Below are 53,732 nucleotides of genomic sequence, written 5' to 3'. Positions count from 1 at the left end.
GCAGCACGATGGCGACGATGACGCCGTCGGCATAGATGCCCTTGCCGCCGAACAGCTTGCGGATGCTGACCAGGCCCAGGCTCTGGAAGAGTTCTTCTATGCGTTCATTGTCCATGCGCGGATCATGTCACCGCGATCCGGCCTTGTCATCGGCGCAACCAAAACCATGCTGACAGGTTGAAAGGGGATCGACCGGAGTTCCCGCCATGCCTGTCCTGCTCAAGGGGTCCTGCCGCTGCAATGCCGTTCGTTTCGAGGTGGAAAGCCACACGCCCGTGCCATTCATGCTGTGCTACTGCTCGATCTGCCGCAAGCAGCAGGGCGGCGGCGGTTTTGCCATCAATCTCGGCGCCGACTACGAGACGATGACCATCCGCGGCAAGAGCAGCCTCGGCGTCTATCGGGCCGAGATCGAGGACGACGAACATCCGCATTGCGAAATCTCGACCGGAGAGCGCAATTTCTGCCGCAAATGCGGATCGGCGCTGTGGCTCTACGACCCGACCTGGCCGGAACTCGTCCATCCCTTCGCCTCGGCGATCGACAGCGACCTGCCGAAACCGCCAAGCAAGGTGCATCTGATGCTGAAATACAAGGCCAACTGGGTCGAGCCCGATGTCGGGCCGAGCGACAAGGTGTTCGACGTCTATCCCGAGGAATCGATCGCCGACTGGCATAAGCGGACCGGGACGTGGGTGGAGTGAGTGTCTTCGCTGCGTTCTAAGGGAGGTGAGGAGTGGTCTGCGCAGCAGGCGGGAAGCCAATTGCGCGGCTTTTCGAATGACGAACGCCGGCAGCGGGGCTATCGCTGCCCCTCATCCGGCCCTGGGGGACACCTTCTCCCCGTAAACGGGACGAAGGAAGGTCAGGCGGAGGCGCGTGCTTCTGCCAGCGCCTTGAGGTCGGCCGGCTTCAGTTCGACGGATTCGCCGCAGCCGCAGGCCGAGCTCTGGTTCGGGTTGCGGAAGGTGAAGCCGGTGCGCAGCGTCGTCTGCTCGAAATCCATCTCGGTGCCGAACAGGAAAAGTGCTGCTTCCGGCGCGACATAGACATGGGCGCCGTCGCGCTCGATGTGGTCGTCCTTGGTATTGGGTTCGGTCACCAGGTCGACCGTGTATTCCATGCCGGCGCAACCGCCCTTCTTGATACCGAGGCGAATGCCATGCGCATTCTCACGCGTGGCAACGATCTCGCGCACCCGGTCGGCGGCCTTTTCGGTCATCGTGATGACGGCAAAGCGTCCCATCTTTTTCCTTCTCCATTCCATGCAGGTTCAAGGCCTGCCGAATGATTCCTCACCTAAAATGGTGAAGTTTTACCACTGGCGCAAGTGTGCCGGACTCAAGGTCAATACCAGCCCACCGCCACCTGCGCCTCTTCCGACATGCGATCGGGCGACCAGGGCGGGTCGAATGTCATGTTGACCTCGACGCCCGACACGCCTTCGACGGCGCCGACGGCGTTCTCAACCCAGCCCGGCATCTCGCCGGCCACCGGGCAGCCGGGCGCGGTCAGCGTCATGTCGATCTTGACCGAACGGTCGTCCTCGATGTCGATCTTGTAGACGAGGCCAAGCTCGTAAATATCGGCCGGGATTTCCGGGTCGTAGACCGTCTTCAGCGCCGAGACGATGTCGTCGGTCAGCCGCGCCAGTTCGTCGGCGGGAATTGCGGAGGCGGAAACCACCGCATTGGCGGCCGCGTCGGGAACAGCATCGGTGGCTGTGCTGGCATCTTCCATTATCGTCACCCGAAAAACTTGCGCGCTTTTTCCAACGCATCAGCCAAAGCATCGACTTCGGCTCGCGTATTATACATGCCGAACGACGCCCTGCATGTGGAGGTTACGCCGAAGCGTTTCAACAGGGGCTGGGCGCAATGGGTGCCCGCGCGCACAGCCACGCCTTGCCGGTCGATCACCATCGACACGTCATGGGCATGAATGCCTTGCAGCTCGAACGAGATGATGGCGCCCTTGCCGGGCGCGTCGCCGAAGATGCGCAGCGAGTTGATGGCGCGCAGCCGCTCGTGCGCATAGTCCTTCAAATCGGCCTCGTGCGCGGCGATGCGCTCGCGGCCGATCTTTTCCATGTAATCGAGCGCGGCGCCGAGCCCGATCGCCTGGACGATCGGCGGCGTACCGGCCTCGAAGCGGTGCGGCGGGTCGTTGTAGGTGACGATGTCTTCGGTCACCTCCTCGATCATCTCGCCGCCACCCATGAACGGACGCATGCGCTGCAAGATGTCCTTCTTGCCATAGAGCACACCGATGCCGGAGGGACCGTAGACCTTGTGGCCGGTGAAGACGAAGAAATCGCAGTCGAGGTCCTGCACGTCGATGGGCATATGGACGGCGCTCTGGCTGCCGTCGACGAGCACGGGAATGCCGCGCGAATGCGCGATGCGCACGATCTCCTTGATCGGCGTCACCGTGCCCAGCGCGTTCGACATCTGCGTGATGGCGACCAGCTTTGTGCGGCCGGTCAGTCGCTTCTCGAATTCCTCGATGTGGAAGACGCCGAGATCGTCGACCGGCACCCACACCAGTTTGGCGCCCTGCCGCTCGCGGATGAAATGCCATGGCACGATGTTGGAGTGGTGCTCCATGATCGACAGCACGATCTCGTCGCCCTCGCCGATATTGGGCATGCCATAGCCATAGGCGACCGTGTTGATCGCCGATGTCGTGTTCGAGGTGAAGACGATATTGTCGGTGCTCGGCGCATTGAGGAAGCGGCGAACCGTCTCCCGCGCCTTCTCATAGGAATCGGTCGCTGCATTGGACAGGAAGTGCAGGCCGCGATGGACGTTGGCGTATTCCTGGGCATAGGCGTGCTGGACCGCGTCGAGCACCGCCTGCGGCTTCTGCGCCGAGGCGCCATTGTCGAGATAGACGAGAGGTTTGCCGTAGACTTCGCGTGACAGAATCGGGAAATCGCGGCGGATCGCCTCGACATCGTAGGTTTCGACTTTCTGGTCCATCATAAGCTCTCTTGAGGCACCGCCTCATTCCGTGCAACGCCCCTCATCCGTCTCGGCGCTTCGCGCCGATCCACCTTCTCCCACAAGGGGAGAAGGTCAGGCGCTCTTCCTTCTCCCCTTGTGGGAGAAGGTGGCCGCGAAGCGGCCGGATCAGGGGTGTTCGCCGGAGCGAGCCCTATCCACTCATCCATGCGCCGCAAACCAGCCGTCGAGCCTGGTCTCCAGGGCCTCGACGATCACCTCGTCGTCCAGCTCCTCGATCACCTCGGCGATGAAGGCCTTCACCAGCAGACCACGGGCGCTCTTCTCGTCGATGCCGCGCGCCATCAGGTAAAACAGATGGTTGTGGTCGATCTCGGTGACGGTGGCGCCATGACCGCAGACCACGTCGTCGGCGAAGATTTCGAGTTCCGGCTTGGTCGAGAACTCGCCGTCGTCCGACAGAAGCAGCGTGTTGCAAGCCATTTTGGCGTTGGTCTTCTGCGCGTATTGATGGACGTTGATGCGGCCCTGGAAGACGCCACGGGCCTTGCCGGTCACGACATTGCGGATCACTTCCGTCGACGTGGTGTGCGGCACCGCATGATCGAGCACCATGGTGGTGTCCGTGTGGGCGTCGCCGGCCAGCAGGTTGATGCCGCGCAACTGGAAGTCGGCGCCCTCGCCCGTCGTCTTCACCACGACCTCCTGGCGCACGAGCTTGCCGCCGGCGTTCATAACGAACAGCGTTAGCTTCGCATTCTTGCCGATATGAGCCTTGAACTGCGCCAGATGCGTTGCCGTGTCCGGCTGCTCCTGGATGATCAGCCACGTCACCTCGGCGCCTTCGCCGAGCACGAGCTGGCTGACCGAGCTGACAAGGGCCGCGCCCTCGCCGGCCTGGCGTTCGACGATCACAGCCTTGGCGTCGGCGCCGGCGCGCACGGCCAGGCGTACATGCGTCTGGCCGCCGGCCTGCAGGTTTTGCAATTCGATCGGCTTTTCCACTTGGGTGCCATCGGCGATGTCGACGAAATAACCGTCGGCGACGAAAGCCGTGTTCAACGCCCCGATGGCATCGTCGCTGCCGTAGGGATCGAGCCCAGGCGCGATGCTGCCGTCGGTCAGTTTCTCCGACAGGCACTGGACGCTGACGCCTTCGATTGCGGGCGTTTTGGCGCTCGACACGCCGTTGAGAAGCGGCAACACGGTGGAACCTTCAACGACTGGCGCGATGGCTTTGGCCACGGCCGTCGGGTCGAAGTCCGGCACCGCATTCAGCAGCCGGCGCAGGTCGGTGTAGTGCCAGGATTCGATACGCCGGGTCGGCAGTCCGTGCTTCACCGCCTCGATGGCGTCGTCGCGCTTCAACATCACCGCGCCGTCGCCCGGCAGCAGCGACAACCGTTCGCCGAAAGCGTCGATCAACGCTGTTTCGGCCGGTGTCCGCTGGGGTTGTGTGTGCATGTTCATCAGTTTGACCTTGCCTTCTGGCATCTCACGCGGCTTCACCGATCACGCCGGCATAGCCATTGGCCTCGAGGTCGAGCGCCAGCGACTTGTCGCCGGACTTGATGACCTGGCCCTTGTAGAGCACGTGCACGGTGTCGGGCACGATGTGTTCGAGCAGCCGCTGATAGTGCGTGATGACGACGATGGCGCGCTCGGGCGAGCGCAACGCGTTGACGCCATCGGAGACGATCTTGAGCGCATCGATGTCGAGCCCGGAATCGGTCTCGTCAAGCACGCAGAGCTTTGGCTCCAAAAGCTTCATCTGCAGAATCTCGGCGCGCTTCTTCTCGCCGCCGGAGAAGCCGACATTGAGCGGCCGCTTGAGCATGTTCATGTCCATGTTGAGCGAGGCTGCGGCATCCTTCACCCGCTTCAGGAATTCGGGGATCTTCAGCGGCTCCTCGCCGCGCGCCTTGCGCTGCTCGTTCATGGCAACCTTCAGGAACTCCATAGTCGCCACGCCCGGTATCTCCATCGGATACTGGAAGGCCAGGAAAATCCCCGACGTCGCGCGCTCGGCCGGATCCATTTCGAGGATAGATTGGCCGTTGTAGAGGATATCGCCCTCGGTGACCTCGTAGTCCTCGCGGCCGGCGAGAATGTAGGACAGCGTCGACTTGCCCGAGCCATTCGGCCCCATGATGGCCGCGACCTCGCCGGCTTTTACCGAGAGATTCAGGCCGCGGATGATTTCGGTGCCGTCATCGACGATGCGGGCATGCAGGTTCTTGATCTCAAGCATTCTTTTCTTCCTGAATATCTGTCCGGTCAGCCGACCGAGCCCTCGAGCGAAATCCCGATCAGCTTCTGTGCCTCGACGGCGAATTCCATCGGCAGCTGCTGGATGACGTCCTTGACGAACCCGTTGACGATCAGCGCGATCGCTTCCTCCTCCGGAATGCCGCGCTGCATGACATAGAATTTCTGGTCCTCGGAAATCTTCGATGTCGTCGCTTCGTGCTCGAACTGCGCGGTCGCGTTCTTGGCTTCCATGTAAGGCACCGTGTGGGCGCCGCACTGGTCGCCGATCAGCAGCGAGTCGCAATTGGTGAAGTTGCGCGCATTGGTCGCCTTGCGATGCGCCGAAACCTGGCCGCGATAAGTGTTCTGCGAAAAACCGGCGGCGATGCCCTTGGAGATGATGCGGCTCGACGTGTTCTTGCCGAGATGGATCATCTTGGTGCCGCTGTCGACCTGTTGGTAGCCGTTCGACACGGCGATCGAATAGAACTCGCCGCTGGAATCGTCGCCGCGCAGGATGCAGCTCGGGTATTTCCACGTGATCGCCGAGCCGGTCTCGACCTGCGTCCACGAGATCTTCGAGCGGTGGCCACGGCAATCGCCGCGCTTGGTAACGAAGTTATAGATGCCGCCCTTGCCCTCGGCGTCGCCGGGGTACCAGTTCTGCACCGTCGAATATTTGATCTCGGCATCGTCTAGCGCCACCAGTTCGACGACCGCCGCATGGAGCTGGTTCTCGTCGCGCTGCGGCGCCGTGCAGCCTTCGAGATAGGAGACGTAGGCCCCCTCCTCGGCGATGATCAGCGTGCGCTCGAACTGGCCGGTGTTCTTCTCATTCATGCGGAAATAGGTCGACAGTTCCATCGGGCAGCGAACGCCCTTGGGCACGAAGACAAACGAGCCGTCGGTGAAGACGGCCGAATTCAGCGTCGCATAAAAATTATCCGACGTCGGCACGACCGAGCCGAGATATTTCTTCACCAGTTCCGAATGCTCGCGGATGGCTTCCGAGATCGAGCAGAAGATGACGCCCGCCTGCGCCAGTTCCTTCTTGAACGTGGTGACGACGGATACCGAATCGAACACGGCGTCGACGGCGACGCGGCCGGACTTGTAGACATTGTCGCTGGCTTCCTCGAGTTCGGACGCATCGGTCTTCTGCACGCCGGCCAGGATCTCCTGCTCCTTCAGCGGAATGCCGAGTTTCTCGTAGACCTTCAAGATCTCCGGATCGACGTCGCTGAGCGAGCTCGGTCCGGGCGTGCTCTTCGGCGCCGCGTAGTAATAGATGTCCTGGAAATCGATCTTGGGATAGTTGACGCGCGCCCAGGTCGGCTCTTCCAGCGTCAGCCAGCGCCGATAGGCTTCCAGACGCCATTCCAGCATCCAGGACGGTTCGTCCTTCTTCGCCGAAATGAAACGGATGATGTCTTCGCTCAGGCCCTTGGGGGCCTTGTCGACAGCGATTTCGGTCTGGAACCCGTATTTGTATTGGTCGACGTCGATCTTTCGGACCCGATCGATCGTGTCCTGCACAGCAGGCATATGCGTTCTCCATCCACGCCGGGGTCAAGGCCCGACAGTTTTCAAACTATGGCACCGCCGGATAAGCACCCAAGGAGCACCCGCGGCGGCGTAAGTTTCATATAGTGCGCCTCGGCCGGAAATTCACCCGGCCAGCATGAAACGCACGGCTCTACCAGGCCGAAAGGCCCAAATTCGTCCAACCGCTACGCGGCCTTCTCCTTGCCCACCCGACGTGCGGCGATTTCTGCCAACGCCAGGCGGAACGCCTCGATGTCCTGCGCGCCGGTCGCCGCGCCGATCGACAAGCGCAACGCACCCGGACTGTCACCTTGACCCATGGCCTTCAGCACATGGCTCGGACCGACTTTACCCGACGAGCAGGCGGAACCCGCCGACAGCGCCACACCGGCCAGGTCGAAGGCGATCTGTACAGTCTCGGCCTTGACGCCGGGAATAGCGAAGAATGTCGTGTTGGCAAGCCTCGGCGCGCCAGTTCCGAAGATTTCCACGTCCGGTATCAACATTTTAACGATGGCCTCGATCTCGTCGCGACGCCGACGCAGGGCATCGATGGCCTCCAATCCGATGAGAGCCTCCCGCGCCGCCGCGCCAAATCCCGCAATGCCGGGCAGGTTCTCGGTGCCGCCGCGATGGCCCTTTTCCTGGCCACCGCCGTTGATGAGCGGCTTCGGCATCATCAGATCGGCAGCGGCGACGATGGCGCCGACGCCCTTGGGGCCGCCAATCTTGTGCGACGACAGTATCAGATAGTCGGCGTAACCCGCCGAAATGTCGATCGAAATGCGCCCTGCCGCCTGAACCGCGTCTACGACGAGGACACCGTCGACCGCCTTTACGATTTCGGCGATACGATCGACCGGCTGGATGACACCAGTCTCATTGTTGGCGGCATGGATTGCCACCAGCGGCAGGCCGGCGGCCTTATCGTGCGCGGCAAGCGCGTTTGCCATTGCTTCGAGGTCGACAATTCCATTGGCGTCGACGCCGATCCGCGTCACCTGCGAGGCCGGGAAGGACCCGCCGTTCAACAGGCAGGGGTGGTCGGCTTCGCAGACATAGAGATGGCTCATGCGGATGGTCCCGCGCCCCATCCGCCAATCGGGCGTCAGCAGCGTCGAGGCGGCTTCCGTGGCGCCTGACGTGAACACGACATGCCCAGCCTTGGCCTTCACCAATTCCGCCACATCACGCCTTGCAGTTTCGATCAGGCGACGCGCCGCACGCCCTTCGGCATGGACCGATGATGGGTTGGCGGCCACATCGAGCGCCGCGACCATAGCCTCGCGTGCCGCTGCAAGCAGGGGCGCACTGGCATTGTAGTCGAGATAGGCGCGCATTCCGGCCATTTTCTTCCAGTTGGTCCCGTCAGAAGCCATTCCACCGAGATATCGCGTTATTTCCTTGAAATTCCAAGGCAAGCCGTCCTATTTACGCGGCTTGCGGCGCGGGCAGCCGGACGATTGCGTTCCGGCCACCCAGTTTTGAACAATTCTAAACTAGCTTCTATGAAGACGCTCGCCCTGCGTCAAGGCCAGAGGAAGGTTCTCCGGGCGCCGCGCATTCTTATTACCCAAGTTGGAGTATTTCATGCCTGAGGTCATTTTCACCGGTCCGGCCGGCCGTCTGGAGGGTCGATACCAGCCCTCGAAGGAAAAGAGCGCGCCGATTGCCATTGTCTTGCATCCGCACCCGCAATTCGGCGGGACGATGAACAACAAAATCGTCTACGACCTCTTCTACATGTTCCAGAAGCGCGACTTCACCACGCTGCGCTTCAATTTCCGCGGCATCGGGCGCAGCCAAGGCGAATTCGATCACGGTACCGGCGAATTGTCGGATGCGGCCGCCGCACTCGACTGGGTGCAGTCGCTGCATCCGGATTCCAAGAGTTGCTGGGTTGCCGGCTATTCGTTCGGCTCGTGGATCGGCATGCAGCTTTTGATGCGCCGGCCCGAGATCGAAGGCTTCATCTCGGTCGCGCCGCAACCCAACACCTACGACTTTTCCTTCCTGGCGCCCTGCCCCTCCTCGGGGCTCATCATCCATGGCGACGCTGACAAGGTGGCGCCGCCGAAGGACGTGCAAGGCCTGGTCGACAAGCTGCACACGCAAAAGGGCATCACCATCACGCAGAAGACCTTGCCCGGCGCCAATCATTTCTTCGCCAACGATGCCGAACTGCTGATCGAGGAATGCGCGGATTATCTCGATCGCCGGCTGGCCGGCGAATTGTCGGATCCGCGCCCGAAGCGGCTGCGCTAAGGACGGATAATCGCAATGTACCAGCCTCCTCATTTCCAGGAAACACGGCCGGACGTGCTGCACGGGCTGATCCGGGCACATCCACTCGGCCTGCTGGTTTCCAGCGGACCCGAGGGGCCGGTCGCCGACGCCATTCCGTTCCTGATCGACGCCGATGTCGGGCCAAACGGCAGGCTGCGCGCACATCTGGCTAGAGCCAATCCGCAATGGCGGCTTATCGCCGACAATCCGGCCTCGACGGTGCTGATCGTCTTCCAGGGTACCGACGCCTATGTGACGCCGTCCTGGTACGAGACCAAGCGCGAGACCGGCAAGGTGGTGCCAACCTGGAACTATGCCATCGTGCAGGTGCGCGGCACCGCGAAGGTGATCGATGATCAGGACTGGCTGGCGCGGCAGATCGCCGACCTGACGGCTTCGCAGGAAGGCACGCGTGAGGCGCCATGGGCGGTAACGGATGCGCCTGCCCCGTTCATTCAGTCGCAGATCAAGGGCATCATCGGGCTGGAGATCGAGATCGGCGAAATCCATGGCAAATGGAAGGTCAGCCAGAACCGTCCCGTCGCGGATCGCGCAGGCGTTGCGCACGGGCTTGAAAGCGAGACGGCAAATTCGTCCGACATGGTGAACCTGGTAAGGTCCTATGGCGGACTGAACGGCGACTAAATCCCAGGTTCGATGGATCAGACGGCCGTTCGGCTTGTTCGACCGATCAGCCGAAACGTCTGCTTGCGCACCGGCAATCCCGATCGTGTCGGGCTGAAGATGAAGCCGAGCCGGGCAAAGACCAGTCCGCAAACCAGCGCGAAGGCAAAGCCAAGACCAAAGCCGGCCACGGTATCACTCGGATAATGCGCGCCGACGAAGACCCGCGTCGAGGCGATGCAGGCCGTGATCGGCAAGGCGATGTACCAGCGCCGCGGGAACAAAAGCAGCAGGATGCCGAACACGGCCCCCATGGTCGTGGCGTGACCGGACGGGAAACCGGCAAAGCGCGCATCGAAGGCGAAGGGACGCAGCGAGAGCACGCCGAGATCCTGAAAATAGAGCGGACGCGCCCGGCCGACCGCATATTTCAGGACATTGACCAGCAGGCCGGACAGACCGACGGCGCTCAGTGCAAGGAACGCCAGGCAGGTCCAGTTGTAGACGAGCATCAATGACCGCCGCGACAGGTTTCGCCAGTCCGTCAGATTGGCCCCTATGAGCAAGAGTGCCGGCGGGATGAGATACCAGCCGCCCAGGCCGAACTGTGTCAGGAACTCGGCGAGCCGGCCGAAGCCCGCCGACCACCGGCCGTGCAGCAATCCCGCAGGCGTGTCGAGGCCGGCGAATGCCGCTGCCGTGAGCAAAATCCAGGCCGAGATCCAGAGCGGCCATAGGACCTTGGGATACGAGGCGGAACGAGCGGCGAAGCGCCCTCTGACGATCCGCAGCGTGTCGCGGAAATTTCCAACGGACCGACGCACCACCGCAGCGGGCGCAATGGAAACGGAAGGGCGCGGTTTCACCAGCATTGAAAACCCGATCCCATTGTCGAACTCATTGGGCGATACGGTAGAGGCCGAGCGACATTTTGTCTCCCGATGAAAAGTTGAGCCCGTCGACCGTCGTAAGATGGCTCGCCGCCTTGCCTTGCCCCGCCAGCAATCCATCGAGTTTCTGCTGATCCTCGACCGGCGTCAGTCCCAGCGCGCAGGCGGGGTCGGCAAGCAGATGCTTTGCCACGCCATCGATGTCGGTCAGTATCGTTTTCGTGCCCACCAGGAACACAAGGCTCGGCTCGTGATACTGCGACGACGCCAGCACCGAGGTGTCGCAAGGCTTGTAGACGCGCACAGCCTGGTCGATCGCCGGGCTCAGCCATATCGGCTTCAAGGACGGGGCGATGACACCAAACAGCAACCCGTAGGCGATGCCCGCACAGGCGGCGACGGCGCCGATACGGGCAAGCGGCACTTGCAGCTGTCGCGAGAAGGCCAGGTAGCCGGCGCCGAGCGCTGATGCGGCCGCCGGAATGCTCCACCACGAGAAAGTGTGGGTGAGATAGATCGGGGCGCCTACACAGACCGCGGCCAGGCCGAGGCTGACCACGACCAGGCCGAAGGCAGTCGACCACCACAACCATTGCTGCCAGCGCCGGAGCGGCGCATTGGCTTCCTGCGGCTGCAATGTCAAAAGCCAGCCGATCAGCAGCGCCATGCCGGGATAGGCCGGCAGCACGTAGTGCGGCAGCTTGGTCGGAATCAGTTCAAATACCAGCCAGAAGGGGATGTACCAGGCGAGGCAGAAGCGCAGCCTGACATCGTCGCGCAGCCGGTTGAGGGCTTGCAGGCCGGCGCCGACGGCGATCAGGCCGAACGGCCACATGAACAGCGAATAGGTCAACATGTAGAAGCCGGGCGGCAGGCCGTGCGATTCCTCGCCCTGGGCGACCTTGCCGAGCATATCCTTGCCGACGGCCTGCTGGAGGAAGGCGCCGTGGCTTTTCCAGGTGATCAGGGCGAGCCAGGGCAACACGATCAGCACGACGAGCAGCAGGCCGCGCCCCACCTTGAGCTTCGACAGCCAGCGCCCGTCGCGTTCGAATGCAAACAAGACAGCGATGGTGAGCGCCGACAGCAGTGGGGCGATCGGCCCCTTGATGAGGATCGCGGCCCCTTGCGCCAGCCAGAATATCCACCACAGATGGCCGGCGACGGGCTCGTTGCGGCGCGATGCCAGGTAAATCTGCGCCAGCGCGCCCTGCGCCGCCACGCAGCAGGCCAGCAGCATCGCATCGGTCTTGGCGTCGCGGCCCTCGAAGGCGGTGGCGAAGATCGCCGCCATCACCAGGCCGGCGGCGATGCCGGCACTGGCTCCGAAAAGCCTGGTGCCCGTCCAGGCGATGCCGAGAACGGCCAGGGCGATGCCCAGCGTCGACACCAGGCGGTAGACCCATATTGGTGCGGCGGCGCCCTTGCCGCTTAGAGCCACGGCCGCGGATTGCAGCCAATAGATGCCGATCGGCTTCTGGTAGCGCGAAGCGTCCTGAAAGCGGATGTCGACATAATCGCCGCTCTCGACCATCTGCTTGGTGGCCTGGACGAAGCGCGGCTCGTCACGGTCCAGCGGCGGCATGGACGCAAGTCCCGACACCGTCATCACCAGGCTGAACAGGAAAAGAAGGATGTAGTTCCTGTTCAGCGCCATATTCCAGCCTCTCCGACCATTCTTCCCTGATGCGCAAAGCCGCTCAATCGACCTTCGTCATCGCCGCCTTGCGTTCATTGGCGATCAGCCAGAGATTTCTGATGTAGATGAACAAGCCCATGCCCTGGCCGGCGATGAACACCGGGTCCTGCCGCTTGATCGCATAAATCAGCAACAGACCTCCGCCGAACAGCGAGAAGAACCAGAAGGCGATCGGCACGACGCTTCGCTTGGCCTTTTCCGATGCGAGCCACTGCACGACGAAGCGCATGGTGAAAAAGAACTGGGCGACGAAGCCGAGCAGGATCCACGCGTTGAACTGTTCGATGAAGACCCGGTGGATCCAGGTCACCAGTTCCTGAAGCACGTTAACCATGCGTGATTTCCTCTACTTTTGGCATCCGGCGACGCCTGCGGCGCAGCCACCAGACGCCGCAGAGATCGAGCACGCCCTGCAGGCCACGGTCGAAAATTCCGTAGTTCGACTTGCCGTGGCGGCGGGAGCGGTCGACGACGTCGCAATGCACGACATGGTATCCTTCCTGGATGACCAGCGCCGGAACGAAACGATGGGTGCCGTCGAAGAACGGCAGCTTGCGCAGGATCTCGGTGTGGACCGCCTTCAGGCCGCAGCCTGTGTCGCGCGTCTCGTCATGCAGGATGGCGTTTCTCAGCCAGTTGGCGAACCGCGATGCCAGTTGCTTGACCTTGCTGTCGCGGCGCTTCAGGCGCTGCCCTTGCGCGGCGCCGTAGCCGGGCCCGGCCCGCCGCAAGGCGTCGACCAGCATGGGAATGTACTGAGGATCGTTCTGGCCATCGCCGTCGATCGTGGCGACGATGCTTCCGCGCGCCGCCCAGGCGCCGGAGCGTACCGAGAGGCTCTGGCCGGCGGATTTCTCGTGCCGCAATTCCCTGACTGGAAACGGGCGAAGTGCTGCCTGCCTGGCGAGAACGGCTGCGGTTTCGTCGGTCGAGCCGTCGTTGACGATGATCAGTTCGAAGTCGCGCCCGGTCATCGCCGCCTCGATCTCATCGATCAGCAGCGGCAGGTTTGCCGCCTCGTTCCTGCAAGGAATGACGATGGATATCAATGCGTCCGGCATGTCGCGTGGGGCTCTGTCGTCGGATATGGCATTGGGTGGATGCCGTGCGGTGCCGCTTGAGGTCGTGGGCTGCAAGGACCTTTTGGCGCGCGCCTCATTACGCCAGCACAAACAATGAAGCAAGCATCCGCGCCGAGAGGCGGCTTGCGGCGTTTCAACAACAAGTGATTGCCAAGCCCCTGGTCGAAGTGCGATCGGGCGCAAAACCGGAATCCACTTTTGCTGATCGCGCTTGGGTGCTAAACGCGCGCTTTCACATACGCCCGCGCCGGACGGGCGGACGCTTCGGGAAAGAAAAAATGCCTGCCTTCAAATCCGATTTCCTGCGCACGATGAGCGAGCGCGGCTTCATCCACCAGACTTCGGATGATGCCGGGCTGGACGATCTCTTCGCCAAGGAGACGGTGACGGCCTATATCGGCTTCGACGCGACCGCCAAGAGCCTGCACGCCGGCTCGCTGATCCAGATCATGATGTTGCACTGGCTGCAGCAGACCGGCCATCGGCCGATCGCCTTGATGGGCGGCGGCACCTCGATGATCGGCGACCCTTCCTTCAAGGACGAGGCGCGCAAGCTTCTGACCCCGCGCGACATCGACGACAATCTCGCCGGCATCCGCCGCAATTTCATGCCGTTTCTCAAATTCGGCAGCGGCCCGAATGACGCGATGATGGTCAACAACGCCGACTGGCTGATGGAGATCAACTACGTCAATTTCCTGCGCGACGTCGGCCGTCACTTTTCGGTCAACCGCATGCTGGCGTTCGATTCCGTCAAGCTGCGGCTCGACCGCGAGCAGTCGTTGTCCTTCCTCGAATTCAACTACATGATCCTGCAGGCCTACGACTTCGTCGAGCTCTACAAGCGCCTCGGCTGCCGTCTGCAGATGGGCGGCTCCGACCAGTGGGGCAACATCATCAACGGCATCGATCTCGGTCGCCGCATGGAGGACGCGCAGCTTTATGCGCTGACGACGCCGCTGCTCACCACCTCGTCGGGCGCCAAGATGGGCAAGTCCGCCACGGGCGCGGTCTGGCTCGATGCCGAGATGCTCTCGCCTTACGAATTCTGGCAGTATTGGCGCAACACCGAGGACGCCGATGTCGGCCGTTTCCTGAAGCTCTACACGACGCTGCCGTTGGACGAGGTGGCGCGCCTGGAGAAGCTCGGTGGGTCCGAGATCAACGAGGCGAAAAAGATCCTCGCCACGCAGATCACCGCGTTGCTCCATGGTCGCGGCGCCGCCGAACAGGCCAGCGAAACCGCACGCAAGACCTTCGAGGAAGGTGCCCTCGCCGAGACGCTGCCGAGCGTCGAGGTTGAAAACGCCAAGCTCGAAGCCGGCGTCGGCATCCTGGCGCTGCTGGTGACCGCCGGGCTGGCGGCGTCCAACGGCGAAGCGCGGCGGCATGTGCAAGGCGGTGCGGTGCGGCTCAATGATCAGCCTGTCAGCGATGACCGTCGCACGGTCACGCTTCAGGATTTGAGTCCGGAAAACGTCGTAAAGCTTTCACTCGGCAGGAAAAAACACATTTTGGTGCGGCCGATCTGAGGCCCCTTCACCGGTACTCGAAGATCGACCTGAATATCCCCGGCGCGATCACCGAGAGCGGGTTGATGTCGAGCAGCGGCTTGTTGGCGTTGCCCTTGAGCCGGTAGGTCACGCCGATCAGGCCGCGGTCGCGGCCATTGCCCAAAAGCGCGCCGACGATGGGCAGTTCACCGAAGATGCGGTTGAGGCCGTAGACCGGCATGAAGGTGCCGGTCATGTCCATGTTGTTGTTCTGGTCATAGAGCGTGCCCTGGAACGTCGTGCCGATGCGGGGACCGCGCAGCACGCCATTGGCCAGCCTGAGATAGCCGCTGCCCTTCTCGATCTCGGCGTAGCCTCGTTCGAACTGTACCCGCGAGGTGTCGAGCTTGCCCTTGACCGCCTGATTGAGGCTGCGGCTGTCGCCTGCCGGCGTGGTCGAGACGATGGAGGCGAGCTTCGGTTCGTTGACGACGAAGAAGTTGGTCGTGTCCACCTTGCCCTTCATCGGCCCGTCGCCCGCTCCCGACAAGGCCAGGGCAATCGCCCCACCTTCCATGTGCTCGTAGATGTTGAGGAATCTCAGTATCGCACCGGCGTCCGCCGACTGTACGTTGAGCGAGCGCCGGCCGGCGCTGCTCGTGTTGCTGATGGCTATGGCGGCTCCCGAACTTGCAGTGGCGCTGACCTTCAGCCCGTTCACCTTCGAACCGGCCGCGCTGTAATCGAGCTTGAGGTTGGACAATTGCTCGTCGTGGAAACCGGTCAGCCGATCGACGTCGGCGCTGACGGAAATCGCGTCGGCGCCCGTCGTCTTGGTCGCGGTGTCGACGTCGGAGGTGAACTGCTTGATCAGCGAGCGGGCATCCAGGGCATTGCCGCTGACGTTGACTGCATAGCCCCTGCCCGATCGCTTGACGGACACCGCCACGTCGTCGCCCCGGTTCAGGGCGACTTTGCTGAACTTTGCCGAGGACAGGGCCCCGTTGACCAGCACGATGTTGCCGTCGACGGAGAATGTCTTGCCGTCGAGGTCGAAGTCGGACAGCGTCGTGGTGTCGCCGGACGTGGTCATGACGAATGTGGCACTTGCGGGGACCCCTGCCCCCTTGCTCCATCCGGCCCAGGGAATGTCGAGCCTGGCATTGGTCAGGTCGGCCGAGACGTTCTGGTTGCCCTCCCCGCTTTTGTCGATCGCTACCTTCACTGTTCCGCCCAGCAACGGGGCCAGCCCCGGCATGGCGGCGGCGCGGATCTTGTCGTCGAGCACCAGGGCCACCTTGCGGCTGCGTGCCGGTCCGCCATCCTCCAGCGGCTCGATCAGGTCGAGTTCGGCCGGAATGCCGTTCAGGGATGCCTTGGCGGAAATGACAGCCTTTTCAGGGTCGACCGTGACGGAACCATCGGCATCCGTCACGGTCTGGCCTTCGAACGGCTTGGCCAAGGAAAGCCCGCTGTAGTCGAGCGATACCAGCCAATCGAGCTTCGAGCTGTCGACGCCGGATTGCAGCGGAATATCGGCCCTGACATGGCCGGTGACGCTGCCGGACAGGTCTTCGGGCAGGAAGCCGACATGGCGCATGGCATTGATCGGCTCGTAGGAGGCAAGTTCAGCGACCGCGGACGCTTCGCCGGCAACGTCGATGTCGAGCGCGCCGACGACCGGCGGGCGGTTGGCCGCCTTGACGGTCAGCGTGCCGTTGCTGGCCGCCACGGTGCGGCCGCTGGGCATGAAGACGGTGCCAGAGGACAGGGAGATATCGACGTCATTGCCGTGGAAGGCGACGACACCGACGGCATCGCGTATCGGCGGAATGCGGCCAGCCGTGTCGAAACGCGATCCTTCGATCTGGAAGCGGCCGAACACCTCGTCGGCGGAAAGCGGCACGCCATTGCCGAGGCGATCAGGCACCACCTGGAATTGAAGATTGGCATCGACGACGCGGCCGCCGAACAGATTGTCCAATACCCAGAGCCGTGCATTGCGCGCCGAAAACCATGGCCAAAGCTGCTTGACGTGCGAGACCGGCATGTCATGCACGTTGAGCGCCAGATTGATGCCTGGAGCCTTGCCATCAACGAACTGCACGGCCGCGGTTCCAAGGACCTCGCTGGAAGCGGCCGACCGGACTGCGATCTGATCGGCTACCAATTTATGGCTTTTGGTCTGGTAGACGCCGGCGATGCGGGCAAGGAAGGTGAGCGCTGGCTCCGGCGATTCCGAAGGCGCCAGCGTCGAGCCGTCACTGGTCAGATCGTATCGGTAGGCCGGCTCCTCTCCGGCGGCGCCGGTCGCGGGCCTGGGCCCGATCGAGCCGGCGAAATCGAAGGTCGAGCGGCCGGTCTTCAGCAACAGCCTGTCCACCTGGATCTTGTTGCTGCCGCGGACGAGCGTGGCGCCGAGATCGACATCGGCCGACAGCAGGCCACGCGTGCCGAGATCAAGCACCGATCCCCTGGACGACAGGGCAGCCGTCAGCCGCGACGCGGTGTCGTCGGCCCCCTGCGACCCTTTGAGCGTCACGCTGAGCGCCCCCAACTTGCCGCCGGACGCCATTGCGCCGCTTTCGCCGCCGTCTTCGGCGATGCCGACGGTGGCATCCAGCGACATCACGCGCCGGGTCACGGCATCGCGGCTGGCGGATGCGGCGACGGTCACCGCCTTGCCGTCGACATTTGCCTGCGAGGAGAACTCCATGCCGCCTGTCCCCGACTGCAGGACGACCGCGTCGGCGACTGTGATCAACCTGACCGCCTCGGTGTCGGGCAAAACGAATGCCACATTGTGAAGATCGATACGGTGCAGCGATTCCTCGCGCACCGCATCGAGAGCGTGATTGATGTTGGCAAAGAGCGCATCGGACAGTTTTTCGGGATCGATCAGCCCGTCCCGATTGCGCAGTTCGGCCGTCCAGTCGCCGCCCGACGGCATCGCCGCGGTAACGATGCGCGCATCGGAAATCCTGGCGCTGGTCAGCCGCACCTCGCCTCGAAGCAGCGGCAGCAGGCGGATGCCGAAACGCACCCTGCCCGCATCGGCCATGGGTTTACCGTCGCTGGCCTTCAGGCTGACGTCGCTCACCTGGAGCGCGACGAAGCTCGAACTGTCGAGGGTGATGCGGGCGGGCCCGACCGCAACATCGACATCGACGCCCGCAAGCTTCTCGATGGCGGCCTCCGCCTCGACGCGCAGCCGGTCGGCCCCTATTCCGGAGACACCGATGAGATAGACAGCCACCCCCGCCAGCAGCACCAGCGCAACGGCGCCGGCAAACAGCCGCGATAGGATACGAAAGCCGCGGCCGATCGCCGCCTGGCCGAGCGGCGGAACGCGGCAAGCCGATGGCAAGGCGCCCAGGTCGGTGATTTCATCCCGCCTGAACCTGATCTTCTCGTGCTGCGGTTGCTCCTGATCCACGCAATTTTCCGTTCTACGAACTCGCTCGTGGACGAATCCCCGCTCGACACTATATCGGTGTGGCTTCGCGCGTAACCTCAAACAAGGGCATGGATATGGCTGACCTCAATGTGGGCGATCCCGCGCCGCAATTCGAGTTGCCGCGGGACGGCGGTGGTTCGCTCAGCCTGGCCGGCTTTGCCGGCAGACCTGTCGTCCTCTACTTCTACCCACAGGACGACACCACCGGCTGCACCGCCGAAGCGATCAGCTTTTCGCAGCTGAAGCCGGAGTTCGAGAAGGCCGGCGCCGTCGTGATCGGCCTGTCGCCCGACAGCGCCAGGAAGCACGACAAGTTCAAGTCGAAATACGATCTTACCATCGACCTTGCCTCCGACGAGGAGCGCAAGGTGATCGAGGCCTGCCACCTTTGGGTCGAAAAATCGATGTATGGCCGCAAATACATGGGTGTCGAGCGCGCGACGTTCCTGATCGGCCGCGACGGGCGCATCGCCAGGATCTGGCGCAAGGTCCGCGTCAAGGGCCATGCCGAGGAGGTGCTGGAAGCTGTGCGGGCGATTTGAGGGGGCGCCTCCGCGCCCTTGTTTTCACAAAGCGACGCGAAGCAACCCCATGCTCGCTTTGCGGGCAATTCTTGCCGGCGTCTTGCTTCGGCAAAGCTTTGTTAACCTTAATAATGTGTAGTCGGGCTGTCGTGGTGTCGTAAACGAAAGCTTGGTCCCGTGAACGCAACCGGTCAGTCCGCGATCTTTGGCAGGCGCAAGGAACCGCATACAGTCATCATCGCCCGCGGCAGCGAGATCAGGCACTTCACGATCCGGCCCTGGCTGGTTGTATTTCTCGGTTCGGCGCTGGCGGCGATCGCCATCGGTTACCTGCTGGCCACCTCCTATCTCGTGCTGCGCGACGACCTGATCGGCGCCACGACCGCGCGCCAGGCGCGCATGCAGCAGGCTTACGAAGACCGCATCTCGGCGCTTCGCGCCCAGGTCGACCGCATCACCAGCCGGCAGTTGCTTGACCAGCAATTGATGGAAACCAAGGTGAGCGAGCTTTTGGAGCGCCAGACGCAGCTCAGCCAGCGCCACGGCCGCCTCGGCCCGCTGCTCGATCGCGCCGAAAATGAAGTCGGCGCAGCGACGGCCGAAGATCCGGCGGTGCCGGCAAAGCCTGACAAACACGCCGAAGTGACCGGCAGCATCGCCCAGCCTGCTCAAAGCTACGCGCTGGCCAGCCTCGGCGCCGCCCCTGGCGCCGCCGACACCAGGCCGTTCTCCCTGTGGGCGACCCGCTCCGATCCGCTGCCGAACGATTCAGCAGCCGATCGTGCCGACAAGCTGTTCATTTCGATCAACAAGTCGTTGAAATCCATCGAGAACGAACAGCTCACGCGCATCAGCATACTTGCTGACAACGCCTACAAGAATGCCGACGCCATAACCCAGGCGCTCGAGGCGGCCGGGCTGCCGGTCGACAGCGACTTCGGCAAGAACGAAAGCGATGTCGGCGGACCGCTGATCCCGCTCGACAGCTCGATGTTTTTCGACAGCAAGGTCAAGGAACTGGACGAGGCGCTGGACACGCTCGACCAACTCAAGAAGGAAGCACGCCGACTGCCGCTCGCGAATCCCGCACCCGGTCATTCCGTCACCAGCCCGTTCGGGGTGCGCACCGACCCGATCCTCGGCACGGCCGCCCTGCATTCAGGAATGGACTTCAGGGCGCCGATCGGCATGGCGGCCAAGGTCACCGCGCCAGGCGTGGTCACCAAGGCCGGCTGGAATGGCGGCTATGGCCGCATGGTCGAAGTCGATCACGGCAATGGATTTGCCACGCGCTATGGACATCTCAGCGAAATCGACGTGACCGTGGGCGAAAAAGTGGATGCCGGCGCTGTCATCGGCAAGACCGGCAGCAGCGGTCGCTCGACCGGCCCGCATCTGCATTACGAAGTCCGCCACAATGGCGAAGCGATCGATCCTTTGCGTTTCCTCACGGTCGGCAAGAAGGTCGCGCAGTATCTCTAACGAACGGGCCCAGGCCGCCGCCATCCCGCGCCGTCCTCATTGCTTTTTCGCATCCTTGTCGCCGTTCAGGGCTTTTCCCTTTCGGGGCGACCGCAAATTGTCGAAGCCCATATAGTGGTCGGTATCAGATGTGTTCCATCTGCCGCCCAGGCAGATGATGGCAATGGCCGCGGCAAAGATCAGCAAGACATAAATCTTATCCATGTCCCGCTATCTAGGGCGCGGTGATCAGCCGGACACCGGCCGGCTTTTCCGCCGTAGCGGGCGCGTCCCTCAAATGCGGCGCATTTTTGAATTCCATTTGACTGAATAAATACTTGGTGCCAACCTTGCCTCAACCGGGGACGCAAGGCATGGCATTGCGAGGGACCAATCAGGAGTTCGGGCGGCCGTACAACCGACGCATCGTGCTCGAATCGATCCGCCGGTACGGCCCCATCGCCAGGGGCGATATCGCCAGGCATGTCGGCCTCACCGTTCAAACCGTATCGACCATCGTTCGCGAACTGGAGGAGCAGGGTTACGTCCTGTCCGTACGCGAGGAGCCGAAGGGCCGTGGCCTGCCACCGGCGACGCTGCGCATCAATCCCGAGGGCGGCTATGCCGTCGGCATCCACCTGACGCCGCTGGGGATCGACGCGGCGCTGATCAATCTCAGCGGTGACGTGATCGACAGCTTGCACCGCGAGGCCCCCAACGCGACGCCCGATCATGCGTTCGACCAGGTCCGCGCCATGGTCCGCGACCTGACCGGAACGCGCGCCGCGGGCCGCGTCATCGGCATCGGCATGGCGCTTCCCGGCCCGTTCGGCGTGGACACGATGAGCTTCATCGGGCCGACCACAATGGCCGGCTGGAAGGACGTGGCGCTGCGCGAGCGGCTGACGGCGGCGACAGGATTGCCGGCCTTTTTCGACGGCGACATGGCTGCGGCCGCCATGGGCGAGCGCCTCTACGGCATCGGCGCCCAGCATTCCGAATATTACTATCTCTATTTCGGCGTCGGACTTGGCAGCGCCATGATGCATGACGGCAGCGTGCTGCGCGGCGCCTGGGGCAATGCCGGCGAGATCGGCCATATTCCCGTCGTTCCCAATGGCGAGCTTTGCCCGTGCGGCAATCGCGGTTGCCTCGAACGTTATGTCTCGCTCGAAGCGCGAGGGCGCTGGAAGGGCAGCGATGCCGATTGGGTCGCCGAGGTCGGCCCGATCTTCCGCAACGCCATTGCCATCATCGAGAACCTTTTCGACCCCGAGACGGTCGTGCTCGGCGGGCTGGCGGCGCCGGACCTGCTCGAACGCCTGGCGAGATCGGCTGCGCCTCTGCACAATTCGGTTTCGGCCCGCAAGGACCGCAAGACGCCACGCATCGTCGTCGCCGGCGGCGGCCAGCAAGCCGTGCTGCGCGGCGCGGCCGCATTGGCCGTCTCTGGCGTGTTGTCGCCACGCTTCGGCCAGATGTTCACCGCCGAGCGCGAACGCGGCCGCGATATTCTGACAGCCGGGGAGGTTGCCTGATGAGCGAACCCTTGCTGGTGCTCGACAACGTCACCAAGAACTACGGCGCGATCCAGGCGCTGAAGGGTATCAGCTTCTCGATCGGCAAGGGCGAGGTGGTCGCGTTGCTGGGCGACAACGGCGCCGGGAAGTCGACGCTGGTCAAGATCATCGCCGGCGGCCTGGAGCCCACCTCCGGCCGCATGCTGTTCGAAGGCAAGGAGTTCCTTGCCAAATCCCCCGCCGAGGCCAAGGCGGCGGGCATCGAGACCGTCTATCAGGACCTGTCGCTGTGCACCAATGTCGACGTGGTGGCCAATTTCTTCATGGGCCGTGAGATCACGCGCAAGGTGCTCGGCATTCCAGTGCTCGACGAGCGGGCGATGGAGGCCGTGGTCGGCAAGGCGCTTGCCAGCGCCGGCACCCGTATTCCGTCATTGCGCACCAATGTCGAGCATCTCTCGGGCGGGCAGCGGCAAGCCATCGAGCTCAACCGCTTCGTGCACTGGGGCGGCAAGCTTGTGCTGCTCGACGAGCCGTTCGCAGCGCTTGGCGTCGAACAGACGCGGCGCGGCCTCGACATGATCCGCCAAGTGGCGAACCAGGGCATCGGCGTCGTCATCATCACCCACATCATGCAGCAGGCCTTCCAGGTCGCAGACCGGATCGTAGTGATCCGGCAAGGCGTCGTGGCCGGCGATGTCGCACGCAACAAAACAAGTCCCGATGCGGTGATCAACATGATCACCGGAGAGACGCTTGCCGGTGCCGGACCGGCGGACTGAGGGACAAAAGAGGGGTCCGGCACTAGAGGAGCCAACGACATGAAACGAATACTTCTTTCTGTCCTAGGTATCCTGGCACTGGCAGTTGCCACGCTCACGCCGGCATTCGCCCAGTCCAAGGGTACCGTCTACTACATGGTGCCGACCTTGCTCGACGAGTTCCAGACCGGCTCGGTGAGCGCGCTGGAACTGTTCCTGAAACAGGTCGGCTACGAGATGAAGACGCTGAACGCCGACAACAAGACCGACGCCCAGCAATCGCAGATGAACGACGTCATCGCGCTGAAACCGAAGGCGATCATCCTGGCCGCCGTCGACTTCAACGCGCTGAAGCCGTCGATCGAGGCCGCGCGCGCGGCCGGCATACCTGTCGTGGAATTCGATCGCCAGATCACCTCCACTCCGTCCGACTTCACCTCGGTAGCCGGCACTGTCGAGATCGGCCACGTCGCCGCCGAACAGGCCGAAGCGCTGCTGAAGGCCAAGAACGGCGCTGTGAAGGGCAAGATCCTGCAGGTGCTCGGCGACCCCGGCGATCCCTACACGCTCGACATCCAAAAGGGCTTTGAAGAGAAGATGAAGGCGTTCCCGGACGTCAAGATCATCTCGCTGCCGGCCATGCAATGGGAGGCCAGCAACGCCGGCACCATCGTCGCCGACCAGATGCTTGCCAACCCCGACATCGACCTGATCTTCAGCCACGCCGCGCATCTTTCGGTCGCCGCCGTCGCCTCGCTCGAGGCCGCCGGCAAGAAGCCGGGCGACGTCATGCTGATGAGTTCGAACGGCGCGCCGGTCGGCCTCGACCTGATCCGCAAGGGCTGGCTCAACGTCGAAGTCGAACAGCCGCTCTACGCGCAGGCCGCGGCCGTCGCCATGTTCATGGACAAGGTCGTCAACAAGCAGGAAATCAAGCCCGGCGACTATGACGTGCTTGGGCTGAAATCAGTGGTGACCAAGGAGGCCTGGGGCCCGAACATCAAGATCCCGGGTGCCGCGATCACCAAGGAGAACGTCGACAATCCAGCCTTCTGGGGCAACCAGAAGCCGCCGACGGACACCGTTAAGCCCGTCGAATAAACCTTCCCCAGAACGGCTCCGGGCCACCCGCCCGGAGCCGCCCTGCCCGGCAGAATTGCCCGGCATAGAGCCGCCGCGGCATTCGAACCCAAACCGGATCAGCCCATGAGCCCCCGCACCCGTCAAATCCTCGAGTTCGTCCTCGATAATCTCGTCTGGTTCATGCTGGTCTTCGTGCTGGTGGTGTTCTCCCTTTTCATTCCCAACTATTTCCAGCTCGGTATTTTCGCCAACATCATCGAAGCCTCCAGCGTGCTGGGCGTGATGTCGATCGGCCTGGCGCTTGTCATCATCGCCGGGCACATGGACCTGTCGGTCGAATCGGTGGCCGCGCTCAGCGCCATGGTGGTCGGCATCCTGTTCTGCTCTTCGGGCATCGGCTTCGGCGTACAGTTGCATCCGGACTGGCTGATGGTGCCGGTCTCGCTGCTGCTGGCGCTTGCCGTCGGCGGCGTCATCGGCGCTTTCAACGGATTCCTGGTCGTCAAGGTCAAGATGAGCGCCTTCATCATCACGCTGGCCTCCTACATCTGGGTGCGCGGCCTGGTGCTGGTCATTTCGGGCGGCCGCTCGGCGCAGGATCTGGCGCCTGCCATCCGCTGGTTCGGCATCCAGCGGCTGATCGGTCTGCCGCTCACCGCCTGGATCGCGATCGCCTGCTTCGTCGTCTTCTCGCTGATTATGGCCAAGACGCCTTTCGGCAGGCATCTGGTGATGATCGGCGGCAACGAGACGGCGACCTTCCGCGCCGGCATCCGCGTCAACCGCAACCTGATCATCGCGTTCGTACTTGCCGGCGCCATAGCCGGCCTTGCCGGCTGGCTGCTCGCCATCCGCACATCGGGCGCCACCGCCAATCTCGGCGTCGGCCTGCTGTTCAACGCCTTTGCCGCCGTCGTCATCGGCGGCGTCAGCCTGAAAGGCGGCGTCGGCACCTTACCCGGCGTCTATGCCGGCGTGCTGCTTTTGTCGGCCATCAACACGGCGATCAATCTGATGGGCCTGCCCGCCAACTTCACCCAGGTCATTCACGGCCTGCTGGTGCTGGCGGCGGTCCTGCTCGACGCCTTCAAGCAAACCATTCGCCAGAGGCTCGCATGACCATACGGCCAGAGACCGGAAGACTGTCGGGCAAGGTGGCGCTGATCGTCGGCGCCGCGCGCGGCATCGGCAAGGGCATCGCCCAACGTTTCGCCGAAGAAGGCGCCAGGCTTGTGCTTGCCGACACCGAGATCGAGGTGGGGCGAGCGACCGCCAGTGAACTTGACGCCGCCTTCATCGGCACGGACATCTCGCTTTTGGCCGATGTCGAGGCCGCCGTCGCGCTGGCGCTCGCGCACCATGGCCGCCTCGACATCATCGTCCAGAACGCCGGCATTTATCCCTGGCAATTGCTGGAGAACACCAGCCCGGACGACTGGGATCGCGTCATGGCGGTCAATCTGCGCGGCAGTTTCAATGCCGCTCGCGCCGCACTGGTGCCGATGAAGGCGCAGCGCCGCGGGCGCATGCTGTTTACCTCCTCGATCACCGGACCGCACGTCACCAGTCCCGGCCACGGCCACTATTCCGCGACCAAGGCAGGCATAAACGGGCTGATCCGTTCGGCGGCGCTCGAATTCGCCGGCTACGGCATAACCGTCAACGGCGTCGAACCCGGCAACATTCTCACCGAGGGAATGGAGCTTCACCGGGGTGCTGCCTTCATCAAGAACATGGAAGACGCCATTCCGCTCGGCCGGCTGGGCAGCCCGCGCGACGTCGCCAATGCCTTCCTGTTCCTGGCCTCCGACGATGCCAGCTACATCACCGGCACAACGATTGTCGTTGATGGCGGGCAATTGCTGCCGGAGGGGAGCGACTTCAGGCTGGCGCCGCCGTGAACAACGCGTGAGGGAAACAAGAAAGCCGGCGCACATCATCACTGATGCAAGCGCAACCGCAGCGTTCCGCTGGCGGTGATCGACGGGGATTTGGCCCACCGGAACCTCAAGGCGATACACCCGTTCTACCATGTGTGATTCAGGAGATAGTCACAATGGATTGGAACCGCGTCGAAGGAAACTGGAAGCAGGTCAAGGGTAAAGTCAAGGAGCAGTGGGGCAAGCTCACCGATGATGATCTCGACCGCATCGCCGGCAAACGTGATCAGCTTGAGGGCATTATCCAGGAACGCTACGGCATCGAGAAGGATCGCGTACGCCGAGACGTCGACGACTGGTATAGTCGGCAGGGCTGGTAGATAGCAGAGCTGCCATAAACGGCCTCTTTTCCGAGAGCCGTTATGCCTACGGTGGGCGGGCTCCCCCGCCCTTCCTGGCCATCCAGACGATGGCGCTCGGCACGCAAAAAACACAACGTCTACACCTCCAAGATCTGCGGCCAGCAAGCCGATATGCGCTACCTACGCCCGTAGATGAACAGCCGGATCATAGGCCCCTTGAGATCGGCTGGAACTCGCCCATGTCGCGCAGATGTTCCGTTATCGCGGAATATCGAACCACAAGGTTTTCCGGCATTATACTTCCTGGCGGACCCCAACCCGCCTGGCCGGCGTCCTGCAAGTCGGGTTTACCCCACCCGCCCCCAAAAAAGGGCGCCGGCCACCTCCGCTCGGCACGGCGCGCGCCTTGCGTGGATGGTGTGGCAGAATCAGGAGAATAACGAGTGGTCTGGTGCCATTCGGCAAGCCTTTGGCCCCGGGAACTGCGGTTTCCGCAGATGCCCGCAAACCGTATTCACTTGGCGATCCCACCCTCGCTACAGAACTTCTGGGCACGACAGGCTTTGTTTCGATCGATTTCATCGACGTGCGGGAACCGGTCTTCCATGTGCCAGACGTCGATAGAGCGTTTGATGCGATCATCGACCTTTAACTTGTAAAGGACGCGCTCGCGCGAACCGATGAGGCGGCCGACAAGGCATTGCTGCGGCTGCGCGATCTACTGGAGGCGCATATGACCAGCGAGGGCGTACTCTTCGACTCGCGCGCGTGGATCATCACAGCTCATACGGCGACAAGGTGATTGGCTCTTGCGGCCTTGATCGTCCGGAAACGCTTTCACTGTGTGGATGTTTTTAACAAGCAGGCCGCGGAGCCACGTCCCAGATCCGCAAGGTCTGGGTTATCCCCGGCAAGAAGACATTTTGACATTCGACGTCGACATTTCTCCCAAGCCAAGGGTTTGTTTCCCCTAGGAGAAATGGCGCGAGTGACGGGGCTCGAACCCGCGACCTCCGGCGTGACAGGCCAGTGAAACGGCCAATCTGTTCAAACGGTGGTTTCGACTCTCTGATGCTCGAAATTGGCGGCAAAAACGCGAAAGTTGAAACTCGGTCTAAGCGCATCGTTCTCGCGGATCTACCCGATCACATTAAAAATTCGTCACTTGCCAAATTCAATCGACCTCCTTAACTAGCTGGAGACGATACCACGGGTAGTATCACGGCTTGGGCCAGTTTCAAAAACTCTGTGACGCGATACGGAACAACCCGAAGGATGTTCGGTTCTCAGATGCATGCAAAGTCGCCGAAAAGCTCGGGTATGTGAAAGGCGGTTCTGGCGGACACACCGCCTACGCCCGCCCTGGTGATCCGAGCGGGCTTAATTTTCAAAGAAAAAGCAACGGGAAAATCCCGGCCTATCAAGGCGAGCAACTAGCGGAAGCAATCGACAGACATGAGGCTCGGTTAGCAAATGGAAAGTGAAAAATATCCCGCACAGGTTTTTTGGAGTGATGAGGATGAGGGATACATCGCTATTGCTCCGGATCTTCCAGGCTGCTCAGCATTCGGGGAGTCTCAACAGGAGGCTCTGAGTGAGTTGGCTCACGCGATCGAGGCGTGGGCGGACGCCGCGCGGGCTGCCGGTAACGACGTTCCACGGCCCTCAAAACCAGCTGTAAAGGCCAAATTCAGCGGCAAAACCCTGCTGCGCATGCCAACTGATTTGCACGCTCGCCTCGCTTTAAGAGCGAACGAGGAAGGCGTGAGCCTAAACCAATATGCCGTATATTTGCTGGCGACTGCATTGGCGACGAATTCTAAGCGAGCGCGTCAGCACCACGATATTTATGTTCACCTGAACAACTATGTCGTCAACGCACCAGTCCCTGCTGTTCGGATACTCGGCGTTGGGCCTACCTTGAATCCCCTAAGTTGGCCTCATCATCGCTCACCGGAATGGCTATCGACCGATCACAGCAACCCTATCCTAAGTACATCGAGCTCAGTACCTGGCAGAACGAACCAAATCGCCTGATTGAACTCGCAAAGGTCAATAACATGGCAGAAACAACTCAGATATCGTTCACACTGACCGAGGTCGCAAAGCTCTTGCTTCGACAGCAGGGCATTAAGCAGGGCCGTTGGTCCCTCGGATTCGATCTGGGCTTGGCAGTTGGGGCCTTTGGTGCCAGCGAGGCGGAGTCAAGACCCGGTGCGATGTTGCAAATCGGAGGGCTAACTTTGGCGCGAGTACCAGACGAAAGCCCACCTTCAACTGCCAGCTATGTAGTCGACGCCGCAACACTGGAAGAATAATTTTTATCGACGCTGAAGTGTGCGGAGCCTGTTCACTTCGGATAGTCGGCCTTGACGACGATCCTTGTGTAGGCGCGCTCGACCTGAAAGACGGCTTCGTCCCTGGTCTCAGTCGATCCTCTGGCGCCGCCAACGAAGCATGACCAGAACCAGAGACCCGCGGACGGGCCGTGAAGCTCCTTCCAGATCCGGCCGATACTCTGGCTCTGGAATCTGGCAGCGAAATCATATGGCGCGTCTTGCCCGCCAATGACCGTCCTGCCCCACCGGAGATGGACACGAGCGCAGCGGTCTAAGAGAAACTGGAACGCGCCTTCCTTGGTCTCGAAGGTTTCCAGTATGGTGCTGCCATCCACGACCTGCCAGCCGCGTTGATAGGCAAGACGGACGGTTAGGCGATCGGTCATCCCCGGAATCGCTCGGTGTGCCAGGTGATTTTTCCGTCCACCTTCATCGGCTTGTGGACGACCAGGCGTGTGGGGAGGTGTTCCGGATGGACCTCCAGGAGCGTGATTTTCACGGTCGGCTTGCAACGGCTGCAATCGAATTTGAGCTTTAGCGGATCGACCCCGCCGCCATAGACCATCATCAGATCGGCTGAACGGCAGTAGCGGACGTTACCGCAGCTGCATTCCGCCCTGACGAGCATGTTGTGCCGGGTCGCCTTGCCCAGCGTGTCGATCGGATCGTGCGCCATGCTGACAAATGAGGAACATATTCCTCACTCGTCAAGAGCCTCTTGACTCCAATGTTCCCTTTTCGTTCACTGTTGGCAGGATAGCCACAAGGAGGATGATATGGACCTCGTTCTGTCAGTTCCGGGCGCATCGCCCGAGGAAATATCGCGAGGCTTAGCGGCAGCAGAGGAAGCACTAGAACTCGCTGGCTTCACTGCCGAGGAAGCCGCTTACGGTGCCTTCGTAGTTGAAGGTTGGGACATCAACGGCCCGCCCGAAGATGGCCCTGACCATTCGGCGTCCCGCGCCGCAAGTGCTTGGGGGCAAGCCCATGCGGCAGCATTGGAGGCCTGCTGTAAGAGCTGGCCGGAGAGCCGCATGCCCATATCGGTGGGGCTGGAGTTGCTGACCGATCCCGAGACGCAACTCGCCGATCGTTCGACAGCGCTGGCAATGCTTCGCGAACATCTCGAGCAAGATGGCAAGGATACGTTGAACGGGGAGGACGTGGTTTTGGCTTGGCGGGTTGCTGCCGAGGTCGTCGACCAGTTTTCAATGCGCGACCTTATTGGCGACCTGTCTATGGCCTTTACCGCCCTCTCCCATTCCCATCTCCGCCCGGATGAGCCCATCGAACCGAAGCGCCGAGCTGTGCGCGACGCGATCAACGCGCTGGAGGCAGCTACCGAGAAGCCGTCGTTACACTGATGCCGAAACGCAATCGCGTCACGCCCGCGCCATCGGTTATCGACCGGGATTGGCCGCACCAGGTCGCCTTGCCGGATGACATCTGCACTGATCGAAACCTGACCATGATCACGCAGTTCTGCCAGGACATCGGCGTCAAGCCTCAGATAAGGCGGGTGCAGGCGATATGGCCGAGCGGCAAATATGAGGACTACCGCATCCACTGCTTTTCCGACCCCGCCGCGGCGAAGGCGTTTCTTGACCATTTTGCCGGCGACGTGTTCGATCCCAAACGCGATCGGGAGAATGGGAAGATCCGGGGTGCCTGGCGCCGCACGGGCGAATACAAGCGCATCCTCGACCTTGGGCCTTTGAGCGTTCCCGAGATCCTGCGCAACTAGGGGCAAGACATGTGCAATCTCTACAATCTCACCACCAGCCAAGAGGCCATACGCCAATGGACGGGTGCCCTCCGGGACATCCTGGGCAACCTGGAACCGTCAATCGACATCTATCCAAACAGGCCGGGCCCAGTGGTTCGGAACGCTCAAGATGGGCAGCGGGAGGTCGCCAATCTCCTTTGGGGAATGCCGACGCCGGCCGAGCGCGTGAAAGGCGCCGCCGACTACGGCACCACGAACATTCGCAACCCACAGTATGGTCATTGGCAGCAATATGTCGGGATCGAGCATCGCTGCGTCGTTCCCGTAACAAGCTTCGCCGAGCCCTCCCCGACGCCTGGCGACAAAGACCCCGAAACCGGTATCCAGCGGAACTACTGGTTCGCGCTGAACGAGGAGCGTCCCTTGTTCTTCTTCGCAGGCCTGTGGACGCCCTGGCATGGCGTGCGCAAGGTCAAGGATGGTCCGGGCGACTTCGAGCTCTACGGCTTCATGACGACCGCGCCCAACGCGCTGATCAAGCCGATCCACGAGAAGGCCATGCCGGTGATCCTGACCAGCCGGGAAGAAATCGAGACCTGGCTTACCGCGCCCTGGTCGGAGGCGAAGAAGTTGCAGCGCCCCGCGCCCGACGATGCCCTCGTGATCGTCGACAAGCCAGCGACGCAGATCAAATTCCCGCAGCAGGCGCCGCAGCAGGGCTCATTGTTTTAGGCAGTGGAGGTACCGCTCATGCCAAACCGAATCATCACTCTCGACAGTCGCCAGGAAGCAGCATTGCAAGCCGTCGCCGACAAATTCGTCGCCCAGCACAAGGGCGATACGATGAAAGCCCTGAAGGAAATGATCGTGCTGAACGGCCACCTTCACGAGCAGCTTGACGCGCTCAAGGCCCCTCCTCTCGGCAAGCGCTACGGATGAGCGACGAACCGATCCGGCTTGCTGATGGCATAACCGCGGTACCCCGCGAGCCAGTGCGAATTGAAAACCACGTCTGCGAACATGCCGGGTGCGGCCTGCGGGCGCCATTCGGCTTTGCTCGGCCGAGGCAGGATCCGCACTGGTTCTGTCTGTCGCACCGGGCTGACGGTGATCATTATCTTTAGGAGCGGCAATGTCTGATCATGTTCTGCCTAACCAGAAGAAACCAAAACTGATCGTCGTCGTCGCGTTCGACCGTGGCGAAGACGGTGAGTTGTTCACCGCATATGGCCCGACAGACCAGCAGAGCGAAGACCGAGCCATCCGTACGGCCAAGGTGCTTGCCGCGCAACACGTCGGTGTCATAGCCTGGAGCCGAGATGCAGACCCCGCACTGGGTGACTACGGCTCGCCGAATGTGCTTTTCACCAGCGGCGAAGTGCCCGACATGGAATGAAAAATGATCAATCCGCCCAAGCGCCAGGAAGAATATCCGGACCGATCGATCGATTGCCAGGAGGCCATGGAGCCGGGGTTTCAAGCGATAGTCGATTGTATGCTGGAGGCAGGCTGGAGCCGTGGCGAGATCCTGAAATCGTTGAAGCGGCTCATCGCGGCCGACAACATGACCCAGAAAGAGAACGCCAGGACCGAGGCGGAGCTTGCGATTGCGCGGGCGATGATCCGCGCCGGCAAGTCGCTCTAGCTCTTCTCGACACCGGCCTCGTCGATCTCCGCTTCCATCTGGTCGCTGATTGGTGAGACCTTGCCCGCGCCGGCGATGGGCTGGCCATCAAAGCCTTGGAGCCAGGCGTCGGCGAATTCCTGCCAGTAGGCCGGCACCGCGCGCTCCTTGCCATCCTTTCGCGCCTGGGCGCCATACATCCAGGCATAGCCGGCGCGCTCCTGGTCCTTCTTGGCTACGGCCATCATTCGTTCTCCCGGTAGTCCACCAGCTTCGCGTGGCGCAGCTTTTCCTCACCCTTGAGGAATTTGACCCGGCCGACAAGACCGGGTTTCAACCATTCGGCCTTTTCCTTTTTGAGGCCTTTCGGCACCGGCCCGCCGACCTTGCCCTGGACGCGATCCCACAGGCGCTGGCGCTTGTCGGCCTTGAAGGTGACGAAGGCGCCGCCTTTGTAGTGGCCCTTGTCCGCCATCAGCACCATCGCCGGCTTGCCCGTCTCGCGCTGCACGCCGATGATCTCCATCTCCTTTTCGTCAAAGCATTTGATCTTGCGCCAGTTCATCGTCGGGCCGCTGCGATAGGCGCTGGTTTTGAGCTTCGAGACGATGCCCTCGATGTTCGCCTCGCAGGCAAGGTGATAAACGGCGTCGCCGGTTCCCGGCAGCGCTTCGCTGAACTGGATGCGGCCCCCGGCCGGGATCATCTCATGCAGGATCTCGCGACGGTCCTCGACCGGCATGTCGCGCAGGTCATGGCCGTTAAGATGGAGCAGATCGAACGTGACCAGATAGAGCTCGCGCGACGGCGTGCGCTTGCTGACGGCCGCCTGCAAGGCGTGGAAGTCGGACAGGCCGGCCTCATTGATCATGATGGCCTCGCCCTCGAGGATGAAGGTGTCGGCGTCGATCGCCGCGGCTTCTTCGGCGAGGACCTTGTAGCGCCCCGTCCAGTCGTGCCCCCTCCTGGTCAGCAGGCGGATGCCGCCGGCGTCCTTGATGACCTGTGTGCGGTAGCCGTCGAACTTGACCTCGTGCAACCAGTCGTCATCCTCGGGCGGGGTGTCGACAAGCTCCGGTTCCATGGGTGGGATGAACTTCAAACGCATGAACTGACTCGCAAGACCGCGACTCAATCAGCTTTAGCTAAAATGGTTCCCAAACCGGAAACCGGCATCGGAGTGCAACAAAGATGCCGGCCGAGCGTTGCCCATCGGTGGGAGCGAGGAGGAACCGTAATGGCAGACGACAAGAGCAAACGAGATTTCCGCGATCGAAACCGCGTTTCAGCCGATGAGGACTATGAGGTCCGGTATTTCGCCGAGCAGGCCGGCATTACCGCAGAACAGGTGCGCCAGTTGATCAAGCGACACGGCAACGAACGCGCCACGCTGGAACTCGAAGCGAAAAAGCTGCGCGGACAATGAAACTGACCGACCTCGGCCCTCCCATTCCCGGCGAACTGCACGGTGGCAAACACATCCCCGAGGAGGAGAATTTCTACACGTGCAAAGTCTGCGGTCAAAAGGTTGATATGCGCGACCTGCGGCAGGTCATGTGGCACGAACAGCCGGACCACGACCCGCTTGAGATCGACTGAGCTTGCCGTCATCTCGTGCAGATGAGCGGCCGCGGAGGTTTGGTTGCGAGAACGCCACCCCATTCCAAAAAATCCGAACTTGCGCTTTGCTGAAATTTGAAGCACCAATACAGCGGGTGGGGACAAAAATGGCAAAAGCTGAAGAAGACGCGACGGATGCGGCAGACGTGGTCCGCGCAGCAGAGATCGAGTACGACGCGGACATCTATCTATACTCCGCAGCAATAGACCACAAAGGCTACGGCCGAATAGTTCAGTCGTTCAATCGAACTCGGCCGAACGCATTGTTGCTGCTGACGACAAACGGCGGGTTGGCGAACTCAGCCTACAAGATTGCAAGATTTTTTCAAAACCAGTACGAGCACTTTACGATCTGCATTCCCAGCGTGTGCAAAAGCGCGGGAACGCTGCTCGCCGTGGGTGCCCATGACCTGATCATGGGTCCGTTCTCCGAATTGGGCCCTCTTGACGTTCAACTTTATGAGCGAGACGAGATCTTTTCTCGCAAATCGGGGCTACTTAGCCATTCGGCGTTTGAAGCATTGAAGCGTGAAACCTTTGACGTCTACGAACACATCCTGCTCTCGATAAAGGCCCGTTCCGGCGACAATATCAGCTTCTCAGTCGCGTCAGCTGTTGCTGGCGAAATGACCACCGGCCTGCTTGCACCCATTTATGAACAAATTTCGCCGACGGGCTTGGGGAGCGACTACCGGGACCTTCAGGTTGCTGTTCACTATGGTCAGCGCCTGGCAATGTATTCAGGCAATATCGAACCTGCCCACGTCGATTGGTTGACCGAAAACTACCCCTCACATGATTTTATAATCGATGAGGAAGAGGCACGGCAGATGTTCAAAAACATCGATGGCCCCACGGACGCACTCTGGAAATTGATTGGAACTTTCGCCGAAATCATGCTTTCTGAGCGAGAAGACGGTCTAGTGTTGCGTCTCAGCGACATTGCCAGTGAGGTGGCGAACGATGATGAAGCTTCGTTTAACGGGGGAGAGGAAAGTCATGGAAAAGCAGAAGTGGCTGGTAGCCCAGCAAGAAATCGCCCGCGGGCTAATCGAACGCGGGCGAAAGGATCTGAGCCCGCCGAAGGTAGCGAAGCCGCAAAAGTCGAAGGATCAGATGGAAACGCGGCGAAGGCTAATTGACGTAATGAGCTCGTGCGCGGTGCCCGCGTAATCCCACACCAAGCCCCGGCCCAAAGCCGGGGTCTTGCTTTGCGGCTGGTAGTTCAGGCAATCACATGCGCTTTGCACTTCGACGCATGAATCTCGGCAGGATCACCCTCCCCGCAGCACGCGCCATATGTCGTGCCAAAAGTAAGTGATGGCCGACGCCATGGCGCCGGCCGCGATTCCGGTGACGCCCAGTGCGCCAAGCCCCATGAGCTTCCACCTGGTCACCTCGGCCGTCACCTGCTTGACGCTGGTCATGTCGGCATTGAGCTTGCTGACCGCGCTTTCGGTGGCACTCACGCGCTCCACCAGCTCGTCGGTCTTCTGGTACATCTTCGCCCGACTGGCAGCGGCGCGCTGTTCCGATTGCTCGTAGCTGAGCGCCGCCCTGGCATCGCTATCCTTGATGTCGCGCCGGATCTCGGTGATGTCGCGCTGCATGTCCTGCGTCGCTTGCAGCAGGCCGCCGATCATCATTTCCAAGCTTTTTGTCCCAGATACCGGCATCATCCCCGCCCTCGATGCAATGCTATGATTTCAGTTCGGCGCGGCGCGCGGCGCTTGCCTTGGTGTGCAGGTCGCATTCGACCCGGGTGTAGAGTTTCACCGCGCAGCCTGGCGCCATGGTGCGGTCGATCTTGTTCTGGTCGGCGATGGTCTTGCCCTGCGCGCCGGCAAGGCTGTTACCGAGGGCCGAGCGAAGCGGCGTTACACCGCTGACGCCCGAAGTCGTACACGCCGCCAGCGTCGATGCACTCGTCAAGAGACATGCGAGCATCAATGCCCTTTTGGATCGCATCGGCATTCTCCTTTTCGATCTTGGCGCGCAGCTCGTCGGCGCCCCAATGCTTGATGAGTGCGTAGCCGCCGAGCGCGGTGCCGGAGACGGCGGCGGCGATCGCGACCCAGATGATGATGCCGGCCAGCGGGCGGGGAACGCCGAGGAGGCCGGCAACCAGGGAGATGAACCAGGTCATGCCGGCGCGGTCCCGAGCGCTTCGGCCAGGCGCTTGGCCTTGCGGTTGACATACCAGCGATAGGCAAGGCCGCCGATGACAAGCAGCGCACTCGCGAACGCCAGGGCGACGACGACCCTTCCAATGAGCTCGCTCGAATACGAGAGCGGCGAGATCTGGTTCTGCAGCTCGGTTAACGTGCCAGCGAGCCCGCCGCCCGCGACACCGCCACCGGTCGCCAGGTCGGCCGGCGCGGTCGAAGGCGCTGCCTTGGCATCCTCGACCAGCGCCTTTGCCTGGCCGCCGTCGACGAAGCTGGCGGCCTGCGGCTTCTCGCCGGTCGCCCAGGCCTTGCCGATCGCGCGCACTTCGGCGACACGCGCCGTCCAGCCTTTGCCGAAGGTCGGGAACGTGCCGAGATGGCGAAGGAAGTTCATGCGCGCCTCGCAGATGCGATCAATCAGCGCGTCGTTGTTGTTGACAGCCTTGAGCGCCGCCAGCGTGCCCACGCCCATGACGCCGTCGATCGGCCCGGTATAGATCGGGCGAAGCGCCTGCTGAAGCCACATAATCGAGCGGCCGGGCCCGGAGTTCACGCCGCCATCGAACACTACGTAATCGACGCCGTCAGGCAGCAGGTCGCCCTTCACCGCGTCCCAGTACTGGCGATCATAGATCTCGCCGACCTCGTCCCTGGTGATGCTCTTGACCGAGCGCTTCGCCAGGCCCTTTTCCTTCCGATAGCCGTCATAGACGCGCTGCGTCACGCCCTTGTTGGTCGGGCCGCCCGGATCGGCCGGATGGTTCACATAGCCGCCTTCGTGCACCAGCACCTTGGCAAGCGATTCCTTTTCGCGCGAAACGGCCATGGGGTTTCCTTTCGGGATGATGATTGGCTATGGTCGGCCCCGGGAGGGCCAGGGGATGAAGTACGACGAACCCCAAGGGGATTGGGTATCGCTGCCGAAACCGTGGCTGGAGCTACGGCAGCATTTGCGAGACGCGGTTTTGAACGCCGGCGAAATCCACACCTATGACGGCGGACATCTCCTGCTGGTCGACGGCCTATGGGAAGTGATGGTGAGCGGCGATCAGAACGACGCCGATGTGGTTCTCAACGTGCTGCGCAAACCAAGCTGAAGGCCCGTAGGCGATGGAAACTCAACTGGAAGCCTGGACCGGGCGGCTGCTGAAACTGTGGCAGGAATGGGCGCCAGCCATGGGCGTTGTCGTCGCCATCCTGGTCTGCCTGGTCTGGACGGTTTACCTGCCGATCGTGGGGCTGCGGCACCTCTTGGGGTACTGAGGCGCGGCGCTCGCGCACGTCAACCAGACGCCCCGATCTGGCCCTCACCGGCCTGCACTAGAACTAATTGGACAGCCGCTCATTGTTTAGGCTAAACAGTCACCGGCCAATGCGGCCGGGGGGCCAATACTTTGACGCTGAAAACAAAGCCAAGGCTTGTCGGCCTGGATGTTGCCCGGATCTTTGCCGCTCTGGCCGTGATGGTCTTTCATCTCGCCTATTGGTCAGGGTTCAAGGCGTCGACGCCAGGATCAGTTCTGCAAGAGGCGGTCTTATTCCCGGAGTTGGCACCGTTCGTTTTTTGGGGCCGATTCGGTGTCGAGATATTTTTCGTCATCTCAGGGTTTGTCATCGCATTTTCGGCCGCGAACGCAACGCCATGGCACTTCATTCGCGCTCGTTTCCTGAGGCTTGTACCCGCGGCCTTCATCTGCGCGACGATGACCTTTGCCGTCGCTGTGATGATCGGCTGGCTGCCAATGCCGGCATTGGTCGAGCGCTACATCAGGACCCTGACCTTCAACTTTTACGGGCCCTGGATCGATGGCGTATATTGGACCCTTGGCATTGAAGTGAGCTTCTACATTTTCGTAGCGGCGCTGCTCGCGATTCGTCGATTTTCATGGGTCGAGCCCGCAATGGCCATCATAGGCATAACCAGTGCCACGTTCTGGATCTGGGCTTGGGCCGCATCGCACGGCTACGTCCACCCGCTCGCGTTTCCTATCCAAGGGAGAGCACGGGACCTGACCTTCACCTTCGGAACATACTTCGCCGCCGGCGTTTTCCTGTGGTCATCGTTGATGATCAGGCCAACCATAGTGCGCAGCGCGGCACTTTCGATCTTCGTCATTGGCGGTATGGTCGGGATTTATATGACCGCGCCGGCCTCCTATCACAACGATCCCTCGCTGCGCTGGGTGCCTGTCGGCATCTGGGTGGCAGCCATCGCCCTCATGGCGACCTCTGTTCGGTTCGACGCGCTGCTATCGGCACGAATCGGGGAAAGAACACTCGCCTGGATACGGCTCTGCGGAACGGCGACCTATCCGCTCTATCTGCTGCACGATATCATCGGTGCGGCCATTCTGCGGGCGATCGCTCTGCAAGGTGTCGAGCGATACACGGCGCTGATCTGCACCTTTGCGATCGTAATCGCGCTATCGATAGCAATCACATTGGCGCTAGAGCCGCCGTTGCGGAAATCGATCGCCCGGATCATTGATTTTCGCCCGCTCAGGCCGAAGGCCATTGCATAGCTGGCAGCTCCGCGAGGAACGCCTCAACCGTAGGAATACTCCGCTCGCCGGCCGTGACCTTGTCCAGTTCTCCATAGGCATAGACCCACACGGCATCGCGCCAGGCAAGGAAGGCTGTCGCCTCGGCAGACCAGTCCGACACGGTCGAGGCGACATAGCCGGCAAGAGCGTTTCCGTCGGCATAGAAGCGCGATTTGGCTGTCTGGTCGACGAGCGATTGGATTGCCGTCTGGAAACTCGCCAGCAGCGTCGCCTGCGCTTCAGCCGCCTTCTGAGCAGCCGTGCTGATGATGGAAGGATCAGGCGTCCACATCGTTGGTCTCCTCTACTGGCGCCTCATCATGCGGCACGACGACCGACCCGTCTTCCGTCACCACGATGTCGACAGGAAAAGCGACGGCCTGTGAAGGGTTCGGTCCATGCGGCAGGCTCAGAACAATGTGAACCTCACCGTCTGCCTTGGTGACGTCGCCGACGATAAACTCACAGGGGACATCTTCGGCCTTGATCGTGTCACCATCGCCCAGACCAGTGAAGTTGAACTGCTCGCCGTTGATGGTCAGAACGTCGCCGGTCTTTTCGAGCACCAGCGCGTCGTCGCGGCGTTGCGGGGAAAACGAAATGCGCATCAAAACCACCTTCCGATTGCGAGGATGTCGATACCAGCGGTCACGTATTGTGACGGGAAAGATGCCGACACGAAGTTGGCCACAAAGGCGGCCGAGTTGGTCGCCTTGCTGGCCGCTTTAATGCTAGTCACCGAGGATGAAGTCGAACCGTTTCCGATAGCGCCCACGCTGTAGCTTGTATCTATGAATGTCGCGGGGAAAGCAGCCGTGGCCGGGCCGGTGTCGACGCATGTGAATTGCCGCGATATGATTTGTGTTCCGTTTGCGAACCTAGCGTAAGACCCATTGGCGTTGCTGCCGCTTTCAATGAGGCCGCCAGTCGGAACGCCGCCGGATTGCGCTACGGTCGCGAGAATGTTCCCTTGGCGGAATGCCTTGTCGGCGGTAAGCGTGGCCGAGATATTGCCGTTTGGAACAGCGCCCAACGTGGCGTACATGGCCGCCGCATTGGCTCCGCCTACCAGCGCACGGCCCGCCGCTGTGAACGTTGCCAGAGCCGCGCTGTTTGCCCCGTCGAAATAGGGAAGTTTGTCGGCTGCGGCTGTCAGACCAAGCAGCGCGCGGGCGGCGGCCTTGAAGTCGGCCATGGCCGCGACGCCGGGTCCGCTGAAGTATGGCAGCTTGTCGGCCGCGCTGGTCAGGTCGGCAATGGCGGCGAGATTGCCATTGGCAAGGGCCTCGATCAGCGTCGCCGCCTGCGCCGTCAATCGCGAGCCGTCCGACTGGAAACGGATGCGCATGGGCTGGGCTGCGCCGGCAGCACCGGCCGGGCAATTTTCGACAAGCGTGCCGGCATTCTCCCCGGTGATCGAGCCTATCACCAGGACCAGCCCCTTGGCCGGCAGGAGGATCTCGTCGCCAGCGCGGACCGCCGCCGATTGCAGCGCGGCGCCCGTCGAGGTGAAGTTCGCCGAGCCGCTGGTGAGCGTGATCGTGCCCGTCACATAGTCCGGAACAACGGCCATGTCAGTTTGCCTTCGGCTTTTTGGCCGGCATCTCGGCCGGTTTCAGCGCCGCAAGCTCGGCTTCCAGCTCGGCCACGCGCGCCTTCAGGTTCGCGTTGCTCTGCGCCAGGAACAGGATCCGGTTCCTGGATGCCTTCGCCGCCGCGTCGAGGCGCTCGACCTCCTCCTCCAGCGCAACCTGCATTGAGATGGTCATGGTCTCGGGCTCATTGGTCGTCATTATGGGGCCTCTGTTTGCGCGCTTGTTCATTTCTTCCACCAGTTGGCGGTGACGGAGCAGTCGATCGTGATGCCGGCGCCGCCGGCTGGCGTATGGTTGGTGTCGATGCGATAGGTGAAGGTTCCCGCGGGCGCGGCCGCATCGAGAAACACCGGCTCGTAGACCCCGGAGTTGCTGTTGTAGGTCACCGATCTCAGGACCGTATCGACGCCGCCCACCGTTCGAACCAGCCTCATGTTGACGGTAGCGCTGCTGCTGCCGCCGCCGGCCGTGTAGACAGAATTCATCCTGGCGAAGACCAGAGGGGGAATCGCACCCGTGTTGTTGACGGTGATTGTGGCGCGGGTGACGAATGAGGGTCCGTTGGCACCGGTCGAAAGAAAAAACGCCTGATTATCCCAATCGGTGATGGCATTGCCGGCGATGAGCGACGTGATGACCGTGCCGTTCTGCAACACCAACCCGGCGTTGAGCGAATTTGCGGTGATGTTGCCCGCAGTCAGGTTGCGGATGCGCGCGGTGGCGATGAAGGCGGTGCCGGCATCGAACAGCGCCGTGACGACGCCGCCCGCCATGATGACAAACTGATCCGTATCTAAGACGATGCGGGAGGCAGATGCCGTCGCCTCGATGTACAGGCCCGACGAGCGGAACGTGCTGCCCGACGTTACCCGTGCCTCTATGCCGATGCGCGAGGACCAGCCGGCCGCCGGTGTGTAATCGGTGCCCATTCTGAACGTGGAGCCGGCAGAGACGTCGCCGACGGTAGTCTGCAAGGCGATGATCGCCGAAGCGTTGGCCGCGATCGTGCCGCCTTGAGCCGACACCGTCGTCGACAACGACGACACGGCGGTCGAACTGGCAACAACACCAGTGACCGGATCGTTGACCGTCGCCTCGAGAGCCTGGATCTTGAGGGCGAGCGCCGAGCCGGGACCGGTCGCAGTAATGATCTCTTCAGTGAACAGCGCGACTGCGCCGTCGGTTGTGGACCGCAGTTCCCGCCGCAGTTCCTGCTTGTCGGAAAAGCCGACCAGGAAGTTGCCGGCGCTGTTCGTCGACACCGCCTGCAATTGTTCAAGGACGTCGCGCACCGCATTGCCGGTCCACGCCTGGAAGGCCTTCACATCCTGCGCGAGCTGGTCGAGATCGATGGGGTAGAAATCGGCCCCGACCAGGCGCGCATCGAGCGTCGTGACTTGCACCCAGTCCGTCCACGGGATGGTGCGCGGCGGGTCCGAATGCAGGCGATAGCGCGCCTCGAAGGCGGACAGCGAGATCACGCCCGCAGTCAGCTGCGCCACCGTCTGGTCGGACGTCGCCGTCTCGCCCATGACGGCGTCGGGTTGCGCGACCGGACGGTATTGGAACTCGATCTCGGAGATCGTCACATCGGTGATGACATTCCACGAGGCGCGCAGCGCCGCGCGCTGCGAGCCGGTCTCGGTTTGGACGATGATCGGGATCAGATGGTAGTTTTCTAGCTCGCTCTGATAGTCCGGCGCGCCGGGCGGCGCCGGCACGATGACAGGCGGGTTGAGGATGCCATCATAGATCGAGCCGTCGCGCTGCTGGAGCGAGACCTGCGCGTTGCGCGGCCCGTCGGCATCGAGCGAGGCGAGCGACGATTCCGTCATCATGAAGGTGAGGTCGCCGTACTTCTGCGAATTGTACCGAACCCAGTCGCCGGCCTCCAGCACCTGCCAGCGCGGGCGCAGCATGCCGGAGACCGTGGCTTCCCAGCGGTTCTCCTCGAGGTAGATGCCGGCGAGCTGGCCGGCCTGGCGCGCCGACGGCACCATGGGGAAATCGATGTTGACGTCGCGGGTGCGGCGATCGACGACAAGGGCGGTGTCGGAGATCTGCGCCTCATAGCCGACCATCGACCACAGCTGGTCCGGATCCGGCGAGTTGCCTGACACCGAGTTGACCAGGTCCGACATCGAGCGTTTCGCCTGGAACTGGAACGGCGCGCCGGCGATGAAGTCGTCATCGGTGATGGTGGCGACAACCGGCTGGTCGGAGCCAACCAGCGGCCAGGCCCCGTCGACGGCATCAATCGTCATGCCGCCGCAGGACAGCATGATGCTATCGATGTTGTCGCCGTGGCTGCGGGTGCAATCGAGCAGCAGCGAAAGCTGGTAGCGCGGCTCGAAGCTGCCGTCTTCCTTTGCGACCAACTCGTCGCAAAGGTTGGCGGCAGCGGTCCACTTGTCGAACGGCAGGTCGGAAGCCGGCATTTCCATGCCGCAGAACAGATCGTCGTTGATGGTGAAGCCGCGGCGGTAATTGTATTCCGCGACGATCGGGTTGGCGGTGTATTCGTGGGTCGAGTAGTCGCCCCAGCGATGCGTGCCAGAGCCGCCGGCGGTCGAATCCTTGCGCCAGTCGTAAAGCCGCGCGCCGCGAAACTCGAAGAAGAAATCCGGAGGACTGTTGTTCTTCTCCGTGTCGAAGATCATCGACACGATGACGTGGCAGATGCCGAGCCCGACATGCGCTTCCGACCAGCGGTCAGCCGGGTTGGCTTCTTCCACGAGGTTGGCGTCGGCGACGATCTGGGTGCCGTCGACGAACTTGATCCAAATGAGGTCGGTGAACTCCCCCGAGACGACAGGCAGGCCTCTTTCAGGATCCGGAGTGCTGCCCAGCGTCTCCCAAGTGCCGTTGATGGCAACGCGGCTCAGACCATCGCAGTAATAGTCCCCGAGCGCATAGACCTGCTGGATGCGGCCATTGCCGGAATCGTATGTGTTGACGTAGCAATCGTGCCCGGCCATGGCGACCCGGCCGATTGGCACCTGGCGGGGGGGATTCTCGCCATACTGCTTCTCGAACTGGACGCCGCCCGGCGGCTCGTTTTTCTTGGCAATCGCCTTCTCGATCAGCCCGGCCGCGACATTGATCCCGGCCGTCAGGATCATCGAGCCGGTGATGCCCACCGTCGCCAGGAACGAGCCCACGGCGGTACCGGCCCACCATGTCGAAACGGCAGTGACGAGAGGGGCGAGAAACGGCATGGACTATTCGACCCGGAACGCCGTCTTGACGTCGGCAGGGTTGAGGAAGATCACCTTGGTTTCATCCCGCGTCATGAAGCCGATCTGGGTGAAGACGCCCCCCGAGATCTGGCCGTCACGCTCGACGACGCCGATGTCGCCGCGCTGGGCGAGTGCCGGCGCGATCTCGGTGAACTTCGAGCGGAAAGCATCCTCGACCGTGGCAAACCCGCGCTTGCGCAGCTGCTTGCCGGCGCCGGCCGGGGTCTTGTAGCGGCGTGCCGCGGTGCCGAACATCGTCTTGCCGGTGACGGCCGCGACAGCATCGTCGGGAATCAAATAACAATCCGACGTGCCGAAGAGCGACGGCAGCGCCATATGCTTCTCCACGGCCGCCTTGAGCAGCCGTTCCCAACCCGTTTTGCGCATGATGGATCAAGCCTTCTTGGTGCGGCCCCAGAACACTTCGACACGTCCGCGCGTCGAGGCATGCTGCAGGAAGAGATCACCGGGGTTGCGGCGCTGCTGGTCGGCATGCGAGCGCTTGCGGCCATTGGTGCGGGTGTAGTCGAGTGCACGGGTTTCGCAGTTGGCGGTCAGCGTGTAGCCAGTGTCGTCTTCATTGTGCGGGATGGTGTCGATGTAGCCGCGGCGCATGGCGCGCACGCCAAGCAGCGCGCCGGTGTCGGGATGGAAATAGGCGTCGTAGATCGTCACCGGCCGATCACGGTAGTCTTCCGCCTCGATGGTGCGCAGCACCTCCGGCGTCAGGCCGTCATCCGGCGACGCCGCTAGCGTGATGGTGAACTGCCGCGCAGCCGTGCCTGTGCCGGCCGACAGGTCGGACACCTGGAGGATGCCGCCCGGCTGATAGGTGACGCCACCCCATTCGAGCGGCGCCAGCGACTTGATGAACCCATAGGTCCCGCCGCCGAGCTCGAACTTGATCAAGCCGCGCACGATGATGTTGCCCTGGTCGAGCAGCTCGGCGACGCCGGCGGGGAGCGAGAGCATGGTTACAGCCTTTGATAGGCGTTGAAGGAAATGGCGCCAAAGTCCCTGGTGGCGGGAGCGCTCCAGGAGTTCCAATCAAGGATGAACTGGCACTTCGGACGCCAGAGCCGGGCAACCGCTGCGGTGGTGAAGACGGTGGTGTGGAGGAACGGCGCCACGGTGAGTGTGGCAACGCCGGCTACGGCTGTCTTGTCTTCGAGAACCTCGTAATAGCCGTAGTGGCCGCCCTCCTCCAACCCGACGCGGTCGCCAACCTTGGCCTGATATGTGGCGGGCAGACCGGACAGGCCGAGCGCACCCGACAGGCCAAGCGACGTTACCGTTGCCGTGCCATTCCATGCCGGCGCGATATCGGTAGACGCCGCAGCGGTCAGGTAGGCGATCGGGTTCGGGCGGCCGAAATCATACGCCACGAACGGCTTCATGCCGCGCAGGCTCTTTTTCCATGCAGACCAGATTGCCGTTGACGCATATTCGGTCGGCTTGCGCAGGCGCGTCTGGATCGTCGCCTTCCATGTCGGATCGACGACCTGCGACAGATTGATCTGCAAGCCCTTGCCAGAGGCGGAACTCGATACGTTGTCCATCAGGTCGAACGTGCATTCCGTCAGTTGGTAGTCGGGAAGGTCGCGCGGATAGGTGATCGTCACTTGATCATGCTCCGCTTGATCGCCGCCGCATGGTTCTGCGCATGGCGGGCCACCGATCCGATGCCTGATTTGGCGATTTCATCACGCACGATCATACGCGTCACGCCATCGGAATCCTGACGTTCGATTGTCCCGCCGTTTGTGCGCTGGTCGATGATCTGGACCACCGTGCCGCCGCCGCCAAATGCGTTGTCATTCGAAACGATTGAACCGCCGCCGCTGCCCATGCGCAGGATCTCCGGCCCCTTCTCGCCGACGAGATAGTCTTTCCACGGGTCGACTGGGCCGCCGGCAGCGCGTGCGCCCCCAAACCAGGACGTGAACAGCTTTCCTATCAAGCCGCCTCCCCCACCTTTGCCGCCGCCAAGGATGCCGGCGAGCGGACCCTCATTGAAGAGCAGCGCATTCTTTGCAGCGTCGAGGATTTCGAGGCCGAGCTGCTTGGCGGCATCGGTTGCGCTCATGGCACCGCTGGCCCATGCATCCAGGGCGTCCAGCCCTTCGTGACCGAAGAAGGATGCGGCTTCGTTCAGCGAACGCTGTTGTTCCTCCAGCAGCTTCTGCGCCTGTTTCTCGGCATCGATCTTGCGCACCAGCGCATCGATCTCCTTGCCCTGCGTACTCGTCGCGGTGACGCCGGCACGGCGCTGCTGTTCCAGCACCTCTTGCGCGACGCGGTCGAGGCCGATTGCCTGCTCTTCAGCCTTCAACCGCTCGATGACGCGGTCATAGTCAGAGATCTGCTCCTTGATCGCCTTTGAGCCGCCGGAGCCGCCGCCGCTCGGAGGAATGACGGTGCGCTTGACCTGCTGGGCGCCGGCGAAGCGCGAATTGAAGGCATCATCCGAAAGTGGTTGAAACAGCCGATCGCCCTTTCCGGCGGCGTTCGGGTCGGTCGGCTGGCCGGCAAGCTGCCCTACCGCGAAGCCGGCGCGCGAAGCTGCATTGGCGGACGCGCCAGGCGACATGAAGACGGCGCCCCACCATGACGGCGCGGGGATGCCGCTGAACTTCTCCCATTCGCGAATGACCCTGGTTGCGGCGGTATAGGCGAGATCGGTTTGGTCAGCGATGTTGAGCAGCGCTGATTTGACCTCGATGTCGATGGTGCGGGAAATCTCGTTCCACTTGTCGTCGAGTTCGGCGGCGCGCCGCACCAGCTGCTCGTCCACAACGCCGCCTGCGCGGTCGGCGGCCTGCATCATATCGTCAATGCCGGACGCGCCGTTCTTGAGCGCCAGCACCATGTCGGCACCACCGCGCCCGAAGGCGTCGGTGGCGAGTGCGATGCGCTGCTGGTCGGTCGCGGCACCCTGGATTAGGTTCGCGTAGTCGCGCAGAAGGTCGACGTTCGAGCGCAGCTTGCCGTTGCTGTCTGTCAGCGAAATGTTGTTGGCCTTGAAGATATCGGCCAGCCGGCCGCCGGAGGTGACGGCAGCACCAAGCCGCTTCGACCATTGTTCCAGATTGGTGTCGATGGCGCCGGCGTCGACTCCGGCCTGCGTCAGGCCGAACTGGAGGCGCTGTAGCTGCTCGACCGAAACGCCGACCCGATCGGCGCTGTCGGCGAGATCGGCATATTCGACAACCGCGCCATGGACGGCATCGGCGAACCGCCGGACGCCTTCCACCGCAAACCCGATGGCAAAGGCCTTCGCCGCGGTGCCGGCAAGCGCCAGCATCTTGCCGGTGCGGTCGAGCTCGCCGTTGAACTCGCGCGCATTGGCGCGCGCGCTGTCAAAGGCCGGCTTCGACGCATCCTTGCCACGGATCTGGAATTCCAGGTCTTTCGCCATCTACTCCCGACCGTCTCTCTGGAGCTCGAAGAATGCGAACCAGGCGATGAACTCGGCATACTCCATGGCGCCGATCTCGCCGCAGGTCTTGCCGAGGCGGAGCGCGAGCGCGTGGATCAGCATGCGCTCGGGGTCCGCCTTCAGCCGTTTTTTCCGCTTCCACCACGTTGCCGACGGCGGAGCCTCCCGGCATCGAGCCGTAAAGGATGGCGGCGGCGATGCGGCCGACGACGTCTGAATCGACCTTGTGCGTCAGCACATGCTCGTCCATTTCGTCGAACAGGCGCTTGCCGGCCTCGTCGCAGGCCTTGGCGATCAACGCTCGCACCTGGATGATCCCGCCGTCAGGCGTGACGCCATTGTCGTCGCGGCGGTAGACCTTGTTGCGCTCGGCAACGGTCCAGGGCGACCAGGTGATGACCAGCGGCTTGCCGGGGGTTCCCCATTCCTTGACCTTGATGTCTTTGCGTTGCTGGCCGCCATAATGGGCAGTGGCGGCTTCCAGGACAGAGCTGAGCTTGGCCATTATGCCGCGACCTCGTCATAGGTCAGCGCACCGTTGCCGGTGACACCGAACGAGAAGGTAGACGCCTTCGACAAGTCCGCCGCGCCGTCGACGCTGGTGATCGAGGCGGTGCCGGAGACATAAGTCAGCCCGACCGTGTCACCTTGCAGATAGAAGCCGATGGTGACACTGCTGCCGATCAGCGCGGCAGCCTGGCCGTTAGCATCGGCCGGATCATAGATGCATTCGACCTTGCCGCTCCAGCCAGGAATGCCGGGGACATGGGTCTTGGCAGTGCTGCCCATGACCGTCGTGTCGCCGGTATCGACGGTCTCGCTGTAAGCGATCGAGGTCACTTGCCCGACCGCGTTGTTGGCAAATTTCACCTTGCCGTTCTTGCCATGCTTGACACCCATGGTGCTTCTCCAGTTCGGGGTTGTGCTCTAAAGAGCGGTTTCAGGATCGGCGCGTGCGGTAAATACCGTCACGGCAAAGGTCAGGGCGGCGGTGCAAAGCGTACGCTCCGCGTTGCCGGTGAAATTGAATTCGGTGGCCTGGTAGGCGTAGTCCTGGGCGATCCCGCCCAGCGTCGGATCGTCGGACAAGACGCCCTCGACAAACAGAGCCATGGCGTCGAGCGTGTCTTCGCCATCGCTGGAATCATCCTTTACGCAGGCGGTCACCCGAACGCCGATGACACGTTGCTGGTGCCCATCCATGTCGATGTCCGTCGAGGTTTCGTTCGAAACCTCAAACAGGAAGGTCGGCCGGAGATCCTTCGCCAAGGGCAGGCTGCGGCGCTGCTCGACGCGTGATCCTGCCTGCGGCGAGCCGACGAGATTGGCCGCCAGCCAGTCGCGCAGTTGATTACGGACGTGCGACACGGCTCAAGCCTCCTGCAAGCGTACGACCGTCATACCCGTTCCATCCGGCTTGATCTCGACCACGACGAAGTTCGAGAGGGCCGAGGTCTCCGGATCGGTTACCTGCACGCTGTCCTGATGCGCCGCATCGGCAGGCAGATCGGAGGTTCGGCACTGGATCTGCGGTCCCGACGCCTCGACGCCGGCATCGAGATCCGGCAGCGTCAGCAGCTGGTACTCGGCGTCGAAGATCGCCGAAAAGTTCGCCACCGCGGCGACGCTGGTCCATTTCACTGCGGCGCCGAACTCGTCGGCGTCGACGAAGATGGCGCGATCGGCGGCTGTCTCGACCGGCATGGTCAGGCGTTGCCGCGGCGCCTGGCTACCGCCTTCGGTTTCCTGCTGACGGTCACGTCATCGCCTTCGCTGACAAGGCAGACGGCAAGCGGGCGCGGCAGATTTTCCGGAGCGCAGTCGATGCCGATTATTTCGCCTTCCTTGAACTGCACCGAAGCCTGGGCGCGGTAGCCGCCTTCGACCTTCTCAAGGAGGTGAGCGCGAGCGGCGACCTGCGCCTGCGACAGTTCGAGCACCATGTCGGTGCCGACATGGGCAACGCCGCCTTCGACCTTGTACATGCGCATGGGAAGTTTCCTTTCGGTTTGGGTTGATGGCATGGCCGGACGGCAGCTGTACTGCGGTCAGGTCAGGCCACCCCCCGGCTGGAGCCGGGGAGCGGTCTTGTCGATCGGGAGGAAAAAATCAGGCTTGCAGCGTAACCAGGCAGGCATGCTGCCAGTAGGCGTAGGCGACGTTGCCGGTCCAGTCGATGCCGAACAGCTGTTCCTTGTTCAGCTGTTCATATTCAGAGCCTTCGCCGAGCGCGACGACATCCGGGATCGTCTCTTCCTGCAAGATGAAGGGCTTGGCGGCATCGTCGGTGCGGAACACCGCCAATTTCGTGGTCCAGGTCAGGCGCGGATTGGGCACCACGTCGATCTCGAACTTGCCTTTCAGAGCCGGCAGCAGATTGGTGTTGCCGCCGCCGACCAGCAGCGACGTCACGGCCAGCAGGGCAACCGCCATGTAGGTGATCGGCACCTGGACGGTGAACTTGGCCGCGCCCTGGTTCATCGGCTCGCCACGATCGTCCTTGAACGAATACATTTGCTGGATCGCTTTCAGGATGGCGCCGGCAACCGTATCCACGGCCGGGGCCGTAGGCGTGCCGCCGGTGCCGGCGTCGGAGATGTCATAGACGATCGAGTTCGCCTGGACGCCGCTGTTGCCTTCGACGTGGTCGGTGTCGAAGAAGTACTGACCGTCGTAGCAGGTGGTCGACTCGCCTGCGATCATGAGCGCCGAGAGCAGCTTGGCCGGATGGTCGAGCGCGCGATCGGCGAGCTGGTTGACGCGGATCTGGATCATGCCGAGCTTGTCGCGGCGCATGTCCTTGGACTTGAAGGTGATAGAGCCTTCATAGTCCTTGTTGGAGACGGTGAAGGAGAGCTCGCGAAGTTCGGCCGGGGTGCGCCCGCCGATGAATTCGCGCAGCGCCGGGGCCGTGCCGAGCCAGGCATACTCCTCGACGGCCTGGTCGGACTGCATGCGCATGGCGATGTCGTTGATCCACGCGCTGCCGCCGGTGTCGAGGCGGGCGAGGATCATACCGCGCACGCCATTGTGGGTGATTTTCTGGAACTGCTGCGGAAGCATGGTCCGCTCCTTTCATTGGGTTGCGGTCGGACCCTCGCCGTCGGGCATCGACGGCGAGGCGGCACTTATGTGCCGGACGTTGATGTTCGGAGAGTGGGAAGGCGATCAGGCCGCCGGCGCGAGCAGGCCGGCCGTGGTGCAGGCGGCAAGGCCCGCGTCGAACTCGACGATGGCAATGCCGGTCGAGACCCAACGCGACACGGTGCCGATCAGCGAATTGCTGGTTGCGGTCAAGGTGAAGGTGTTGTCGTCGGACGCGTAGACGAGCGGGCGATCATTGGTGGTGATCGCCGCACCGGAAATCGGCAGGACGATGTTGCCCTTTTTCTTGACGTTGACATTGATCGCGCCGGCGGCCCCGGCGGAATTGTCGGCAATGGCTTCGGCAAAGCCCTGGAACGGATCGCCGGCGACGAGCGGACGGGAATAGCCGGATCCGTTCTCACCGACGGCAGCGCCCTGGTAGATGATGTCGGCGGCGATGACCGGGTATTCTTCCTTGTCGCCCAGCTGGTAGTCACGCAGCTGGTTGGCGGCGAGCGTCGCCATGGCCATGCTGACGCCGGTTCCATGGTGCTGCAGGTTGGCCAGGTGCGTGACAGCGTCAGGCATGGCGATGGCGAGACAGGCAAGCGCGACCAGCGCTACGCCTGCCGCGATGAGAATGTTCCTTTTCATTGCGGCGGTCCTTCTGGGTTTCGTGTTTCGGTTGATGGAGCGCGGTGAAGCGGTCAGCCCTTGAGCGCGTCCCGCTTCTTGGTCGCGACGTAGCTTTCGGCGCTGGGGTACTCCGCCTTCAACTTGTCGCTGCCTTCCCATTCGGCCTTCCAGCCGTCCGGAGTGGTTGCGGCGGCAGCTGCGGCACCGGCACTGGCGCCGGCATCGCCATGCTCAGACGGCCTCGACGCGACGCCTTCCGCAGCGCGGTCAAGAGCCTGCAAACCTTTCAGAACATCGGTGCCTTTTGCCTTCACAGCCGCGAGCACGGCCTGCGCGGAAGCCGCCGGCGTCATGTTGGCATCAGCCTTGTGAGCCGCGATCAGCGCCTCCTGGCCGGGCACGAGGTTGGCCTCGATGCCGGCGAGGCGTTCCCGCTCGGCGGACGTCGCCTGCTCGCGCGCGGACGCTTCGATGGCCGCGACGAGGTCGGGATTGGAGGCCCGGAGGGCTTCCAGGGTGAGCGCCGGCGATGCCGACGCGGATGTTGCCGTGGTCATGGAGACCTCCTTGGTTTCGGCTGATGCGGCGGCGGCAGCCGCGGGACGTGATAGCGCTGGCCGTGCCGCGAGATCGGCCAGCGTTTCTTCAAAGGATGCGATGCGATCGATCATGCCGCGACCCAGTGCGTCTGGCGCCGTGAAGACGAGGCCCTGGCCGTACTGGCCCATGATCGTCTCACGGTCCGTATTCCGCGCCTCGGCAAGTGCCGAGATGAACATTTCCGCGCCGTGATCGGCGATCGCCTGCAACTCCTGCCGGCCCTCCTCGGAGTTCGGATCGAGCCGCTTGTTTGGCGATTGCGAGGCGATGACTTCGACGATGTTGGCGCCGAGCTTGGTCAGGATGCCTTCCAGGTCTGCATAGCGGATCAGGGCGCCGACAGAACCGATAAGAGAGGTGCGGGAAGCGACGATTTCGCCCGCGGCGGAAGGCAGCCAGTAGGCCGCGGAACAGCCCATGCCGCCAATATGTGCGACCATCGGTTTCAAGGATGCGGTGCGCGCGATTTCGGCTGCCGCCGTGTCGATGCCTGACACAGTGCCGCCCGGCGAATCCACGTCGAGCAGGATGGATGTCGTGCCCGGATCAGCAGCTGCCAGCCGCAGATCCCTGATGATTTCTTCGTAAGACCAGTACTCGCGGTTCATGCGCGCCATCAGGGGCCCGAAGATCGGAACGACAGCCGTCGTTCCTATCCGCGTCGCGAAGCTGCCAGGGGCCAATGGCTCTCCGGCGCGCAGGTTCTTGCTGGCATCGGTGCGGACCATGCGCACCATGCCGAGGCTTTCGGACAGCGCATCCTTACGGACCGCCCACAACGACAGGCTGCCCGAAGTGGCGAGATTGAGGCCCTGCATGAACTGCATGGCCAGCGCCGAAAGATTGATATCAGGCATCGGCGAGATCCTCCTCGAGTTGTTCCGCATCGGCGGGTTCAACCGCTGGCGCTGCTGGCGCGACCGCGTCCGGATTGATGCCGGCTGCGGCGCGCTCCTTGTTTTCGGTCGCGAGTTGCTCGGTCTTGTCCTCGAAGTCGCCGCCGGTGCGCTCGGTCATGATCTGCTGCGACGTCTTGAACCCGTTCTTGCGGTCCTTTTCGTCGGCGTTGGCATCCTTGAGCGGATCGAGAGAAATGCGGACTGGACCGGTCCATGTGGCGTTGAGCCAGGCCGCCCGCTTCAGCGGGTCGTCGAAGAAACCGGGCGCCTCGATCCTGCCGAGGATGACGGCCTCTTCCATGAACCACTCGTAGACGACCTGGACAAAGTTGCGCACGAGCCATGTGCGCCGGCGGCGAAACGAGTGATAGGCCATCTCCAGCGCCGCCCGGCTGGCCGAATAGCTGGCCGTAAAGTGCTTGATCAGCAGCTCGAACGGCAGTTCGAGCGCAACGCCGATCTGACGCAGGAACGCGGTCACGAAGGCGTCGAACTGCGGATTTGGCCGCATCGGATTGGCGAAGGTCACGTCCTCGCCTTCCGCCAGGTCGATCACCGCGCCGGAGCCGAGTTCGATTTCTTCCTTGCCGGCAGTGCCGGAAGTGTCCGATGTCGGCAGCGGGCTCGAATCCGCATCCGGCGAATTCTTGACGAAGACGGTGAACATCGCGGACACGACCGCGGCGCGGACTTCGGCATCGGTATAGTCGCCGAGTGATTTCAGCGCTTCCACGACCGGCGCCAGATAGGGAATGCCGCGCGTCTGGTCCGGCCGCAGACGGTCGAAAAGCTGGATGACGATCGGGCGGCCGTCATTGTAGCGCATCGGCACGCGTCGCCACGCCGTCGGCTTGCGCAGGAGATCGCCCGGATGCCGATCGGCGACGTGGACTGCAATCGGTACACCGTTCGGCGCGTGCTCGACGCCAGCAATCAGCGTGTCGGTGTCCGACATGCGGAACGGATTGCAGACACGGTCGCTTTCGATCACCTGAATTTTGGTGCCGTAGGTGTCGCCGGGGTCGAGCCGGTAGCGCCGCAGAGCGAAGATGTCGCCGGATTCCAGCGCCCCGCCGAGCATCAGGGCCTGCATCTCGGCAAAGTGCTGGACGCGGGTAAAATCGGCGCTCTTGCAGAAGATCTCGAATTCCCACTCCGCCGTCCTGTTGAAAGCCGTCGCCTGCTCCTGCGTCAGGCCGAGCACCTTGCGGGCGCATTGCGCGCTCAACACCAGCCCGTCGCCGACGACATGCGTCTTGTTAGTGGCAATGGCGCCGGTCGCGACCGGCAGGTTGCGGGCGAGATCACGCGATCGGGCGCGCAAATCGTCGAGTTCCGGGAGAAGGTCGGCGTCCGCCGAGGTGCCGGTCGGGCGCCAGTTCTTGGTCGCACGACGGTCGAGCTTGCCGCCCTTGTAACCGCCCGGCGACATCGCCGACGCCAGCATCGTGCGGTCGCGGATGCGATTGAGGCCGGCGCCGGGATTGACGTAGCCGACGATGCGATCAATCAGGTTCGGCTTGGCGACACGGACGCGCATCATTCACCCACCACGTAGCGGACGCGGCCACGACCAGTCGCGGCGCGCGACAGCAGCTTGACCTTGTCATCCCAGAACTTGATCTGCTGGTTGATGTCGGAGAGGTCGGCCAGCGTCAGCGAGCGGCCGGCGATCGAATAGGACTGCTTGGCCGCCACCTTCATCGAGGCGTCCAGCCACAGCTGCAATTGCGCCTCAGCGGTGGCGAGCGTGATCCCGGCCATTTCAAACCCCTCTTGAGCGAACGCGCCGGCCGCGAGGCCTGGCGGGAGTGACGGGCTCGACCCTTGCGGCGGTCGGAGCGGCGATGTCGGTGACGCGGACGGCGTAGCTGTTCTCGGCAACAGGCACGGCCCAGACCGGTGCGCGGTCCCAGTCCAGCTTTTCGGCCTTGAGCACGATCACCAGGGCCTTGGCCAACACGGCAAGATCGAGGGATTCGTTGCGCAGGCCGCTTTTGCGTGGCTCCCACCCGGTGTCGGTCCTGACCTCGGCGCAGAACTCCGCGAACACGGCATCCGACAGGCTATCCGGCAGGTGAAAAGCGCCCGGCCCCGGATCCTTGCGGGTGAGCGCCAACGCGACCTCATCCTTGAGAAGATCGGTGCCGACCTGGACGATGCGGATGTCGGTGGTCCGCTTGCTCTTGGTCCCGAGCACTTTCTCGGGGGTGGCATAGAGCGCACGCTGCCGCTTCAGACCGCCTATGCCCTTCGAGATGTAGACCCGATGGCCGACACCAATTTTCCGCATCAGCCGCAGCCAGCGATAGGCGTTCGCCGTGACGCCGGCGGCGC

Annotated in this window: 66 protein-coding genes and 1 pseudogene (2 of these 67 only partly in view); 26 read left to right on the top strand and 41 right to left on the bottom strand. The window is 62.6% G+C overall.

The window, feature by feature from the left end:
- Positions 1-115, bottom strand: partial view of a TfoX/Sxy family protein gene (locus tag FJ867_RS09115; protein ID WP_140817225.1) — the start only. The gene continues 209 nt to the left of window position 1, outside the view; the window shows 115 of its 324 coding nt (coding positions 1-115); it begins with the start codon at positions 113-115; the stop codon falls past the left edge of the window.
- A 91-nt stretch (positions 116-206) separates the two neighbouring features.
- On the opposite strand from FJ867_RS09115, the gene FJ867_RS09110 reads away from it, so the two are divergent.
- A complete protein-coding gene (locus FJ867_RS09110; RefSeq protein WP_140583375.1) occupies positions 207-704 on the top strand; it encodes a GFA family protein in 498 nt (165 codons plus the stop codon).
- Between the two features lie 161 nt (positions 705-865).
- Here FJ867_RS09110 and sufA read toward each other — a convergent pair whose 3' ends face one another.
- From sufA to FJ867_RS09075, 7 genes are all read right to left on the bottom strand, one after another.
- Positions 866-1,246 (bottom strand): Fe-S cluster assembly scaffold SufA, encoded by a 381-nt coding sequence (gene sufA / locus FJ867_RS09105; protein WP_006206001.1) that lies wholly within the window; start codon positions 1,244-1,246, stop codon positions 866-868.
- 101 nt (positions 1,247-1,347) lie between these two features.
- Positions 1,348-1,740 carry an SUF system Fe-S cluster assembly protein gene (locus FJ867_RS09100; protein WP_140493873.1) on the bottom strand — a complete coding sequence of 131 codons (393 nt, stop codon included), beginning with the start codon at positions 1,738-1,740 and terminating at the stop codon, positions 1,348-1,350.
- 5 nt (positions 1,741-1,745) lie between these two features.
- Positions 1,746-2,981, bottom strand: coding sequence for a cysteine desulfurase (locus tag FJ867_RS09095; protein ID WP_140728280.1), 1,236 nt, complete (start codon positions 2,979-2,981; stop codon positions 1,746-1,748).
- A 183-nt stretch (positions 2,982-3,164) separates the two neighbouring features.
- Positions 3,165-4,433: a Fe-S cluster assembly protein SufD gene (sufD, locus tag FJ867_RS09090; protein WP_140515796.1), complete on the bottom strand. Its 1,269-nt coding sequence runs from the start codon at positions 4,431-4,433 to the stop codon at positions 3,165-3,167.
- A gap of 25 nt (positions 4,434-4,458) precedes the next feature.
- Positions 4,459-5,214: a Fe-S cluster assembly ATPase SufC gene (sufC, locus tag FJ867_RS09085; protein ID WP_140564708.1), complete on the bottom strand. Its 756-nt coding sequence runs from the start codon at positions 5,212-5,214 to the stop codon at positions 4,459-4,461.
- A 26-nt stretch (positions 5,215-5,240) separates the two neighbouring features.
- Complete coding sequence (sufB, locus tag FJ867_RS09080) at positions 5,241-6,758, bottom strand: Fe-S cluster assembly protein SufB (RefSeq protein ID WP_140728278.1); 1,518 nt, start codon at positions 6,756-6,758, stop codon at positions 5,241-5,243.
- A gap of 185 nt (positions 6,759-6,943) precedes the next feature.
- On the bottom strand, positions 6,944-8,107 hold the full coding sequence (locus FJ867_RS09075; protein ID WP_140515792.1) for a cysteine desulfurase family protein: 1,164 nt from the start codon (positions 8,105-8,107) through the stop codon (positions 6,944-6,946).
- A gap of 241 nt (positions 8,108-8,348) precedes the next feature.
- Here FJ867_RS09075 and FJ867_RS09070 point away from each other — a divergent pair, with 241 nt between their 5' ends.
- Together FJ867_RS09070 and FJ867_RS09065 are read left to right on the top strand one after the other, a co-directional pair.
- Positions 8,349-9,023, top strand: coding sequence for an alpha/beta hydrolase (locus FJ867_RS09070; protein ID WP_140493883.1), 675 nt, complete (start codon positions 8,349-8,351; stop codon positions 9,021-9,023).
- Between the two features lie 15 nt (positions 9,024-9,038).
- Positions 9,039-9,689 (top strand): FMN-binding negative transcriptional regulator, encoded by a 651-nt coding sequence (locus tag FJ867_RS09065; protein WP_140556931.1) that lies wholly within the window; start codon positions 9,039-9,041, stop codon positions 9,687-9,689.
- Between the two features lie 17 nt (positions 9,690-9,706).
- Here the strand turns inward: FJ867_RS09065 and FJ867_RS09060 are convergent, their stop codons facing one another.
- The 4 genes from FJ867_RS09060 to FJ867_RS09045 all read right to left on the bottom strand — a co-directional run bounded on the left by FJ867_RS09060 (position 9,707) and on the right by FJ867_RS09045 (position 13,318).
- On the bottom strand, positions 9,707-10,375 hold the full coding sequence (locus tag FJ867_RS09060; protein ID WP_246675029.1) for a phosphatase PAP2 family protein: 669 nt from the start codon (positions 10,373-10,375) through the stop codon (positions 9,707-9,709).
- A gap of 190 nt (positions 10,376-10,565) precedes the next feature.
- Positions 10,566-12,215, bottom strand: coding sequence for a glycosyltransferase family 39 protein (locus FJ867_RS09055; RefSeq protein ID WP_181168341.1), 1,650 nt, complete (start codon positions 12,213-12,215; stop codon positions 10,566-10,568).
- A gap of 43 nt (positions 12,216-12,258) precedes the next feature.
- Positions 12,259-12,591: a lipid-A-disaccharide synthase N-terminal domain-containing protein gene (locus FJ867_RS09050; protein ID WP_140493889.1), complete on the bottom strand. Its 333-nt coding sequence runs from the start codon at positions 12,589-12,591 to the stop codon at positions 12,259-12,261.
- Entirely contained in the window at positions 12,584-13,318 is a 735-nt protein-coding gene (locus FJ867_RS09045) for a glycosyltransferase family 2 protein (RefSeq protein WP_140515786.1), read from the bottom strand. The genes FJ867_RS09050 and FJ867_RS09045 overlap by 8 nt, the downstream gene beginning before the upstream one ends.
- Before the next feature lie 299 nt (positions 13,319-13,617).
- Here FJ867_RS09045 and tyrS point away from each other — a divergent pair, with 299 nt between their 5' ends.
- A complete protein-coding gene (gene tyrS, locus FJ867_RS09040) occupies positions 13,618-14,871 on the top strand; it encodes a tyrosine--tRNA ligase (protein ID WP_140817223.1) in 1,254 nt (417 codons plus the stop codon).
- 7 nt (positions 14,872-14,878) lie between these two features.
- Here tyrS and FJ867_RS09035 read toward each other — a convergent pair whose 3' ends face one another.
- Positions 14,879-18,268, bottom strand: a complete 3,390-nt coding sequence (locus tag FJ867_RS09035; RefSeq protein ID WP_140817221.1) for a DUF3971 domain-containing protein — start codon at positions 18,266-18,268, stop codon at positions 14,879-14,881.
- Between the two features lie 95 nt (positions 18,269-18,363).
- Here FJ867_RS09035 and FJ867_RS09030 point away from each other — a divergent pair, with 95 nt between their 5' ends.
- Both FJ867_RS09030 and FJ867_RS09025 read left to right on the top strand, forming a co-directional pair.
- Positions 18,364-18,831, top strand: coding sequence for a peroxiredoxin (locus FJ867_RS09030; protein WP_140817219.1), 468 nt, complete (start codon positions 18,364-18,366; stop codon positions 18,829-18,831).
- A gap of 159 nt (positions 18,832-18,990) precedes the next feature.
- Positions 18,991-20,295 (top strand): M23 family metallopeptidase, encoded by a 1,305-nt coding sequence (locus FJ867_RS09025; RefSeq protein ID WP_140817217.1) that lies wholly within the window; start codon positions 18,991-18,993, stop codon positions 20,293-20,295.
- A gap of 36 nt (positions 20,296-20,331) precedes the next feature.
- Here FJ867_RS09025 and FJ867_RS28715 read toward each other — a convergent pair whose 3' ends face one another.
- Entirely contained in the window at positions 20,332-20,499 is a 168-nt protein-coding gene (locus FJ867_RS28715) for a hypothetical protein (RefSeq protein ID WP_181168489.1), read from the bottom strand.
- 149 nt (positions 20,500-20,648) lie between these two features.
- On the opposite strand from FJ867_RS28715, the gene FJ867_RS09020 reads away from it, so the two are divergent.
- From FJ867_RS09020 to FJ867_RS08980, 8 genes and pseudogenes are all read left to right on the top strand, one after another.
- The gene (locus tag FJ867_RS09020; RefSeq protein WP_140666908.1) at positions 20,649-21,812 is read left to right on the top strand and encodes an ROK family transcriptional regulator; all 1,164 of its coding nucleotides are present in this window, start codon (positions 20,649-20,651) and stop codon (positions 21,810-21,812) included.
- Positions 21,812-22,576 carry an ATP-binding cassette domain-containing protein gene (locus tag FJ867_RS09015; RefSeq protein ID WP_140817215.1) on the top strand — a complete coding sequence of 255 codons (765 nt, stop codon included), beginning with the start codon at positions 21,812-21,814 and terminating at the stop codon, positions 22,574-22,576. The genes FJ867_RS09020 and FJ867_RS09015 overlap by 1 nt, the downstream gene beginning before the upstream one ends.
- A gap of 39 nt (positions 22,577-22,615) precedes the next feature.
- Entirely contained in the window at positions 22,616-23,656 is a 1,041-nt protein-coding gene (locus tag FJ867_RS09010; protein ID WP_140515774.1) for a sugar ABC transporter substrate-binding protein, read from the top strand.
- A gap of 105 nt (positions 23,657-23,761) precedes the next feature.
- A complete protein-coding gene (locus tag FJ867_RS09005; protein ID WP_140556947.1) occupies positions 23,762-24,757 on the top strand; it encodes an ABC transporter permease in 996 nt (331 codons plus the stop codon).
- Positions 24,754-25,539, top strand: coding sequence for an SDR family oxidoreductase (locus tag FJ867_RS09000; RefSeq protein ID WP_140817213.1), 786 nt, complete (start codon positions 24,754-24,756; stop codon positions 25,537-25,539). Before FJ867_RS09005 ends, FJ867_RS09000 begins: the two co-directional genes overlap by 4 nt.
- A gap of 155 nt (positions 25,540-25,694) precedes the next feature.
- Complete coding sequence (locus tag FJ867_RS08995; RefSeq protein WP_140493912.1) at positions 25,695-25,898, top strand: CsbD family protein; 204 nt, start codon at positions 25,695-25,697, stop codon at positions 25,896-25,898.
- A 378-nt stretch (positions 25,899-26,276) separates the two neighbouring features.
- Positions 26,277-26,682 (top strand): annotated as a pseudogene (locus tag FJ867_RS08990) (methyltransferase); the annotation flags it as partial.
- A gap of 671 nt (positions 26,683-27,353) precedes the next feature.
- A complete protein-coding gene (locus FJ867_RS08980; protein ID WP_140817209.1) occupies positions 27,354-27,917 on the top strand; it encodes a type II toxin-antitoxin system HicB family antitoxin in 564 nt (187 codons plus the stop codon).
- Between the two features lie 313 nt (positions 27,918-28,230).
- Here FJ867_RS08980 and FJ867_RS08975 read toward each other — a convergent pair whose 3' ends face one another.
- A complete protein-coding gene (locus FJ867_RS08975; RefSeq protein ID WP_140817208.1) occupies positions 28,231-28,605 on the bottom strand; it encodes a hypothetical protein in 375 nt (124 codons plus the stop codon).
- Entirely contained in the window at positions 28,602-28,895 is a 294-nt protein-coding gene (locus FJ867_RS08970) for a hypothetical protein (RefSeq protein WP_140817206.1), read from the bottom strand. The genes FJ867_RS08975 and FJ867_RS08970 overlap by 4 nt, the downstream gene beginning before the upstream one ends.
- A 100-nt stretch (positions 28,896-28,995) precedes the next feature.
- Between FJ867_RS08970 and FJ867_RS08965 the strand changes: the two genes are divergently transcribed.
- From FJ867_RS08965 to FJ867_RS08935, 6 genes are all read left to right on the top strand, one after another.
- Positions 28,996-29,583 carry a hypothetical protein gene (locus FJ867_RS08965; RefSeq protein WP_140817205.1) on the top strand — a complete coding sequence of 196 codons (588 nt, stop codon included), beginning with the start codon at positions 28,996-28,998 and terminating at the stop codon, positions 29,581-29,583.
- On the top strand, positions 29,583-29,963 hold the full coding sequence (locus tag FJ867_RS08960; RefSeq protein ID WP_140817203.1) for a hypothetical protein: 381 nt from the start codon (positions 29,583-29,585) through the stop codon (positions 29,961-29,963). Before FJ867_RS08965 ends, FJ867_RS08960 begins: the two co-directional genes overlap by 1 nt.
- A gap of 9 nt (positions 29,964-29,972) precedes the next feature.
- Positions 29,973-30,677, top strand: a complete 705-nt coding sequence (locus FJ867_RS08955) for an SOS response-associated peptidase (protein ID WP_140817201.1) — start codon at positions 29,973-29,975, stop codon at positions 30,675-30,677.
- Positions 30,678-30,695: 18 nt separating this feature from the next.
- The gene (locus tag FJ867_RS08950) at positions 30,696-30,884 is read left to right on the top strand and encodes a hypothetical protein (protein WP_140817199.1); all 189 of its coding nucleotides are present in this window, start codon (positions 30,696-30,698) and stop codon (positions 30,882-30,884) included.
- A gap of 193 nt (positions 30,885-31,077) precedes the next feature.
- Positions 31,078-31,341, top strand: a complete 264-nt coding sequence (locus tag FJ867_RS08940) for a hypothetical protein (protein WP_140817196.1) — start codon at positions 31,078-31,080, stop codon at positions 31,339-31,341.
- A gap of 3 nt (positions 31,342-31,344) precedes the next feature.
- Entirely contained in the window at positions 31,345-31,590 is a 246-nt protein-coding gene (locus FJ867_RS08935) for a hypothetical protein (protein ID WP_140817194.1), read from the top strand.
- On the opposite strand, the gene FJ867_RS08930 is transcribed toward FJ867_RS08935, so the two are convergent.
- Together FJ867_RS08930 and FJ867_RS08925 are read right to left on the bottom strand one after the other, a co-directional pair.
- Entirely contained in the window at positions 31,587-31,817 is a 231-nt protein-coding gene (locus tag FJ867_RS08930) for a hypothetical protein (RefSeq protein ID WP_246675028.1), read from the bottom strand. The genes FJ867_RS08935 and FJ867_RS08930 overlap by 4 nt on opposite strands.
- Positions 31,814-32,677, bottom strand: a complete 864-nt coding sequence (locus FJ867_RS08925) for an ATP-dependent DNA ligase (protein WP_140817193.1) — start codon at positions 32,675-32,677, stop codon at positions 31,814-31,816. The genes FJ867_RS08930 and FJ867_RS08925 overlap by 4 nt, the downstream gene beginning before the upstream one ends.
- A gap of 129 nt (positions 32,678-32,806) precedes the next feature.
- Here FJ867_RS08925 and FJ867_RS08920 point away from each other — a divergent pair, with 129 nt between their 5' ends.
- From FJ867_RS08920 to FJ867_RS08915, 3 genes are all read left to right on the top strand, one after another.
- The gene (locus FJ867_RS08920) at positions 32,807-32,995 is read left to right on the top strand and encodes a DUF3606 domain-containing protein (protein WP_140817191.1); all 189 of its coding nucleotides are present in this window, start codon (positions 32,807-32,809) and stop codon (positions 32,993-32,995) included.
- The gene (locus FJ867_RS28710; protein ID WP_181168340.1) at positions 32,992-33,168 is read left to right on the top strand and encodes a hypothetical protein; all 177 of its coding nucleotides are present in this window, start codon (positions 32,992-32,994) and stop codon (positions 33,166-33,168) included. The genes FJ867_RS08920 and FJ867_RS28710 overlap by 4 nt, the downstream gene beginning before the upstream one ends.
- A 128-nt stretch (positions 33,169-33,296) precedes the next feature.
- Positions 33,297-34,331, top strand: coding sequence for a hypothetical protein (locus FJ867_RS08915; RefSeq protein ID WP_140817189.1), 1,035 nt, complete (start codon positions 33,297-33,299; stop codon positions 34,329-34,331).
- Positions 34,332-34,463: 132 nt separating this feature from the next.
- Here FJ867_RS08915 and FJ867_RS08910 read toward each other — a convergent pair whose 3' ends face one another.
- From FJ867_RS08910 to FJ867_RS08900, 3 genes are all read right to left on the bottom strand, one after another.
- On the bottom strand, positions 34,464-34,835 hold the full coding sequence (locus tag FJ867_RS08910) for a DUF1515 family protein (protein ID WP_246675033.1): 372 nt from the start codon (positions 34,833-34,835) through the stop codon (positions 34,464-34,466).
- A gap of 206 nt (positions 34,836-35,041) precedes the next feature.
- The gene (locus FJ867_RS08905) at positions 35,042-35,335 is read right to left on the bottom strand and encodes a hypothetical protein (RefSeq protein ID WP_140817185.1); all 294 of its coding nucleotides are present in this window, start codon (positions 35,333-35,335) and stop codon (positions 35,042-35,044) included.
- A complete protein-coding gene (locus FJ867_RS08900; protein WP_140817184.1) occupies positions 35,332-36,183 on the bottom strand; it encodes a glycoside hydrolase family 108 protein in 852 nt (283 codons plus the stop codon). Before FJ867_RS08900 ends, FJ867_RS08905 begins: the two co-directional genes overlap by 4 nt.
- Before the next feature lie 55 nt (positions 36,184-36,238).
- Between FJ867_RS08900 and FJ867_RS08895 the strand changes: the two genes are divergently transcribed.
- The 3 genes from FJ867_RS08895 to FJ867_RS08890 all read left to right on the top strand — a co-directional run bounded on the left by FJ867_RS08895 (position 36,239) and on the right by FJ867_RS08890 (position 37,879).
- Positions 36,239-36,454, top strand: coding sequence for a hypothetical protein (locus FJ867_RS08895; protein WP_140817182.1), 216 nt, complete (start codon positions 36,239-36,241; stop codon positions 36,452-36,454).
- A 13-nt stretch (positions 36,455-36,467) separates the two neighbouring features.
- On the top strand, positions 36,468-36,620 hold the full coding sequence (locus FJ867_RS28700; RefSeq protein ID WP_181168338.1) for a hypothetical protein: 153 nt from the start codon (positions 36,468-36,470) through the stop codon (positions 36,618-36,620).
- Positions 36,621-36,751: 131 nt separating this feature from the next.
- On the top strand, positions 36,752-37,879 hold the full coding sequence (locus FJ867_RS08890) for an acyltransferase (protein ID WP_140817180.1): 1,128 nt from the start codon (positions 36,752-36,754) through the stop codon (positions 37,877-37,879).
- Here the strand turns inward: FJ867_RS08890 and FJ867_RS08885 are convergent.
- The 20 genes from FJ867_RS08885 to FJ867_RS08790 all read right to left on the bottom strand — a co-directional run.
- Positions 37,857-38,192: a hypothetical protein gene (locus FJ867_RS08885; protein ID WP_140817178.1), complete on the bottom strand. Its 336-nt coding sequence runs from the start codon at positions 38,190-38,192 to the stop codon at positions 37,857-37,859. The genes FJ867_RS08890 and FJ867_RS08885 overlap by 23 nt on opposite strands.
- Complete coding sequence (locus FJ867_RS08880) at positions 38,179-38,508, bottom strand: hypothetical protein (RefSeq protein ID WP_140817176.1); 330 nt, start codon at positions 38,506-38,508, stop codon at positions 38,179-38,181. The genes FJ867_RS08885 and FJ867_RS08880 overlap by 14 nt, the downstream gene beginning before the upstream one ends.
- Positions 38,508-39,473: a hypothetical protein gene (locus FJ867_RS08875; RefSeq protein ID WP_140817174.1), complete on the bottom strand. Its 966-nt coding sequence runs from the start codon at positions 39,471-39,473 to the stop codon at positions 38,508-38,510. The genes FJ867_RS08880 and FJ867_RS08875 overlap by 1 nt, the downstream gene beginning before the upstream one ends.
- Before the next feature lies 1 nt (position 39,474).
- Complete coding sequence (locus FJ867_RS08870; RefSeq protein ID WP_140817172.1) at positions 39,475-39,693, bottom strand: hypothetical protein; 219 nt, start codon at positions 39,691-39,693, stop codon at positions 39,475-39,477.
- Between the two features lie 26 nt (positions 39,694-39,719).
- Entirely contained in the window at positions 39,720-42,713 is a 2,994-nt protein-coding gene (locus tag FJ867_RS08865) for a phage tail protein (protein ID WP_140817170.1), read from the bottom strand.
- Positions 42,714-42,716: 3 nt separating this feature from the next.
- Entirely contained in the window at positions 42,717-43,121 is a 405-nt protein-coding gene (locus FJ867_RS08860; protein WP_140817168.1) for a hypothetical protein, read from the bottom strand.
- A 6-nt stretch (positions 43,122-43,127) separates the two neighbouring features.
- Positions 43,128-43,706, bottom strand: a complete 579-nt coding sequence (locus FJ867_RS08855) for a DUF2163 domain-containing protein (RefSeq protein ID WP_140817166.1) — start codon at positions 43,704-43,706, stop codon at positions 43,128-43,130.
- 2 nt (positions 43,707-43,708) lie between these two features.
- The gene (locus FJ867_RS08850) at positions 43,709-44,356 is read right to left on the bottom strand and encodes a hypothetical protein (protein ID WP_140817164.1); all 648 of its coding nucleotides are present in this window, start codon (positions 44,354-44,356) and stop codon (positions 43,709-43,711) included.
- Positions 44,353-46,152 (bottom strand): phage tail tape measure protein, encoded by a 1,800-nt coding sequence (locus FJ867_RS08845; protein ID WP_140817162.1) that lies wholly within the window; start codon positions 46,150-46,152, stop codon positions 44,353-44,355. The genes FJ867_RS08850 and FJ867_RS08845 overlap by 4 nt, the downstream gene beginning before the upstream one ends.
- On the bottom strand, positions 46,094-46,678 hold the full coding sequence (locus FJ867_RS08840; protein WP_140817160.1) for a hypothetical protein: 585 nt from the start codon (positions 46,676-46,678) through the stop codon (positions 46,094-46,096). The genes FJ867_RS08845 and FJ867_RS08840 overlap by 59 nt, the downstream gene beginning before the upstream one ends.
- Positions 46,678-47,073, bottom strand: coding sequence for a hypothetical protein (locus FJ867_RS08835; protein ID WP_140817159.1), 396 nt, complete (start codon positions 47,071-47,073; stop codon positions 46,678-46,680). Before FJ867_RS08835 ends, FJ867_RS08840 begins: the two co-directional genes overlap by 1 nt.
- Positions 47,074-47,100: 27 nt before the next feature.
- On the bottom strand, positions 47,101-47,541 hold the full coding sequence (locus FJ867_RS08830) for a hypothetical protein (RefSeq protein ID WP_140817157.1): 441 nt from the start codon (positions 47,539-47,541) through the stop codon (positions 47,101-47,103).
- A gap of 3 nt (positions 47,542-47,544) precedes the next feature.
- Complete coding sequence (locus FJ867_RS08825; protein ID WP_140817155.1) at positions 47,545-47,877, bottom strand: hypothetical protein; 333 nt, start codon at positions 47,875-47,877, stop codon at positions 47,545-47,547.
- Positions 47,878-47,879: 2 nt separating this feature from the next.
- The gene (locus FJ867_RS08820; RefSeq protein WP_140817153.1) at positions 47,880-48,164 is read right to left on the bottom strand and encodes a hypothetical protein; all 285 of its coding nucleotides are present in this window, start codon (positions 48,162-48,164) and stop codon (positions 47,880-47,882) included.
- 118 nt (positions 48,165-48,282) lie between these two features.
- Complete coding sequence (locus FJ867_RS08815; protein ID WP_140817151.1) at positions 48,283-49,236, bottom strand: Mu-like prophage major head subunit gpT family protein; 954 nt, start codon at positions 49,234-49,236, stop codon at positions 48,283-48,285.
- A gap of 105 nt (positions 49,237-49,341) precedes the next feature.
- Complete coding sequence (locus tag FJ867_RS08810) at positions 49,342-49,914, bottom strand: hypothetical protein (protein ID WP_210242306.1); 573 nt, start codon at positions 49,912-49,914, stop codon at positions 49,342-49,344.
- Positions 49,915-49,967: 53 nt separating this feature from the next.
- Positions 49,968-51,353 (bottom strand): S49 family peptidase, encoded by a 1,386-nt coding sequence (locus tag FJ867_RS08805; RefSeq protein WP_181168337.1) that lies wholly within the window; start codon positions 51,351-51,353, stop codon positions 49,968-49,970.
- Positions 51,346-52,938: a phage portal protein gene (locus tag FJ867_RS08800; protein WP_140817147.1), complete on the bottom strand. Its 1,593-nt coding sequence runs from the start codon at positions 52,936-52,938 to the stop codon at positions 51,346-51,348. The genes FJ867_RS08805 and FJ867_RS08800 overlap by 8 nt, the downstream gene beginning before the upstream one ends.
- Positions 52,935-53,159: a DUF6148 family protein gene (locus FJ867_RS08795; protein ID WP_140817145.1), complete on the bottom strand. Its 225-nt coding sequence runs from the start codon at positions 53,157-53,159 to the stop codon at positions 52,935-52,937. The genes FJ867_RS08800 and FJ867_RS08795 overlap by 4 nt, the downstream gene beginning before the upstream one ends.
- A 1-nt stretch (position 53,160) precedes the next feature.
- Positions 53,161-53,732, bottom strand: partial view of a terminase gpA endonuclease subunit gene (locus tag FJ867_RS08790; protein ID WP_140817144.1) — the final stretch only. Its footprint extends 1,546 nt past the window's final position; 572 of the gene's 2,118 nt are visible here — the last part of the coding sequence; its start codon lies beyond the right edge, outside the window — the gene reads right to left on this strand; the stop codon is at positions 53,161-53,163.

The sequence above is a fragment of the Mesorhizobium sp. B2-5-3 genome, assembly GCF_006441005.1.
Classification (GTDB): domain Bacteria; phylum Pseudomonadota; class Alphaproteobacteria; order Rhizobiales; family Rhizobiaceae; genus Mesorhizobium.
This window is presented reverse-complemented; position numbering and strand designations above follow the sequence as displayed.

Coding starts and splice junctions, on each gene's coding strand:
- FJ867_RS08970 (WP_140817206.1), bottom strand. CDS start 28,895: ATGGCGCACGATCCGATCGACACGCTGGGCAAGGCGACCCGGCACAAC.
- FJ867_RS08860 (WP_140817168.1), bottom strand. CDS start 43,121: ATGCGCAAAACGGGTTGGGAACGGCTGCTCAAGGCGGCCGTGGAGAAG.
- FJ867_RS08835 (WP_140817159.1), bottom strand. CDS start 47,073: ATGGGTGTCAAGCATGGCAAGAACGGCAAGGTGAAATTTGCCAACAAC.
- FJ867_RS08960 (WP_140817203.1), top strand. CDS start 29,583: ATGCCGAAACGCAATCGCGTCACGCCCGCGCCATCGGTTATCGACCGG.
- FJ867_RS08955 (WP_140817201.1), top strand. CDS start 29,973: ATGTGCAATCTCTACAATCTCACCACCAGCCAAGAGGCCATACGCCAA.
- FJ867_RS08940 (WP_140817196.1), top strand. CDS start 31,078: ATGTCTGATCATGTTCTGCCTAACCAGAAGAAACCAAAACTGATCGTC.
- sufB (WP_140728278.1), bottom strand. CDS start 6,758: ATGCCTGCTGTGCAGGACACGATCGATCGGGTCCGAAAGATCGACGTC.
- FJ867_RS09010 (WP_140515774.1), top strand. CDS start 22,616: ATGAAACGAATACTTCTTTCTGTCCTAGGTATCCTGGCACTGGCAGTT.
- FJ867_RS08865 (WP_140817170.1), bottom strand. CDS start 42,713: ATGCCGTTTCTCGCCCCTCTCGTCACTGCCGTTTCGACATGGTGGGCC.
- FJ867_RS08880 (WP_140817176.1), bottom strand. CDS start 38,508: ATGCGCATTTCGTTTTCCCCGCAACGCCGCGACGACGCGCTGGTGCTC.
- FJ867_RS08870 (WP_140817172.1), bottom strand. CDS start 39,693: ATGACGACCAATGAGCCCGAGACCATGACCATCTCAATGCAGGTTGCG.
- sufA (WP_006206001.1), bottom strand. CDS start 1,246: ATGGGACGCTTTGCCGTCATCACGATGACCGAAAAGGCCGCCGACCGG.
- FJ867_RS28700 (WP_181168338.1), top strand. CDS start 36,468: ATGGAAACTCAACTGGAAGCCTGGACCGGGCGGCTGCTGAAACTGTGG.
- FJ867_RS08885 (WP_140817178.1), bottom strand. CDS start 38,192: ATGTGGACGCCTGATCCTTCCATCATCAGCACGGCTGCTCAGAAGGCG.
- FJ867_RS09100 (WP_140493873.1), bottom strand. CDS start 1,740: ATGGAAGATGCCAGCACAGCCACCGATGCTGTTCCCGACGCGGCCGCC.
- FJ867_RS28715 (WP_181168489.1), bottom strand. CDS start 20,499: ATGGATAAGATTTATGTCTTGCTGATCTTTGCCGCGGCCATTGCCATC.
- FJ867_RS09070 (WP_140493883.1), top strand. CDS start 8,349: ATGCCTGAGGTCATTTTCACCGGTCCGGCCGGCCGTCTGGAGGGTCGA.
- FJ867_RS09075 (WP_140515792.1), bottom strand. CDS start 8,107: ATGGCCGGAATGCGCGCCTATCTCGACTACAATGCCAGTGCGCCCCTG.
- FJ867_RS08910 (WP_246675033.1), bottom strand. CDS start 34,835: ATGATGATCGGCGGCCTGCTGCAAGCGACGCAGGACATGCAGCGCGAC.
- FJ867_RS08905 (WP_140817185.1), bottom strand. CDS start 35,335: ATGACCTGGTTCATCTCCCTGGTTGCCGGCCTCCTCGGCGTTCCCCGC.
- FJ867_RS08920 (WP_140817191.1), top strand. CDS start 32,807: ATGGCAGACGACAAGAGCAAACGAGATTTCCGCGATCGAAACCGCGTT.
- FJ867_RS09015 (WP_140817215.1), top strand. CDS start 21,812: ATGAGCGAACCCTTGCTGGTGCTCGACAACGTCACCAAGAACTACGGC.
- FJ867_RS08805 (WP_181168337.1), bottom strand. CDS start 51,353: ATGCCTGATATCAATCTTTCGGCGCTGGCCATGCAGTTCATGCAGGGC.
- FJ867_RS09020 (WP_140666908.1), top strand. CDS start 20,649: ATGGCATTGCGAGGGACCAATCAGGAGTTCGGGCGGCCGTACAACCGA.
- FJ867_RS09050 (WP_140493889.1), bottom strand. CDS start 12,591: ATGGTTAACGTGCTTCAGGAACTGGTGACCTGGATCCACCGGGTCTTC.
- FJ867_RS09065 (WP_140556931.1), top strand. CDS start 9,039: ATGTACCAGCCTCCTCATTTCCAGGAAACACGGCCGGACGTGCTGCAC.
- FJ867_RS08995 (WP_140493912.1), top strand. CDS start 25,695: ATGGATTGGAACCGCGTCGAAGGAAACTGGAAGCAGGTCAAGGGTAAA.
- FJ867_RS08820 (WP_140817153.1), bottom strand. CDS start 48,164: ATGCGCATGTACAAGGTCGAAGGCGGCGTTGCCCATGTCGGCACCGAC.
- FJ867_RS08825 (WP_140817155.1), bottom strand. CDS start 47,877: ATGCCGGTCGAGACAGCCGCCGATCGCGCCATCTTCGTCGACGCCGAC.
- FJ867_RS08950 (WP_140817199.1), top strand. CDS start 30,696: ATGCCAAACCGAATCATCACTCTCGACAGTCGCCAGGAAGCAGCATTG.
- tyrS (WP_140817223.1), top strand. CDS start 13,618: ATGCCTGCCTTCAAATCCGATTTCCTGCGCACGATGAGCGAGCGCGGC.
- FJ867_RS08915 (WP_140817189.1), top strand. CDS start 33,297: ATGGCAAAAGCTGAAGAAGACGCGACGGATGCGGCAGACGTGGTCCGC.
- FJ867_RS08795 (WP_140817145.1), bottom strand. CDS start 53,159: ATGGCCGGGATCACGCTCGCCACCGCTGAGGCGCAATTGCAGCTGTGG.
- FJ867_RS08930 (WP_246675028.1), bottom strand. CDS start 31,817: ATGATGGCCGTAGCCAAGAAGGACCAGGAGCGCGCCGGCTATGCCTGG.
- FJ867_RS08810 (WP_210242306.1), bottom strand. CDS start 49,914: ATGAAAAGGAACATTCTCATCGCGGCAGGCGTAGCGCTGGTCGCGCTT.
- FJ867_RS08935 (WP_140817194.1), top strand. CDS start 31,345: ATGATCAATCCGCCCAAGCGCCAGGAAGAATATCCGGACCGATCGATC.
- FJ867_RS09000 (WP_140817213.1), top strand. CDS start 24,754: ATGACCATACGGCCAGAGACCGGAAGACTGTCGGGCAAGGTGGCGCTG.
- FJ867_RS08975 (WP_140817208.1), bottom strand. CDS start 28,605: ATGACCGATCGCCTAACCGTCCGTCTTGCCTATCAACGCGGCTGGCAG.
- FJ867_RS08875 (WP_140817174.1), bottom strand. CDS start 39,473: ATGGCCGTTGTTCCGGACTATGTGACGGGCACGATCACGCTCACCAGC.
- sufC (WP_140564708.1), bottom strand. CDS start 5,214: ATGCTTGAGATCAAGAACCTGCATGCCCGCATCGTCGATGACGGCACC.
- FJ867_RS08925 (WP_140817193.1), bottom strand. CDS start 32,677: ATGCGTTTGAAGTTCATCCCACCCATGGAACCGGAGCTTGTCGACACC.
- FJ867_RS08895 (WP_140817182.1), top strand. CDS start 36,239: ATGAAGTACGACGAACCCCAAGGGGATTGGGTATCGCTGCCGAAACCG.
- FJ867_RS09030 (WP_140817219.1), top strand. CDS start 18,364: ATGGCTGACCTCAATGTGGGCGATCCCGCGCCGCAATTCGAGTTGCCG.
- FJ867_RS08965 (WP_140817205.1), top strand. CDS start 28,996: ATGGACCTCGTTCTGTCAGTTCCGGGCGCATCGCCCGAGGAAATATCG.
- FJ867_RS09005 (WP_140556947.1), top strand. CDS start 23,762: ATGAGCCCCCGCACCCGTCAAATCCTCGAGTTCGTCCTCGATAATCTC.
- FJ867_RS08980 (WP_140817209.1), top strand. CDS start 27,354: ATGGAAAGTGAAAAATATCCCGCACAGGTTTTTTGGAGTGATGAGGAT.
- FJ867_RS08815 (WP_140817151.1), bottom strand. CDS start 49,236: ATGCTTCCGCAGCAGTTCCAGAAAATCACCCACAATGGCGTGCGCGGT.
- FJ867_RS09045 (WP_140515786.1), bottom strand. CDS start 13,318: ATGCCGGACGCATTGATATCCATCGTCATTCCTTGCAGGAACGAGGCG.
- FJ867_RS08800 (WP_140817147.1), bottom strand. CDS start 52,938: ATGATGCGCGTCCGTGTCGCCAAGCCGAACCTGATTGATCGCATCGTC.
- FJ867_RS09055 (WP_181168341.1), bottom strand. CDS start 12,215: ATGGCGCTGAACAGGAACTACATCCTTCTTTTCCTGTTCAGCCTGGTG.
- FJ867_RS08840 (WP_140817160.1), bottom strand. CDS start 46,678: ATGGCCAAGCTCAGCTCTGTCCTGGAAGCCGCCACTGCCCATTATGGC.
- FJ867_RS28710 (WP_181168340.1), top strand. CDS start 32,992: ATGAAACTGACCGACCTCGGCCCTCCCATTCCCGGCGAACTGCACGGT.
- FJ867_RS08855 (WP_140817166.1), bottom strand. CDS start 43,706: ATGCTCTCGCTCCCCGCCGGCGTCGCCGAGCTGCTCGACCAGGGCAAC.
- sufD (WP_140515796.1), bottom strand. CDS start 4,433: ATGAACATGCACACACAACCCCAGCGGACACCGGCCGAAACAGCGTTG.
- FJ867_RS09110 (WP_140583375.1), top strand. CDS start 207: ATGCCTGTCCTGCTCAAGGGGTCCTGCCGCTGCAATGCCGTTCGTTTC.
- FJ867_RS08900 (WP_140817184.1), bottom strand. CDS start 36,183: ATGGCCGTTTCGCGCGAAAAGGAATCGCTTGCCAAGGTGCTGGTGCAC.
- FJ867_RS08845 (WP_140817162.1), bottom strand. CDS start 46,152: ATGGCGAAAGACCTGGAATTCCAGATCCGTGGCAAGGATGCGTCGAAG.
- FJ867_RS09095 (WP_140728280.1), bottom strand. CDS start 2,981: ATGGACCAGAAAGTCGAAACCTACGATGTCGAGGCGATCCGCCGCGAT.